Below are 57,671 nucleotides of genomic sequence, written 5' to 3' on the forward strand. Positions count from 1 at the left end.
TCGCCAAGCTCGTGGCGGCGAGTCAGCGCAACTCCGCGTTCCGGGTGTACCTGCCGTCGGCAGCGATCGAGTCGGCGCCCGAGCTGGGCGGCGCGGCGGTCGCCGTCGTTGCGGGGCAGCGGTTCACGGCGGCCGGGTTCGCCGTCGACGTCGTGGGCGGGGCGCACGCCGAGATCTACGACGGTCTGCCCGGCTGCGCCAACCTCGGGTTCGTCGTCGACGGCACGGTCTACCACCCCGGCGACTCACTGTTCGTCCCACCGTCGCCGGTGGCGACGCTGCTCGTGCCGGCTGCCGCACCCTGGCTCAAGCTCTCCGAGGCGTTGGACTTCGTGCGGGCGGTACGGCCGAAGCGCGCGTTCCCATATCACGACGCCACGCTCAACGACCTCGGCCAGGAGCACTTCGACGGCTGGCTGGACTTCAAGGGCGGCACCGAGTACGCGCGCATCCCGGTCGGGGAGTCGGTGACGATCCCGTGAGGACGTATCTCAGCAACCGGCAATCCGCGCGTGTCTCGTGATCATTCATGATGATGATCCCGGTCCGCGTGATCAGGAGGGGCTGTTCGAGGCCGAGCCGGTCGAGCCAGAGCAGCCGCGAGCGTTCCTCCAGTCGCTGCACCTCGCAGAAGCTCGGCATGGTCGTCCCGAACCCGGCCCTCTTCAGACCGAACCCCGGCCCTCTTCAGAGAAGCCGCCGCGGCTCACTTCGCCGGGCAGCACAAGGGCTTCCAGTGATCACTTACCGACGTTCCTCATCCTCGTCGCAGATATCGGAGAACTCCCCGCTCCGTGGCCCTGCGGCGCGCCTCAAACGTCGGCGCTCGACGGAAGCAGGGAGATCAGCGACCGTACATTCATGCCGATCTTGTTCTAATTCATGGAGCCGCCGTGGGCCTTTTACAGGCCGGCAACCACGAGGCCGAGCGGGCACGAAACGCGATCGGGCAGGCCCCCCGACCAGCCGTTCAGGGCAGCAGCGCGCGGAGCCGGCCTATCCCGTCCAGCACGTCGGCGCGATGCCTGCCATCTTTCATCCACGCGGGCAAGCGCTCGACGAGGGTCTGGCCTCCCATGTCCCGGCCGCGCTCCCGCAATCGTGCGGACACGTACGCGTCCAGCAGGTCCAGATGTTCGGCGTTGTACGCCCAAAGCACCCGCCCTCGGCAGTCGACGGAAAGCCAGAGCGGCAGTTGAAAGTACGGGTCATTCGGGCCTGAGAAATCAGGAAGTGTCCGTGCGTTGTCGCCTGGGCGGCGAGGAGCATTCCAGACGTCAGTAAACGCGCATTCGAGGCAACTGAGCCGACGGCGCAGCCAGAAATGATGCCGGGAGTCGTCGGCCGAATCAGGATCGCGAAGGACCCAAGCCTGCCCGGCACATCGCGGACACCGCACGAGGATTGCTCCAGCGGCCAAGCCACCCAGCCGATATTTCGGGTCGCGAAAGTGTCCCGCGTTCCCGTTCTCGACTGCTGTCATCGATGAAACGGTACAGCCAAGCCGACCGACATCGCTCGTGAGTGTGCGACGACGGCTGGCCGCGCTGTCGTGCCTGGCCCGGGGCGAGTCCGGCCGCGCCTCGGCATGAGGCAACCAGGGCGGCTCGACCGGCGCCGGCGGATCGGTGTGGACCAACTGCTGACGGCTGGCGGCGCTGAGTGCCCAGCAGAGGTTGTAGTCGCGGCCGTCGCCACCGCGCTTCAACGGTGCATTTTGGATCGTTCGGTGTTACCGCCCATTTCCCGTCGCAGCGGCACAGCGCCGTCTAAACAAGCGCGGCACAGGCATCCGGGTGAGCAGCCGGTGACGCTACGGCCGGCAGCGCCGGAACCGATGCCTGGAAAGGCTCATTGACAAGCCGGGAGGGGGCCTGAAAGGGTCTCGCGTACATCAAGATTCATCCCACGTTTTTCTGGCTCTGACCATTCGGGGAGGTCACGGCGATGCGGAAGAAACCTCTTGCCCTGACACTTGGCATGTCACTGGTCCTGTCCGTCGGTGTAGCGGGTAACGGTCCCGCGCTCGCCGCCGGCCGCGGCCTCGCAGCGGGCGAGATCGGCCTCGGCGAGGATCGCTTTCAGCCGAGTACCACCTACGACCTGTCGGTGACCGGCGACGAGCGGGACGCGATCCACGCGGAAGTCGAGGCGTTGGCCGGACGTGTCAACAGCGCGCGGGTGGGCGACGGAACCTACGACCCGCTCAGTCTGATCGGCGCGATGCTGGACGGGTCCAGCTACGACTCGATCTCCCGGGGCGGCACGGCTGCGACGTCGTACCCCTTCCCGGTCAGCAACACCGCGGCCAACCAGAACGAGTACGACCGCAAGGTCGCCAAGCTCGCCTGGGTGGTCAAGCTGGCCAAGGACCTGGGCTTCCCGGTGGTGGTCCAGCGCCAGCCCGACAAGTACGTCTACGTGGAGATCGGCGATCCGGACGCCCCGGAGATGGTCATGGCGTTGAGTCACCTCGACTCGCCGACCGCCTCCGTTTCGCCGGCTCAGCTGGCGCGCTGGCGGGACGCCGACGGCAACTTCGGTACTCCTGGTGCGTACCACTCGCCCTATGTCAAGGACGGCTGGATCTACGGGGCAGGACTTCAGGACGACAGCGGTCCGACGCTGGCAACGCTGCTCGCGGCCAAGGCGCTGCTCGAGGCGGGCCTGCCCCTCGACCGGCGGATCCGCATCGTGATGGGGATCTATGAGGACGGCGGTCCCGGCACGCCCTCGGCGGCGAACACCGCCACCTTCCAGTCCATCCCGTACAACTCGAACCCGAGTTTCTACGACAACTGGGCCTACAAGAACCTCAACCGCGAGGATATGCCGATCGCGGGCTACACCTCCGACTCGCGGTTCCCGGTCATCGTCGGCAATTCCGGATCGGTGACCCCGTCGGTGTCGATGGACTTGTCGGCGGACAGCACGAAGCCCTTCCGGCTAACGGACGCCAAGGCCGGCGTCACCCTGCGGGAAGGCGACCCGACGCTCAAGGACATCGCGTACGGCAGCACCACGCAGATCGCTTCCCGGGCGATCTTCACCCTCGACGTCGCGGGGGCCGGCTCCACCGAGCGCGACCGATTCGTCTCGGCGATCACCGCCGCCGCGACCACGAAGGGCTGGCTCCCGGCCGCTCCGGGCACCACCCCCAAGGTGCAGACCACGATCACCGGTGACTCGCTCACGCTGGAGATCAACACCGATGTGGCGATGGAGATGCCGACCCCGCAGTACGGCAAGAACGCCGTCGTGTGGGGGATGTTCCTCCTCTCCCAGGGACTTGGCGCACTGGGTGGCACGGCCGCCGACCTGCAGTTGAAGACGGCCGCCGACGGAATCGCCGACCTGTTCTTCCGCGACGGGGTCGAAGGTGAGGCCTACATCGGCAAGTACATGGGCATCCCGGCGAACCTGTTGCGTAACCCGAGCAACGGCACCCCGAACCTGACCTTCGCCCTCATGGGCGGCATCAATTCGGAGACGCCGACGAGCTTCTACACGGCCTCCTCCGGCAGCCTCAGCATCCCGATGTACGTGCGCAGCATGCACGTCACCGCGGCTGACTCCAGCGAGGCGACGCAGGCCGTCACGGCCGCCTTCGAGGCGAAGGGGTTCAGCATCGGCAGCCTCGGCGCGCCCGTCGGCGCCGGACTGTACGTCACGCACGACAACCCGCTGACGGCTCTCCAGTTCGGGAGCTACCAGGCCTCGATCAACTGCAACACCGAAGAGTTCGCGGATCCGTACGCCCTCAGGGACGTGGTGTATCCGCAGGGCACGACCGGCGGCACCCTGGCGAGCAGCTTCCGCAACAAGATGACCGCCTTCGGCGCGGTGATCCCGGGTAACGAGCGCTGGTGGCACACCGCCAACGAGCGGATGAACGTCGACTCTGCGGTGCAGATGACCAAGATCATGGCCGATGGCATGCTGGAGATGGCCCGCTACTCCGGCCCCGCCGGTGCCAAGTTCATGTGGGCGGACATCCCGGGGCTGAACTCCGACCGGGCGGACCTCGACCTGCTCGACGCCACGATCGGCACCTACAAGGACGCCTCGGCCGCTGTCGACAAGAGCCAGCTGGGCAACCAGGCCCTGCTCGGCGCCACCTCGTTCAACATCCCGATGTGGAACGGGCGCGGCAACTCGACGCCGACCGCCTCCGCCTACGAGCTGGGGCACGCCCCGGGCGGCGTCTACCTGCCTCTGACCGACCCTGAATACCTGAGCAGCACGTACGTGGCGCCGATGCGGCTGGAGTTCAAGGTCGACCGCCCCGAACACATGTCGGACGCGGCCTGGGCGAAGTTCGTGGCCGGCGGCTACGGGGACTTCCAGTTCAACATCCTCGTCGGCGACAAGGTTGTGCCGCTGGCCGTTCCCGCAGGGCAGAGCGCGGACAAGTACTTCTCCTCGCGCACCTCGGCCACCAACCCCGACGCCATCTACCTGTCGGTCAACCTCGCGATCACCGATGCCGCGTACACCGGGGTGAAGCCAGTGATCGCGGATTCCAAGACGGACCTGTACACGGTCAACCCGGACTACCTGGCCTCGAACTCGGATCCGTTCCCGGAGCGTGGAGCCGTCGAGCAGCGGGGCTTCTTCCTGTTCGGTGACGGGCAGAAGAACGCCGAGTTCTCTTCGCCCGACGCGGTCTACGTGACGGTCGCCAACGCGGTCGTCGACGCCAAGCCGTCGGCGGTGATGAAGAAGCTGAAGGGCAACGACAACGAGTTGACCGTCACGGTGACGCAGACCCACGTCGACGGCAGCGAGTCGGCTCAGACGGCCACGTTCACCATCAACAACAACGCCGCCGGCACTTACACCGTCGGCGACTACAAGGTGTACGTCGACACCAAGGGCAACACCCAGGTGCGGTCGATCCACATCGTCTGACCCCTGCCAACCGGAAGTTCAACGCGCACGAAAGGGCATGGAGCGCCCGGCGGTTCACTGCCGGCCTCCGTGCGGCGCGTCGTTCAGTAGAGGCCGCCCCGGCATTGTGCCGGGGCGGCCTCGGCCGTCGAGACGCACTCGTCAGCGTTCCGCGAGCCCCGGCGTGCCCGCGTGCCCATCGGGATAGGCAGGCCCGTCGGGACCGGTTGGCCAGCGCTCAAGCTCTCCGGGGTCGACGGCCCACATCCCCATCGATGACCCACACTGGGCGGATGCCGCAGCAGGATGTCACCGATGACATGGTCACCTGGTCGAGCGCCCGGATGCGCCGATGGATGAGCGCGTTGAGCGAGGACGCGGCCCCGCGGTCGGTCAACTGGTAGCTCCGGATTCGATGGGTCGCCCAGCTGAACGTCTACGAACGAAACTTGACGGCAGAGGCACGCCGGGAATGGGGCGAGGACTGGGACCGGTCCGCGCTGCTCCGAAACGTCCTGGCCGCGGTGACACTGACGCCGGCCCGGGCAGCCGAGCTGGCCGAGCGTTGGCGGACACTGGCGGCCGAGCAGATCCTGCTGCTTCGCCGGCACAAGCACCTCGTTCGGCCGCTTGCGGCGCTCGTCGATCAGTTGCCTGCCGGACCCGACACCGAGCGCGTCCGCACCTGGCTGGCGATGTTGCCGAAGCTGCCCTAAGACTTCGGCGGCCGTGCTTGCTGCACCGTCCCGTCACGGCAGGGGTGTCAGGTGGTTGGCGGGAAGCCCTGTGAGATTCGCTCGTCGCGCCGGGGCAACCGATCGGTCATCCATCGAGTCGCGGTGAGCCGAGTTCCTTCCGCAGTTGCCAGACCAGGTTCTGGAAGGCCGTCTCCGCGGCGTCCTCCTGAGCCTCGTCGGACTCCGGGCCCAGGCGGTAGAGGGCCCTGGCGACGTCGTTCGCCAGCGTCACCGTCCGAGCGCCGCACAGCAGGCTGAGAGTCGAGCGAGCGCTCTGCATCCGGTTCCGCCACTCTCGTCGGTCGTCCTCGTCCATGCCCAGCTCGCCGACCTTCCGATACTGGTTCAGCAGGTACCGCGTGCTGGTGACGTAGTCGACCGCACCGCGAAGCTTCTGGTCACGGAGCCAGTGCCGACGCTCGCGTTGAGCCTGAAGCCAGGCGCCGATGGCTACGACGACGAGGCTGGCGAGGGCGCCGAAGCCCGCCGCAGCAAGGTTCCCCATGGCGGTGGACAGTACGAAATTGTCGGTGTCACGGCTAGACCATTCGGGTGGCCAGCTCGCGGATCAAGAACGGTGCGCGGAGCGTTGGTGCTTTTGCTCGTCCGGGTAACCGGGCGGTCTGCGGTGTGACGGTTCAGGCCGAGGTGCCGTGGACGTGCGAGACCTTGCCACGATGCACTCGCCCTGCCGCAACCGCGGCAGCAGGCCCTACCCTGCTACGGGTGAGCCTGCCCCTGCCTGCCGGTGAATACCGGGCGTACCTCTTCGACTGCGACGGAACCATCATCGACTCGATGCCACTGCACTACCTCGCCTGGCAGCAGGCCTTGGCGGAGTGGGGCTGCGAGTTCCCGGAGGACCTCTTCTACGCGTGGGGTGGTCGTCCGGTCGCCGACATCATCGTGGACCTCAACGAGCGGCACGGTCTCGCCATGCCGGTGGCGACCGTCGCCGAACGTCGGGAGGACCTCTACCGGCAGTTCCTGCCGAAGCTCACCGCTGTGCCCGAAGTCCTCGAACACATCGTCGGGACCCATCGGCGTGTTCCGTTCGCGGTGGTCTCCGGCAGTACCCGTGAGTCCGTCACCGCGTCCCTCGGCACGCTCGGTCTGCTCGACAAGTTCGACGTGCTGGTGTGTGCCGGCGACTACGCGCGGGCGAAGCCGGACCCGGAGGCGTTCCTGCGGGCGGCCGAGCTGCTCGGTGTCGCTCCGCAGGACTGCCTGGTCTTCGAGGACACCGACATGGGCATCCAGGCCGCGACCGCGGCCGGCATGGCGTCGGTACGGGTACCGCAACCGCGGAAGCGCTAAGCAGTCGTAGGCCGTCGACGCGAGGGCTGCGTCGGTGACGGTCGGCCGTCGGGTGCGAGGGGTGCTCAGGCGAGCGGGACGGTGGTCGCGGTGAAGCGGTCGGGACGCACGATCGTCAGCTGCCCCTTGCCGAACCCGTCCACGTCGGCGAAGACGGCGTCGTGCGCGGTGAGCCACGCCCGGGTCTCGGGGTCGAGAGTGCCGGCCCCGCCGCGGATCACGCCCCACCGGTTGCCCAGCAACTCGTCGACGGTAGTCCGCCGGCCGTCGACGACGAGCGGGCTGTCGGGCAGTTGCCGGGTGCCGTCGGGGAGGCGTTCCGGTGCCCCGGCGGCCTTGCCCACGCGCGCGTCGAGCCCGGGGAGCAGCCCGACGGTCCGGACGAACCGCCGCAGCGCGGCTGCCGCGAGACGGTTGCGGCCGAGTACGACTCGACCGGTGAGCAGCGCGCTGCGGGTCATCCGTGCCACGGCCGGCCGCCGCTCGCGCTCGTAGCGGTCGAGGTCGCCGGGCGCGTCGGCCAGCAGCCAGGACAGGGTCGCGACGTCGCGGAGGCCGGCGCCGAGGCCCTGACCGGTGAACGGCGGCATCGAGTGCGCGGCGTCGCCGGCGAGGAGCACCCGGCCGCGGCGCCACGTCGAGGCCGTACGAGCGTGGAACGTGAACACCGCGGCTCGCTCGATCCGCAGCGCCGCGGGATCGATCCATGGACGGATCAGGTCCTCGGCCCGCATCACCATGCCGGCCGGGTCCTCGCCGGGCAGCAGCCTCCACTCCCACCTCCGTGCGCCGGGCCGCTCGAACGCCACCATCGGCCGGGCCGGGTCGAGCACGTAGGAGAACGTCGGCTCACCGCTGCCGGGCTCGTCGGTGCGGGCGTCGACGACCAGCCACGGCTCCGGGTAACTGACGCCGTCGTAGGAAGCCCCGATCAGGCCGCGTACGGTGCCCGGCGCACCGTCACAGCCGACCAGCCAGGAGGCGGTCAACGTCGAGCCGTCGTCGAGCGTGACGGTGACGACGTGGTCCGACTGCGTCAGCGCGGTCACCGACCGGCCGGCGCGCAGGTGCACGGTGGGCATCCGCGCCAACCGGTCCCGTAGCGCCCGCTCGAGGCGCGGCTGGTCGAGCATGACGCCGGCCGGCACATCGTCCGGCAGCCGAAGCGTCAGCAACGGGCGGCGGTCCTTGTCGAGCAGTCGCGAGCGGCGCAACGGCGTCGCCCATTCGTCCCAGCCGTCCAGGCCTTCGATGCGGCGGAGGATCCGCTGCACGTGCGAATCGAGGACCGCCGCTCGCGGATGGGCGTGCTGCCCGGACCTGGCGTCGGACGCCGGGTCCACGACGACGACCCGGACGCCACGATCGCCGAGCAGCGCGGCGAGGGCTGCTCCGACCGGTCCGCATCCGGCAATCGCCACATCCGCGTCCACAAATCGAATCTCCCCGCCTGGGCCCGCTTGGGCAAGGCCAGGGTCCGGAGACCGACCGGAAATCGGGTACGAGTCTCCGATGCGCGGCCGGCACCGGCCGGGCGGCCACCGGTTGGCGCGACGGCACCGAGCGCGTGCCGCGCAGGGCCCGCTCGGTGCCCGGGAGCGGCCGCGACCCCGTAGTCGCACATTCGCATCTCTGGGACGCTCCCGTGTGGTACGACTGCCGGTAGCCGGAACCGGTAGAAACGGGCGAGCGATGACGAGTGGGGTACCCGCACTGCTGCGCCGACCGGAGGAACCACGCGCGACATTCCTGGAGCTCTTCTTCGACCTGGTGTTCGTCTTCGCGCTCGCGGCGCTCTCCACCGGGCTGCTCAAGAACCTGAGCTGGTACGGCGCCTTTCAGACGCTGGTGCTGCTGCTGGCCCTGTGGGGGGTCTGGACCGCGACGGCGGGGCTCACCGACCGGATGAATCCGCAGCGACCGCTGGTGCAGCTGCTGGTCCTCGCAACCATGTTCGGCACGCTGCTGATGGCTGCCGCGGCGCCGGAGGCGTTCAACGACCGAGGACTCTTCTTCGCGGTGACGTTGGTCGTCACGCAGACCGGTGGCAGCGTCATCGCGGCGTTCGCGCTGCGCAGTCACGAGGCTTGGCGCGCCTTCGCGCGGGTACTGTTCTGGCACTGTGTGTCCGCGGTGCCGTGGATCGCCGGCGCGGTCACGTACGGCGTGGCGCGCAGCGTGCTGTGGGCGCTGGCGGTGGTGGTGGCGAACACGGCAGTCGCTCTGGGCCTACCGACACCCTGGTTGGGGCGCGCGTACATGCGACCCGAATTCGCCATCTCCGGCGAGCACGTGGCCGAACGCTACCGGCAGCTCTTCATCATCGGGCTCGGCGAACTCGTCCTGGTCACCGGGCTGACCGTCAGCGGCAGCGGATTCGGGCTGGCCCGGATCGCCGCGGTCGTGGTGGCCTTCGCCACCACGGCACTGCTGTGGCGGATCTACATCCACCGTGCCGGGGGCCTGCTGGCGGTGGCGCTCGCCGCCGCGACCGACCCGGTCCGGGCCAGCATCCTGGCGCTGAACGCCCACCTGGTGATGCTCGCCGGCCTCGTGCCGAGCGCCATCGCCGTCGAGCTCGTCATCGACCACCCGGTCGGGCACACGCAGCCGGCCTGGATCGCCGTCATCCTCGGCGGGCCTGGGCTGTTCCTCGTCGGACGGAGCATGTTCGAGTACGCGGTGTTCGACCGAGTATCCGGAGATCGAGTGGTCGGGTTGATCCTGCTGGCCGTCGGCTCACCGGTGATGTTCTTCCTGCCGCCGCTGGCGGTCGCCGTCGTACCTGCGCTCGTGCTGGCCTGGATCGCGGTGTCCGACGCGATGCGTGCCCGCGGACGCCCACCGGAGTCGGCGGCACCACCCGGCTAGGCGGCGCGTCAGAGGAACTTGTACATGTCCGCGGAGGCGTCTGCGGTCTCGCCTGCGGGTGGCGCGGTCGCCGTCACCTTCTCCCCGAAGTCGCTCATCCGCAGCTCGGTGACGAGATCTCCGAGGCTCTTCGTGGCGATCGTGTAGGAGAGGGCGGTGACCCGGCCCTCGACGTCGACCGTCGTCTCGAACGGGATCGCCTTCGGGTCCTTCGCCAGCTTGGCGGTCGACTCGAGGCCCTCGCGCATTCCACCGTCGTCGCTCGCGGCCTGCACGGCCTTCTCCAGGTCCGCAGTGCCCTTGTAGCTGCCCTCGCCCACCTTCTCGGCGGTCACGATGCCGCCGACCAGGCCGGTCTGCGACCGCAGGTCGAAGGACTGGCGCAGCGGGCTCTCCGGCCTGAGCTTCGTGAGGTCGATCTTCATCCAGGGTTTGTCGCTGCCGAACGATTCCGACTTGATGTAGGCGGCGTCGCCGATCAGCCGGGCCTCCATCTCCTCGGGTGCCGTGGTGACGACCGTGAGCACCCTGGCTGCCGGGTCCATCTTGCCGGTGAGTTCCATCGCCGCCTGGCCGATCTTCACCGAGGCGTCCATGGTGACCGTGCCGGAGAGGCTGCGACCCATGCCCTCCTTGATGGTGGTGACCGGGTCGGCCGCGGACGTGGCGCGCCCGGGCGAGCCGGTGGGGCTGCCGGAGCCGGTGCCGCAGCCGGCTACGAGCACGGCGAGGGCGATCGAAACGACAGGGATCATTCGACGCATGGGCATGACCCTATCCGTGACCACTGCCGTTGTCCGGCCGAAGGGCGTTCAGTGTCGTCTATTTCTCCGAGGGGCCCTAGGCGCCGTCGGGCGTCAGGCGTAGAGCTTCTTCAGATAGTCCGGACCGTAGTGGCGCTCCAGGTCAGCCATGTCCTTCTCCGGAGCCTCCAGCTCCTTGACCAGGCGGGCCCGGGAGGGCAGTACGTCCGGCCGCCAGCTCTCCGGCTTCCACAGCGCCGAGCGCAGGAAGGACTTCGGGCAGTGGTAGAAGATCTGCTCGACCTGCACCAGCACGGCGAGGACGGGACGGTGGCCCTTGACGGTCATCTCCGCGAACCAGGGCGCGTCGCGGACCAGCCGGGCGCGTCCGTTGATCCGCAGCGTGTCGGCCCGACCGGGGATCATGAAGAGCAGCCCGACGTGCGGGTTCTCCAGAATGTTGCGGTAGCCGTCCGCCCGCCGGTTGCCCGGCCGCTCCGGCAGCGCGATCGTCGTGTCGTCGAGCACCAACGCGAAGCCCGGCGGGTCACCCTTCGGCGAGACGTCGCAGCTGCCGTCCGCCCCGGCGGTCGCGACCAGGCAGAACGGTGATGCGGCCAGCCACTGCCGGTCCAGCTCGTGCAGCCGGGTGCGTTCCTTGTCGGCGGCGTGTTCGGTAGGCGTGCCCAGCAGCTCGCGCAGCTCCTCCGCCGAAGTGATCTCCACCGTCACGTGTTCCTCCCCGGGCCGAACGTGTAGGCGGAGCCGCCGCGCCGCGACTCGTGCCGGACAGCGTACGACCGGTCGTCCCGAGGTTTGCCGACACTGCCCGGGGGTACCGCCTCACGCAACGCGCGGACCGACCGGAGGGAGGCGACGGCATGAGCGAGCGGAGCGAGCGAATCATCGGGCGCAGTGTGGTTGAGCCTCAGGCCGTGGCCGACCGGAGGGAGGCGACGGCATGAGCGATCAGGGTGGCGGGTTCGGCCGCTGGCGCGGCCGGCAGCAGGGCTGGGACCCGATGGGTGAACTCCAGTCGCTCCGCTCCGAGCTGCGCCGGCTGGTCAGCGGCCGGTCCGGTCCGCCGGAGGTGGAGCTGACCGAGGTGCCCGACGGCTGGGAGGTCATCGTCCGGCTGCCCGGGGTGGCGCCCGAGGAGGTGGCCGTCGAACTGGACGACCGCGAGCTGTGCGTACGGGCGCGCTCCGAGGCCGAGGTCAACGCCGACCAGGGCATACCCGGCGGCTTCGAGACCCGCGGCTTCGAGTACCGCGTCGAACTGCCGATCCGCGTCGACCCGGACGCCATCGACGCGGTGATGGACCACGGACTGCTCCGGGTCCACCTGCCGCGCGCCGCCCGGCCCGCCCCGCGCACCATCACCGTCGGCCGCGCCGGGCCGCGTACCGGCTCGCTCGGCAGCCGTACGCCGGCACCGGGTGATCCGGCCGCGGACCGGGAGCTGCACCGCCCGGACACCGCCGTCGGCGAGATCGACCGGCCGTAGCGGGCCCGGTGGTCGCCCCGTCCCTGCTCGGCCCGGTCGCCGAGCGTGTACCCGAGGTCGAACGGATCGCCGTGCTGCGCGCCAACGCGCTCGGCGACTTCATCTTCGTGCTGCCGGCGTTGGACGCGTTGCGGGCCGCGTACCCCCGGGCGGAGATCGTGCTGCTCGGTGCGCCCTGGCACGCGAAGCTCTGGCGCGACCGGCCCGGCCCGGTGGACCGGGTGCTGGTGGTGCCGTCCGCGAACGGGATCCGTGATCCGGAGCCGGACGAACAGCCGGCGGCGACCGACGAATTCCTGGCCGCGGTGCGGGCGGAACGCTTCGACCTGGCGTTGCAGATGCACGGTGGCGGTGCCAACTCCAACCCGCTGATCACGGCGCTCGACGCCCGGGTCACGGCCGGGCTGCGCGCCGAGAACGCGCCGCCGCTGGACCGCTGGATCCGGTACGTCTACTACCAGCACGAGGTGATCCGCTACCTGGAAGTGGCGGCCCTCGTCGGCGCAACGGCCACGACGATCGTGCCCACGCTGACGGTCACCGGGGCGGACCGGAACGAGGCGGCCGGAGTGCTCGGCCCGGCCCGGCAGCCCCGGGTGGCGCTGCATCCGGGCGCCACCGACACCCGGCGGCGCTGGCCCGCCGAACGCTTCGCCGAGGTGGCCCGGGACCTGGTCGACGTGGGGTACGAGGTGCTGGTCACCGGCACGCCGGCGGAGCGGGAGGTGGTGGATCGGGTGGTCGCGGCGGCCGACGCGCCGGTCCGGCCGCAGGTCGGCACGCTCAGCCTCGGCGGGCTGGCCGGCTGCTACGCGGACTGCGCGCTGGTGATCTCCAACGACACCGGGCCGCTGCACCTGGCTGCGGCGGTCGGCACCCCGACGGTCGGCATCTTCTGGGTCGGCAACCTCATCAACACCGCGACGCCGCTGCGCGGCCGGCACCGGCCGATCATCTCGTGGACGGTGCGCTGCCCGGTCTGCGGCGTGGACTGCACGACCGACATCTACCCGCACCGCCCCGGGGAGGACGGGTGCCCGCACCGGGACTCGTTCGTGACCGATGTGCCGGTGGCCGAGGTGCTCGAGGCCGCCCACGAACTGCTCCGGTAGGCGGGGACGCTCGCTCAGGCCGGCTGCGCGGCGTCATCGTCGGCGAGGACGACCTCCCACGCCTCGACGTCCCGCTCCGTGACGGTGGTCGGCGACTCCAGGTGGTACGCCCCGCTGGGCAGCACTCCCGCGCCTCCATGGCGGGCGAGGACGGCGAGTTGGGCGGCGACGTCCTCGCCCTGGTGTTTCTCCTGCACCCTGCGCCAGAAGTCGAAGCCGCCCGAGTCGACCAGCTTCGCCCGGTCGTACAGGACGCAGCCGCCGATCCAGGAGACCTTGTACGCGCGCCAGGCGTCGGGCGGCAGCTCCAGCTTCTCCGTGACGTGCAGCAGGTTCGCCGCCGAGTGGATCTGCGCCCGCTCCCACTCGGGTGTGCCCGGGCGGATCCGCTCCGGCACCGGCGTGGTCGCCCACTGCTCGTAGTGCCCGTGGGTCTCCGGCCGTACGTCGTCGACGTAGGACAGACCGTGCACGGCGTTGCCCACGAACCCGCAGCCCAGCTCGGCGAGCGCGGTCACCAGCCGGTGCAGCGTCCCCGGTTCCAGCCAGACGTCGTCGTCCAGGCAGAGCACGTACCGGGCGGCCGAGGCGGCCAGCAGGTAGGCCCGGTGCTCGGCCAGCCCGCGGCGGGGCAGCCGCCGGGTGAGCAGTACCGGGTGACCCCGGTGCCGCAGCGCCCGCACCATGGTGGCGGCCGCCGGGTGGGCGTACGCCGGTTCCCCGTCGGACTGGTCGCTCACCACCACCCCGAACCCGGGCACCCCGTCCTGGGCCGCCAGCCCGGAGAGGGTGACCGCCAGCTCGGCGGGGCGGTTGCGGGTCGGGATCAGCACGTCGACCACCCGGTCGGCGCGGAACCGCTCCGGGGTGCCCGGATCGAGTGGCCGGTTCACGACGGCTTGCTGGACATCGACGGGTCGACCTCCCGCTCCTGGCTGTGCGTACGGATCCGCTCGATGATCTGCGACGTGGAGCGGTCCGGGACGTAGCCGAGGGTGCGGACCTGCCCGCCCAGCCGGCGGACCAGTGGCGCCTCCGGCACCATCTCCGGCGGGTAGTCGCCGCCCTTGACGTACACGTCGGGGCGGACGACCTCGATCAGCGAGGCCGGTGAGTCCTCCTCGAAGACCACCACGTGGTCGACGCAGGAGAGGGCGGCGAGCAACGCGGCCCGGTCCTCGACCGGGTTCACCGGGCGGTCCGCCCCCTTGAGCCGCCGCACGCTCTCGTCGGAGTTCACCGCCACGATCAGCAGATCACCAAGGGTGCGGGCCTGTTCCAGATAGCGAACGTGGCCTCGGTGCAGTACGTCGAAGCAGCCGTTGGTGAAGACGACCGACCGGCCGCCGTCGCGTTGTGCCTCCACGATGGCCGCCAGCTCGTCCGCGTCGACCACCACCGGACGCCCGGGGTCCTGCACCGGCTGGTCGAGCGCGGCGAGCAGATCGTTGCGGCGGCAGACGCACGTCCCGGTGTCCGAGACGGTGATGGTGGCGGTGAGCTGAGCGAGCTGGGCGGCGGTCGACAGCGGCGCGCCGGCGGCCAGGGCGAGCGTCATCGCCGCCAGGTACGCGTCGCCGGCCCCGACCGCGTGGCTGGCCGGCACCGGCGTGCTGTGGCTGCGCCGCCGCTCGCCGTCGGCCGCACCGACCACCGCGCCCTCGGTGTCCAGGGTCACCGCCACCACGTCCGCGCCGGTGTGCGCGTGGAGTTCGGCGAGGCGTGACTCGGCCAGCATCGCCCGATCGACGCCGTCGCCGGCCGCCGCGTTCACCGTCACTCCGGTGGCGGTCACGCTGAGCCCGTCGCCGGTCATCGCCACCCGGCTCTCACCCGGTGTCGGCTCGCCGGTGGGGCCGGTCCGGTCGATCCGGGCCGTACGGCTCGTCACGTCCGGATCCGCGGCCGTCGGCTCGGGACCGGCCGGGCCGGAGTTCGTCCGGACCGCCGCGCCGTCGCCCCGGGGTTCCTCCGCCTTGGGCGTACGGTCACCCGGCGCGGCACCGACGATCAGCTCGGACGGACCGTCGGCCGGATCGCCGTCCGGGTGGTCGAGGTGCAGCTCGGGGCCGGCGCCGCGCCGGGCCGCCCGAGCCAGCAGGCGGGTCGCTTCGGCGAAGCTGGGGGTCACGACGGTCGGGGCGAGGCCGCGCCAGTCAGCGAGGTCGTGCGCGTCCAGTGCGACGGTGGCGAACCGCTCCCGGTTGGCGACCAGCCAGGCGCGCACCGGCGTGGATAGTGCGCCGAGCCCGTAGTCGCAGACCACCAGGGTGGGAGCCTCCCCGCCCGCGACGGCGCGCAGCTCCTCCGTGGCGCAGTCCAGGGCGGTGAGCAGCCGCTGCACCCCGTCCGGGTCCAGCGCGTCGTCCGGCTCGCCGGAGTCCTCGCGGAGCAGGATCTGGTTCCCCGCCAGCATCCTCCGCTTCAAGGGTGTCGGCCGGCCGGGCTGGTTGACCGTACGGTCCCAGACTCCCGCCCGGTCCAGGCAGTCGTGCAGTTCGTCGCCGGCCACGTCGGCGCCGACCGGGGCCACCAGTACCGCGCGGCCGCCGAGCGCGGCGACGTTCACCGCGGTGTTCGCCGCTCCGCCCGCCGCGGAGATCCGGCGGCGGAGGGTGAGCACCGGTGCGGGCGCCTCCCGGCAGAGCCGGTCGGACTCCGCGAACCGCCACTCGTCGAGCATGGCGTCACCGATCACCAGGACCGGGCGTCCCTGCCAGCTTTCCACGACGCTGGCGAGCCGCCGCTGTTCCGCTGCTGCTCCTGCCATGTCGCTCGGGATCCCCCCGGCCCGAGGGGTCAAACCAGGTCGCCGTCGCAGCGCCCACCATGGCGAGGGTTTCGCACCTGGTGTCCCGGGAACGATCCGTAGGTACCCCTCGGAAAGGAGATGCAACGAGATGTCAGCGATGACACTTCAGGGCAAGCGGATCGCCTTCCTGGCCGCCGACGGGGTGGAGGAGGTCGAGTACGTACAGCCCCGTGAGGCGGTGGAGAAGGCGGGCGCGACGGCCGAGTTGGTCTCGCTCAAATCTGGTTCGATCCGGTCGTTCAACCACCTCGACCATTCGAAGCCGTACGACGTGGACGTCACGGTGGCCGACGCGGACGCCGGTGGCTACGACGCGCTGGTGCTGCCGGGTGGGGTGGCGAATCCGGACTTCCTGCGTGCGGATCCGGACGCGGTCCGCTTCGTGCGGGCGTTCTTCGACGCCGGCAAGCCGGTCGGGGTGATCTGCCACGGGCCGTGGACGCTGATCGAGGCGGACGTGGTACGCGGACGGCGGATCACCTCCTGGCCGAGCCTGCGTACCGACCTGACGAATGCCGGGGCGACCTGGGTCGACGAGCCGTGTGTCACCGACGGGGGCCTGGTCAGCAGCCGCAAACCGGACGACCTGCCGGCGTTCTGCGCCAAGATCGTCGAGCACTTCGCCGCGCCTCCCAACTGACCCGGCACCACCCGTCCCGACGTCGCCGATCATGAGGTTGGCGGTTTCGATCGCCGCCGCCAACCTCATGATCGACATCCGGAACCCTCCCCGGGCGGGGCATGTTCCTCGTACGCCGGGAAAGAAGGGCGGGTGACCAGCGAAGCCCCAGCCGCAACCGCGCTGAACAGCCGGCAGATTCGCCTGCTCATGATCGGCCTGATGACCGGCATGCTGCTTGCGGCACTCGACCAGACCATCGTCGGTACAGCCCTGCCGACCATCGTCGGCGAGCTCGGCGGGATCAGCCACTACTCGTGGGTGGTGACCGCGTACCTGCTCGCCTCGACCGCGTCGACCCCGCTGTACGGCAAGATCTCCGACCTCTACGGCCGCCGTCCGGTCTTCCTCTTCGCGATCGGCGCGTTCCTGGTCGGTTCGCTGCTGGCCGGGCTGTCACAGAACATGACCCAGCTGATCCTCACCCGGGGCGTGCAGGGCCTGGGCGCGGGCGGTCTGATCACGCTCGCGTTCACCATCATCTCGGACGTGCTCTCGCCCCGGGAACGTGGCCGCTACCAGGGTCTCTTCGGCGCGGTCTTCGGTATCGCCTCGGTGGCCGGCCCGCTGGTCGGCGGGTACTTCGCCGAGACGAACTGGCGGTGGATCTTCTACATCAACGTGCCGCTGGCCCTCGTCGCCATCGTGGTCTGCTACCACGTGATGCGGCTGATCCCGTTCGAGCAGCGGGAGCGCACCGTCGACTGGCTGGGCGCGGCGCTGCTGGTGGCCGGGGTGAGCTCCATCCTGCTGGCGCTGAGCTGGGGTGGCAACGAGTACGCCTGGGGCTCCGGCGTGATCATCGGGCTCATCGTGGCCGGAGCGGTGCTCAGCGCGCTCTTCGTGCTCCAGGAACGGCGGGTCGCCGAGCCGATCCTGCCGCTGCACCTGTTCCGCCTGCGTACCTTCGCGCTGGCCAACACCGCCGTCTTCATCATCGGCCTGGTGATGTTCGGGTCGATCATCTTCATCCCGCTCTACCTCCAGATCGTCAAGGGCGCCTCGCCGACCCAGAGCGGTCTGCTGATGCTGCCGATGATGGTCGGCATCATCGGCACCTCGATCCTCACCGGGCGGGCGATGACCCGGATCGGGCGGTACAAGTGGTTCCCGGTCGCCGGTTCGGTGGTGCTGGTCGTCGGCATGCTGCTCTTCACTCAGCTGCAGGTCGCGACCACGATCTGGCTGGCCTTCCTCTACATGGTGGTGATCGGCGTCGGGCTGGGGCTCTGCATGCAGTCGCTGATCCTCGCCGTGCAGAACGCGGTCTCCGTCCGGGACCTGGGGGCCGGCACCTCCTCGGCGACCTTCTTCCGGTCGCTCGGCGGTTCGTTCGGGGTGGCCATCCTCGGCACCGTGCTCTCGTCGGGGCTCGCCACCGGACTGGCCAGCCGGTTGCCCGGCGCGCTCGCCCAGCTGCCCCCCGACCAGCGGGCCGCCGCGGAGGCGGCCGGCGGGACGAGCATCTCGATCAACGACCCGGCGACCATCATGGCGCTGCCCGGCCCGGTCCGTGCCGCGATCCAGGAAGCGTTCGTGGCGGCGCTGCACCCGGTCTTCCTGACCGCCGGGCTGATCGCGATCGTGGCCGTGCTGGTCACCGTCACCATGCCGAACGCCCAGCTGCGCGGCGCCGGCCCGCAGGGCGCCACCGGCGGTGCCGACCCGCTCGGCGGCAAGGCGCCGGCGGCCGGCGGTAAGCCGCTGTCGAAGGAGTCGAAGGAGCAGGCGGCCGCCCAGATGGAGGCCAACTCCCAGACGATGATCTGACTGTCGGCCCGGCTCAGGACAGCGAACCCGGGCCGGGCCGCGACCGGGCGCGGCGGATCACTTCAGAATCAGGCGGTTGGTCTGTTCGAAGACGTCCAGATCGGCGAGGGTCTCCAGGACCGAAGGGGAGAGCGGGGACGGGAACTGCTCCCGGTGGAAGAAGCCGGCGTCGGTGGTCTCGTCGGTCACCCGGGACAGCGTGCCGTCCCACTCCTCCACCCGGAACGCGGTCGTGAAGATCTGGTACGTGTGGCCGTACATGTTGGTGTGCGTCCGGTCAGGCCCGGTGTAGAGGGCGAAGGCGCACACCCGAAGTGCCCGCAGCCCGGTCTCCTCGCGCACCTCGCGTACCGCGCAGTCGGCGATCGACTCACCCAGTTCCATCGCGCCGGCCGGCATCGCCCACTGGCCGTTGTCCGACCGCCGGATCAGCAGAACCCGACCGGCGTTGTCCCGCGCCACCGCGCGGGCCCCGACGAACATCAGCGTCCGGTCCCCGGCCAGGGCGCGCAGCTGACCCACGTACGAATCGGCCCAGGAGATGCTCACCCGGACAATCTACGAGTCGCCGCCGGAGGCAGGCGGGTTTCCGGGGTTCCCAAGGTGTGACCGGCGACACTAATTTGTCACCCATGCGGAGCACGATGATGGACGCCCCCCTCCAGGTCTCCCGGATCCTCGACCACGGCGCCACCGTGCACGGCACGGCCGAGTCGGTCACGTGGACCGGCGCCATGCCCCACCGGATGACGTACGCCGAGGTCGGGCGGGCCGCCGCCCGCCTCGCCCACGGATTGCGCGCCGAGTGCGGCGTGACCGGCGACGAGCGTGTCGCCACCTTCATGTGGAACAACAACGAGCACCTGGTCGCGTACTTCGCGGTGCCGAGCATGGGCGCCGTGCTGCACACCCTGAACATCCGTCTCTTCCCGGACCAGGTCGCCTACATCGCGAACCACGCCGAGGACCGGGTGGTGCTGGTCGACACCACACTGATCCCGCTCCTGGCCCGGTCGATCGGGGCGATGACCACCGTGCGGCACGTGGTCGTGGTCGGTGGCGGCGATCCGGCACCGCTCGTCGAGGCGGCCGGTGACCGGATCGTCGTGCACCGGTGGGATGAGCTGCTCGCCGGCCGCCCCGACACGTACGACTGGCCGGAGGTGGACGAGCGGGACGCGGCGGCGCTCTGCTACACCTCCGGCACCACCGGCAACCCGAAGGGCGTGGCGTACTCGCACCGTTCGATCTACCTGCACTCGCTCCAGGTCTGCATGCCGGAGGGGTTCGGTCTCGGCCCGACCGACCGGGAGCTGGCCATCGTGCCCATGTTCCACGCGATGTCCTGGGGGCTGCCGTTCGCGGCGTTCCTCTCCGGCGCCTCGCTGCTCATGCCGGACCGCTTCCTCCAGGCCGCGCCGATCGCCGAGATGATCGCCGCCGAGCGGCCCACCCTGGCGGGCGCGGTGCCCACGATCTGGGCCGATCTGCTGAACCACCTGGACACCCACGAGGGGGACGTCTCCTCCTTGAAGGAGGTGATCGTCGGCGGTTCGGCCTGCCCGCCGGCGTTGATGCGCGCCTTCGCCGAGCGGTACGGCATCCAGGTCGTGCACGCCTGGGGCATGACGGAGATGTCGCCGCTGGGCTCGGTCTCCCGACCGCCCGCCGGGGCGACCGGCGAGGAGGCCTGGCGCTACCGCTACACGCAGGGGCGGATCCCGGCCGGGGTGCAGGCGCGGATCGTCGGGCCGGACGGGAAGCCGATGCCCGCCGACGGCACGTCCGTGGGGGAGCTCGAGGTCCGCGGGCCGTGGGTCACCGCACGGTACGTCGGCGAGGACACCCCGGACGAGGAGAAGTTCGGCGGCGGCTGGCTGCGTACCGGCGACGTGGGGATGCTCTCGCCGGACGGCTTCATCACGCTCACCGACCGGGCGAAGGACGTGATCAAGTCGGGTGGGGAGTGGATCTCCTCAGTCGAGTTGGAGAACGCCCTGATGGCGCACCCGGCCGTGCTCGAAGCCTGCGTGGTCGGGGTGCCGGACGAACGCTGGGACGAACGTCCGCTGGCGACGGTGGTGGTCCGGGAGGGCGCCTCGGTCGACGCCGAGGAGCTGCGGGACTTCCTCTCCGCGTCGGTGGCCCGCTGGCAGTTGCCGGAGCGGTGGGCCTTCATCGACGCGGTGCCGAAGACGAGCGTCGGCAAGTTCGACAAGAAGGTCGTCCGTTCGCGGTACGCCGACGGTGAACTCACCGTACGGGAGCTGAGTCCTCAGTAACGTTTCTGCACGGGCCGACGCCTGTCAGAGGGAGTGCACTCTCGCAGACCTGCCTCCCCAGGGGCGGCCCCGGCGTTCGCACCGCGCCGGGGCCGCCCGTTCCACGCGGGGCGACCCGCAATGCCATTATTGCGAAAGTTATTCGCCTCCGTCCCGATGACGGAGAAATCCGTTCAACGCGCGTCGTCACTGCTCACTGGTGCTGATCAGCACCTTTCCGACCACCGAGTTCTCCACCGCCTGATGGGCCGCGGCGGCCGCGGACAGCGAATGGTGATGCAGCGGCAGACCCGCCTCCGGGCCCACCCGGATCGCGCCCTGCACGACGGCAGCGCAGACGTCGCGGACCGCGTGCGCCTTCGCCACCTGCGGCTCGGTGTAGACCAGCACGAACTGCCAGCGGGCGTTCGGCATCATCGACGGACGGATCGGAACGGTCACCTCGTCACCGCCCTCGTTGGCGTAGACGCAGATCGCGCCGCCGTTGCGCAGCACCTGCGCGTCAGTGGCCGCGTTCACCGCGGGAGCGACCTCGACGATCGTGTGCACCCCGTCGGGCACGATCTTGCGGACCTCCTCGACCACGTCTTGCTCACGGTAGTTGATCACGTGGCTGGCGCCGGCCGCCGCCGCGAGCTGCGCCTTCTCCGCGCTGCTTACCGTGGCGATGACGCAGGCGTCGGCCCAACGGGCCAACTGGATCGCGGCGTTGCCCACCGCACCCGCCCCGCCCTGCACCAGCACCGTGTGATCGCTCAGCGCGCCGGCGTGCAGCTTCTGCGGCATGTACTCGCCGACGGTCAGGCAGCGGTGCGCGGTGAGGAACGGAATGCCGAGGGACGCGCCCAGGTCGAACGAGGCGGAACCCAGGCTCACCGACTGCCGGACCGGAACCACCGTGTACTCGGCGGCGGTGCCCCACGGCCGTTGCCAGGCGGCCTCCCAGATCCAGACCCGCTCGCCGATCAGCTGCTGGTCCACACCCTCGCCGACCGCCTCGACCACCCCGGCGCCGTCCTGCCCGGGGATCTGCCACCCACCCGGGATCGGCCCGTGCCGCCGGGCCTTCCAGTCGGTCGGGTTCACGCCGGAGACGGCAACCCGCACCAGGACCTCACCCGGGCCGGGCTCCGGCACCGGCCGATCGACCAGCTGAAGCACCGACGGGTCGCCGGTGCGCTCGTACACGATCGCCTTCATCGCCGTCTCCTCCTGACCTGCCCTGTTCCGGAACCTCTGGCGCACCTACCGCCCCATGCACCGACCGTAGGCGGTCGGCACTGCCGGGGCGGCGGTTCAAGAGAGCCGCTCCACCACCTCTGGCGTCAGTTCGTCGACCGAGCCGAGCGTCACGGCGGCGAGCTCGGCGGCGTCCCCGTCCAGCGGGTACGACCCGTGCGGGATCGCCACCACCCGCATACCGGCGGCGGCCGCCGAACGCACCCCGTTCGACGAGTCCTCCACCGCGGCGCAGCGCGTGGGGTCGACCCCCAACCGCTCCGCCACGGCGAGGTAGACGTCCGGCGCCGGCTTGCCTCGGGCGGTCTCCTCCGTGGAGAGCGTCGTGCGGAACGAGTCGGTCAACCCGGTCGCCGTGAGCGTCGCGGCGATCAGCCGGGTCGGTGAGGAACTCGCCAAGCCCAGCGGCCACCGCGCGGCCATCCGGCGTACCACCTCGTCGGCGTCGTCGATCAGCGGTACGTGCTCCGCGTACCGCCGGGTCATCTCGTCGATCACCTCGGTGGCCACCTGCTCGGCCGTACGCGCCACACCCAGCTCGTCGCTCAGGTAGCGGGCCCACTCGCCGGTGCTCATCCCCATCAGCCGGCGCTGGCTGTCCGGCTGCCAGGTGCCGCCGTGTGTCGCCACGTACGCCCGCCGGACCTCCTCCCAGACCGGCTCCGAGTCCACGATCACGCCGTCCAGGTCGAAGATCACCGCATCCACCACGCCCCCATCCTGCCCGATCGTCGTTGATCGGCAAGCCAGGTGTGCCGAGCGTCCCCGACCGGGCGCGGCCGGGCGAGCGATCAGCCGGCCAGCTCCGGCAGGCCGACCGGATTCTGCGGCGGCACGACCGAATGGCAGGCATTGGCGATCGGGTACAGCAGCTCACACAGCCGCTCGACCCGGTCCGCGCCGAGGATCCGCCAGGGGCGGGCGGCCGCGACGTCGGTCGCGTCCTCGACCGCCCGGAACGCGGCGTGGCCCCGCTCGGTGGGCTGCCCGTCCGGCGTGAGCCAACCCCGCTCTGTCAACCGCTCGCGGGCGGCCTGCCACTGTTCCTCGGTCCAGCCCCGTCCGAGCAGGTTCTGTGCCGGCATGTCGACCGCGACCCGCCAGGCCAGCGTCTCCACCGGATCGAGGTCGGCGGCGACGAGCGCGGCTACGTGCCCGTCGCCCCGGTGCTCCCGCAGGGTGGTGGCGGCCTGCCAGAGCCGGGCCAGCGGGTACTCGCCGGCGGGCAGGGCGGCGTTGGCGGCGCCCAGCACCCGGCCACCGGGCTCCACCTCGCCGGCCGCCTTCTCGAGCAGGTCCGCAACCTCGATCAGATGCGTCTCGGGCAGCTCGTACGTCAACTCCGCCAACGCCTGCACCGCACCGGTGAGCCGGGCCCGCAACGCCTCCTGCGGGGTGGCCAGCCGCCACACGGCGGGCAGTGCCCGGCTCACCGTCGGTGGAGCGAACGTGTAGAACGCGGCGATCACCGGGGCGGCGTCGGTCGCGCCGAGCGGAGCGGCCCGGCCGGCGAAGTAGCCCCGCCAGTACCCGCGAAGCCCGGCCGCCTCGTACGCGGCTCGTGATCGCGGATGGAAGTAGGTGACCATGTGTACCGGTTCGTAGTGCCGCCACATGAGCCGAGCGGTCCGCCCGGGGACGTCCAGCGCCGTCACGGGTACCTCCACGTCGCGTCCGAGTCGACCCCGGGCGTGCGTGCCCAGGGTGACCCGGAACCTACTGGACGTGAGGAAGGGGCTGGAAGACCTCTGTGGGGAACTGCATCGCCACTAGCTGACGGATCGGGACGAACCGGTATGCCGACCGGCTACTGCGCGGCCAGCACGTCGACCACGAAGCGCAGCGGACCGGAGACGCCGTTGGCGGCGTCGTCGCCGTACGCCAGCTCGGACGGGATGTCGAGCTGCACCCGGCTGCCCACGGTGACCCCGACGAGGCCCTGGTCCCAGCCCGGGATGACCTGGCCGACGCCGATCGGGAAGCTCGCGGGCTCGCCCCGGCTCCAGGAGGAGTCGAACTCCTTGCCGTCCTTGTACAGCACGCCCACGTAGTTCGTGGTGATCGTCTGACCGGCCTTGACCGCCGGCCCGGTGCCCTTGATCAGCGGGGTGACGGTGAGCTTCTTCAACTCGCCCTTGCCGGCGGTGACCTTCGGCGCGGTGCCCAGCGCCGGGTCGGAGCCCTCGGGCAGTTGCGGGGCGGCGGGGGTGGCGGGGGCCTGCTCACCGTCCGCGGCCGCGGACGGGGTGGCGCCGGCCTGCGGGGCGGACTTGTCGTCGCCCCCAGGGTTGACGAGCACGAAGACGGTGACCAGCACCGCGACCACGGCCAGGGCGGCAAGCCCGCCGAGCCACGCCTGCCTGCGGCGCTTCGCCTCGGCCGCCTTCTGCGCGGCCAGCTGGGCGGCCAGCCGCCGCTCCGTTTTCGACCGGTTCTGGGTCCGCTCGCTCACTCGTCGACTCCCTGGGAAGAGTTGGGTGGCCGGCACCGGTGCCGGGGGACAGCCGACGCACACGGTACCCGCCCCAACGCCTTCCGTGCCCACCCCGGAGTCGACAGATCTGTCGCCGGGGGCGCTCAGGCGGTCTTGCGGGTGGTCTTCTTGGCTGCCGTCTTCCTGGGGGCGGCCTTCTTCTCGGCCCCGGCGGCCTTCTTCGGGGCTGCCTTCTTGGCCGCCGTCTTCTTCGGGGGGGCCTTCTTCTCGGCGGACTTCTTCTCGGCGGTCTTCTTCGCCGGCGCCTTGGCGGCCTTCTTCTCCGCCGCCTTCTTCTGCGCCGAACGGGCTGCCGAGATCGGAGTCGGCTCGGCGGGCCGTCCGCCACCGGCCGGTTCGCCCCGCGCCGAGCGGGCCCGCTCCACGGAGGCCTTCAGCGCGGCCATCAGGTCGACCGCGGCGGCGGGGGCCTCCTCGACCTCCTCCGGCTGGACCACCTCCCGGCCCTCCACCTTGGCGTCGATGACCTCCTGCAACGCCGCGCGGTAGTCGTCGGTGAACACATCCGGCTCGAAGTCGCCGGTCATCGAGTCGATCAGCGAACTGGCCATCGCCAGCTCCGGCGGACGGACCTTGAGGTCCTCGTCGAGGAAACCGAAGTCGGGCCTGCGCACCTCGTCCGGCCAGAGCATGGTGTTGAGCAGCAGCACACCCTCGCGTACGCGCAGGGTGGCGAGCTGCTCCCGCTGGCGCAACGCCACCTTGACGATGGCCACCCGCTCGGAGTCGAGCAGCGCGTCCCGCAGCAGCACGTACGGCTTGGTGGCCGAACCGTCCGGCTCGAGGAAGTACGCCTTGTTGTAGAGGATCGGGTCGACCTGGTCGGCCGGCACGAACTCCAGCACGTCGATCGCACGGGACGTGCTCAGCGGCAGGTCCGCGAAGTCCTCGTCGGTGAGGATCACCATTTCGCCGCCGCCGATGTCGTACCCCTTGGCGATGTCGTCGTAGGTGACCTCTTCACCATCGATCGAGCAGGTGCGCTTGTACTTGATCCGTCCGCCGTCCTCCCGGTGCACCTGGTGGAAGCGAATGTCCTTCTCCTCGGTGGCGGAGTAGAGCTTGACCGCGATCGAGACCAGCCCGAACGAGACCGCTCCTTTCCAGATGGCCCGCATGTCGGCTCCTCTCCCCGGTAAAACTCAGGATCGCAAAGGATCGAAGCGGGCGCGAGGACTTCGGCCGCGAACTACAGTCAGAAGGTGCCCGGCGCGCCGCTGAAGCCGATGCTCGCGATGACCGGGCAGCTCCCGGCTGGTGCCGGGTGGGCGTACGAGTTCAAATGGGACGGCGTCCGAGCCCTCGCAGACATCACTGGCGGCCGGCAGCACCTGTACGCACGTTCCGGCGTGGAGATCACCGTGGCTTACCCGGAGCTGGGCACGCTGCACGAGCAGGTGGACGACGCCCTGCTCGACGGCGAGGTGGTGTTGCTCGGCGAGTCGGGGCAACCCTCGTTCACCGCGCTCGCCGAGCGGATGCACGTACGGGACCGGAACAAGGCCGCTCGGTTGGCGGCAGTCATGCCGGTGACCTACATGATCTTCGACCTGCTCCGCCACGACGGCGAGGACCTGACGGGCTGGCCGTACGAACGCCGGCGCGCGGCCCTGGACGGCCTCGGCCTGGGCGGTGCCCGCTGGGCCGTCCCGCCGGTCTTCTCCGACGGCCCGGCGACCTACCAGGCGGCCGCCGAGCACGGCCTGGAGGGGGTGATGGCCAAGCGGCTCGGCGCCGCCTACCGGGCCGGGGTGCGCTCGCCGGACTGGGTGAAGGTCAAGCTGGAGGTGACCGGGGACTTCGTGATCGGCGGATGGCGCCCGGGGGCGCGGAAGATCGGCGGGCTGCTCGTCGGGGTTCCGCGCCCGGACGGCCGGCTCACCTATCGCGGCCGGGTCGGCGGCGGGATCGGGGCCGGCCTGGAACGACAACTCCTCGCCGAGTTGGAGCCGCTGCGCACGCCGGACTCACCGTTCGCCGGGGACGTGCCCCGCGAGGATGCCCGTGGCGCGATCTGGGTAACACCACGGATCGTGGTGGAGGTGAAGTACGGCCAGCGCACCCCGGACGGGCGGCTGCGCTTCCCGCGGGTGCTCCGGCTCCGACCGGACAAACCGGCCGAGGAGGTCGACGATGCCGGCTGACCGGCTGCGGGTGGACGTCGAGGGGCGCGCGCTCGAGCTGTCCAACCTGGACAAGGTGCTCTACCCGGCCACCGGGTTCACCAAGGGCGAGGTGATCGACTACTACACCCGGATCGCCCCGGTGCTCCTGCCGCACCTGCGGGACCGGCCGCTGACCCGCATCCGCTTCCCGAACGGCGTCGATCGGGGTTCGTTCTTCGAGAAGAACGCCCCGGCCGCCACCCCCGGCTGGGTGCGTACGGAGACACTGCCCGCGCCCGGTTCGAGCAAGGGACGGGAGACCATCGACTACGTGGTCGCCGACGACCTGCCCACCCTGGTCTGGCTGGCCAACCTCGCCGCGCTGGAGCTGCACACGCCGCAGTGGAAGGTCGGTGCGCACCCGGACATGATGGTCGTCGACCTGGACCCGGGAGCGCCCGCGGCGCTGAAGCAGTGCTGCCAGGTGGCGCTGTCGATGCGCGACCGGCTGGCCCAGGACGGCATCGACAGCTACCCCAAGACGTCAGGCAAGAAGGGCATGCAGCTCTGCTGCCCGATCGCCGGCCGGCAATCCGCGGACGACGTGTCGGCGTACGCGAAGCGGATAGCCCAGGAGTTGGAGCGGGACCAGCCGAAGATCGTCGTGTCGAAGATGGCGAAGAACCTGCGGCCCGGGAAGGTCTTCATCGACTGGAGCCAGAACAACGCGGCGAAGACCACTGTCGCGCCCTACTCGTTGCGGGCTCAGCCGGTGCCCTCGGTGTCGACGCCGCTGACCTGGGACGAGGTCGAGGCGGGCGCGGCCGGTAAGCGGCCGGCAGCGAAGCCGTACACGGCGGACGAGGTGCTCAGGCGGGTGGACAAGTCAGGTGATCTGCTGGCCCCACTGCTCGACGGCGGTCCCGAACTGCCCGACGCCTGAGTTACTCATCGTGACGTCGGCTCTAAGTGACGTTGCGTAACCGGGCGGGCCGCGGACTGCTACCGCACTTCGCTCGCTTTGCTCTGCACCCTCATACGCGCCACCGTCTGGACCTGCGGGTATGGGAACGCCCCGCACCGGCACGGATCCTATGGGCGATCACTCAACGTGTCTGGTGCGTATGTGGGTGCAGAGCAAAGCGTCTGGAGTGGGTGGGCCGTGGACGGCGCTGAAGTCGCATTCCGTGATGAGCTCGCATTCCGTGATGGGCTCGCGCTCCGTGATGAGCTCGCGTTCGGTGATGGGCTCGCGTTCCGTGATGGGCTTGCGCTGGGCGCGAATCCGGTTGACACCTGAACCGCTCGCGTCGCCTACTGCGACCGGGCGCGCGGTCGACGCGGCCTTCCCGACCGGTGAGAAGGACGACGTGGAACCGACGGACACCCTCAGCTGGGGCGAGCTCGACGAGGAACACCTGGCGGCGTTGACCGGGCTGGCCGAGGCATGCCTCGCGGCCGACGGCGGCCTGCCGTTGTTCGCCCGGCAGCCGCTGCTGCGGGCGCGCCTGCTCCAGTCGCACACGCTCGGCGCCTGGCACGACGGCCGGCTCGTTGCCGCGGTCAGCGCCGGAAACACCGCGCCACCGGCCGCCGTCGGGGTCGGAGACACCGCGCCGCCGACCACCGTTCCGCACGGACCGGCCACCGCCACCGGGCTTGTGCACCCGCGGTGGCGCGGGCGAGGACTCGGCACCCGACTGATCAGCTGGGCCGACCAGCGGGCCGGCCACGCCGACCTGCTGCTGACCACCGAGACGTGGAGCGCCGCCGCGGAGCGGCTCTTCACGGCCCACGGGTTGCACCGGACCTTCTCCGAGTCGGTGCTGCGACACCACCTCGACGTCGTGCCGGCCGTGGCGCGGCCGGAGACCGTGGTCACCGAGCCGGTGACCGCCGAAACCGGGGCGGACCTCTTCGCCACCTACTGCGCGGCGTTCGCGGACCGACCGGGCTTCGTAGCACCCGAGGCCGACGAGTGGCTGGGGGAGCTGCGCGAGGACGACGAGTACCGGCCGGACCTGTCCCTGCTGGCCCGAGGCCCGGACGGAGAGGCCGTCGGCTTCGTCAACATCGTCGGCACCTGGATCGACCAGGTCGGGGTGGTACCGGCGTGGCGGAAGCGGCGGGTCGGGGCGTACCTGGTGGCGAGCGTGCTGCGGTCGCTCGCCGCCGACGGGGCGCGCGAGGCCTGGCTCTGCGTCAACGACGACAACCCGGCCGGCGAGCTGTACCGGCGGCTGGGCTTCGCCGACGCCGGCCGGCGAGCCCGTCACCTGCTCCGCCGCTCCTAAGGCAGCTGTGAACGGGCGCGGGTGCACCGGCCGGGAAGACCGCCGGCCCGGCGCCCACGCGGGGTGGACACCGGGCCGGCGGCAGAGCAGTCGAACGTCACCGAGGCTCAGCCCCGGCCGAAGACCTTCCGGCTGGGCCCCAGCTGCAGGAAGACCGTCTCACCGGTCGCGTCCTGAAGCGCGTCGTTGTCGGTGACCGCGTACACCTGGCCGTTGCCGGCCACGGTCAGACCCTCGAGCTTCTCCTGCGTCCACCCGTTCGTCGCGCGCAGCGCGGGCAGCACGTCGACCGCGAGGGTCTTCGGCAGTACGCGCAACGGGCCGGGCGCCGCCGCCGAGTCCGGCATCGGCACGGTGTAGACCCGCTTCAGGGCGGCGGCGGGACCGTTCAGCTTGTCCCGTTCGATCACCGCGAGCCGGTCACCGACCACCGTGATCTCGGAGAGGCCGATCCAGTCCCCCGGCACTTCGGTGCTGTTCAGCTGGTAGCCGAACCAGCTCCAGGTGCCGGCCGCGACGTCGTACCGGCCGAGCCGGACGGTGCCGGCCGGATCGGTGGAGAGTTCACGCTGCACGGCCACCCAGACGACCTCCCGGCCGCGCCGGTCGGTAGTGGCGGTGACCCCTTCCAGGCCCTGCTTGCCGAGGCCGGCGGCGACGTCCGCCGGCAGCGGAACGACCTGGCGGGTGACCCCGGCGGCGTCCAGGCGGACCAGGGCGTTCTCCGGGCCGCTGGCGCCCTCGACGGCGAGCCAGTAGCCGCCCTGCGGACGGGCGAAGATGCCCTCGGCGTCGTAGCCGACCGGCTTGCCGGCGGCGTCCTTCACCGGCAGCGCGCCGCTGATGACGGCCGGCGAGTGCTTCACGTCGACGGTCAGGATGCGGGTCTGCGAGTACGCCGCGTCGGTGACGCTGACGAGTTCGTTCGGCTTGCCGGGCACCGCGCTCAGGGCGCCGAGGGCGCCCCAGCCGATCGGCGTGCCCTGCTTGTCGGAGGCCGACACGATGCTCGGGAACGCCGGCGTGCCCTTGCCCAGTTGGTAGAGGGAGACCGAGGCCCGGACGTTGACCGAGGCGTCGTCCTCCTCACTGGAGATGGCGAACAGCCCCCGGGACGGGATGGGCAGCAGCCCTTCCGGCCCGTTGGTGGACGGCAGCACCTGCTTGAAGACCGGCCTGGTCGGGTTGCTGAGGTCGTAGACGGCGACGAAGTTGCTCCGCTCCGAGCCCACGAAGCCGTACCGCACGCCGTCGTACTCGGCGACCGCCACGCCCTCCGGCTCGGTGCCCTTCTTGCCGGCGCGGTCCTCGTTGTGCAGCCCGTACGTCACGGCGAGCCGTTCGAACGTGTTGCCCGCGTCCCAGGCGACCTTGCCGGTGCGGCTGTCGAAGACGGTCCAGCCGCGGGTGCCGTCCTTCCAGTCGCCCTCATTGGCAGTCGCGAGGTAACGGTCGTCGATCCAGGCCACCGCGTCCGGCTCCCGCGGCACGTCGGTGGTCGTGCCGGTCAGGTCGATGACGCCGTCCTTCTTCGTGTCGATCCCGCTGATCGTTGCGGTACCGGCGCTGAAGACCTTCTTGATCCGGCCGCTCGGGAGGTCGATCAGGACGACGCCGTTGTTCTCCTGGAGCGTCACGGCCAGCTCGTTACGGCTGTTGATCGAGACGTACTCCGGCTCCGGGTCGATGGGCGCGGTGAGGCCGGCCTCGACGAGGGCGGGCAGCGCCTGCCCGTCCGGCCCGGTCAGCGGCACCGGCCGTACCCGCCAGCCGGCCGGGTTCGCGCCGGCCAGGTCGACGATCTGCACGAAACCGCCGGGGAGCTGAGGCAGGTCGCCCTCCTCGCCGCCGGGCGGGGTGGCCTCCTCGTCGCGCTCGTTCTCGATGGCGATCGCGGCGTACCGGCGGTCCTTGCTGATGGCGATCGAGTCGGGCTGGCCGCCGAGATCGAAGCTGCGGACCCGCTTGCGGGTGGCCAACTCGACCACGTCCAGTCGCCCGGACGGCTCGGTGTGGCTGCGGCTGGTGTTCACCACCACGAGCACGTACTTACCGACCACGGCGACCGAGGTCGGCTCGTCCTCGGCGTCACCGAGCTGCGACAGGGAAAGAGTGCCGAGGCCACGGGGCTTGTCGGCCCGGGAGATGTCGAGGAAGCCGATCCGGCGTCCGAGGGCATCGGTGTAGATCAGAGTGCGTCCGTCCTCGCTGACCGCCGAGATCTCGGCGACGGTGGGAGACGTGGGGTCCTCACCGGCTGGGCGGTTCTGGAAGACGGGATAGGTGGCGACCCGGTCAAAGGCGAGAGGCTTGCCCGGGTGGTGGTTACCGCCGGCCGACGCGGGGGTCGCGCCGGTCAGGCTGGCGGCGGCGACACCGGCTGCGGTCAGCGCGGTGAAGGCTCTTCTCAGGGTCAAAGGACTTCCTCCGTAAGGTCGTGCCCGGTCGGAGGCTGGCACCCTTCGGGGAGCATCAGCTTGCGCGTACGTGAACAGCCGGCGAAGGAACGCGCAGCCGCCACACCGCGCCGCCGATCAGGGTGAGAGCGATCACGCTGATCGCGACGTCGCCGACGGCATCGCCGGGCGGCGGCGACGAGCAGGCTAGCCGTGCCGGCGGCGAGCACGTGCCGCTGCCCCCAGCCGGGCGTGCCGGTGGCTAGGCTTTGGCGCACCGGCAGCGAGGAGCGTCCATGATGACCGCCAGCACCCCCGTGACCCTCGTTCGGCAGGCTCCGCGCGACGCCGAGCGGCCGATCCTCAGCTACCTCGACGAGGCGACCGGCGCGCGGATCGACCTGACCGCGACGCAGCTCGGTGAATGGGCGGCACGCAGCGCGGGCCTGCTGCGCGACGGCAGCGGGCTCGCGCCCGGCAGCCGGGTGGCGGTGCTGCTGCCGCCGCACTGGCGTACCGCCGCGGTGCTGCTGGGCGCCTGGTCGGTCGGGATGTCCGTGTCCTACCGGCCACGGGCCCTCGCCGGCCTGCCGGTGCTCGAACCGGACGGTGACCGCCCTTACGATGCGGTGTTCGTGACCCCGGAACGCCTCGACGACTGGTTGGAGGACGTGCCGGACGGGACGCACCGCTACCTCGTCGGCACCGGGCCGGAGTCGTTGGTCGACGTGCCGGTGGGCTGGCTCGACTGGTCCGGCGAGGTGCTGCGGCACCCCGGTGTCACACCCAACTACACCGAGATCCACCCGTCCGACCCGGCCAGTCCGGACGGCACCACGTACGGCGAATGGGGTGCGGTCGCGGCGGCGATCGCCGAGCAGCTCGACCTGCGGGCCGGTGACCGGCTGCTGGTCGACGCCGCCGAGCACGAGCAGCCGTTCAAGTGGCTGCTCGCCCCGCTCTCCGTCGGAGCGTCCGTGCTGATCTGCGCGAACCTGGACCGGTCCACGCTCGACGCCCGCATCGCCGCCGAGCAGGTCACCCGAGTGCTGTGACCGCCTGCCGGGTCCGCGCGGCGTTGCGGAGCCGCTTGCCGCCGACGGGAAGCCGAAGTCAACGACGGGCGTCACAGCCGAACGGCCTTCCTGGCCCACGGGCGCTGTGAAAGGCTCCGTCCATGGGTAGCGCACTGGTACTGGCCGGTGGCGGAGTCGCCGGCATCGCCTGGGAACTCGGGGTCCTGCGCGGCCTCGCCGACGCCGACCCGGCACTCGCCGACCGGATCCTCGCCGCCGACCTGGTGGTCGGCACCTCGGCCGGCTCGGCGGTCGCGGCGCAGATCACCAGCGGCACCCCGCTCGACGACCTGTACGCGGCTCAGCTGCGCGCGGAGACCGCCGAGATCGAGGTGGACGTCGACACGGAGAAGCTATTCGGCGAGTACGGCGCGGTGCTGACCGGCGTCTCCGACCCGGCCGAGGCCCGCCGCCGCCTGGGTGCGCTCGCCCTCGCCGCACAGAACGTGGACCCGGCCGTCCGACTCGCCGCGATCGACGCCCGGCTGCCGGTCAAGGCGTGGCCGAGCCGGGACGTACGGCTGCCCGCCGTCGACGCCGAAAGCGGTGAGGTGTCCGTCTTCACCGGCGACTCCGGGGTGTCGCTGCGTGACGCGGTGGCGGCCAGCTGCGCGGTGCCCGGCATCTGGCCGCCCGTGGCGATCGGCGACCGCCGCTACATCGACGGTGGGGTGCGCTCGATTACCAACGCCGACCTCGCCGCCGGCGCCGACCTGGTGCTGATCATCCAGCCCGTCCGGGAGGGCACCCCGCAGCCGTGGGGCGACCTCGACGACGAGATCACCAAGCTTGCCCCGGCCAAGGTGCACGTGATCAGCGCCGACCAGGCGTCCGTCGACGCGTTCGGCACCAACGCGCTGTCACCCGCGACCCGGGGTCCGGCCGCCCAGGCTGGCCGGGCCGTCGGCAAGGCGCACGCCGAGGCAGTCGCCGCACTCTGGAGTTGACCAGCTGACCGCTCCCGGCCGCTGCCCGGCGGGTTGATCGACTCGACTTGCAGGCAGTCGGGGTGTCCGGCTGACCCGGACACCCCGGCATCAAGGAAGTCGAGTCGATCAAGCGGCGAACGGCGGAGTGTGGCGGGCGGCGGTGTGCGGCGGCCGGCGGGCGGTCGCGGTTGGTCAGCGGGCGTCGACCTCCTCGGAGAGGTGCTCGCCGTAGGCGTACCAGCTCGTGCCGAGCTTCGGCCCCCACTCGACCGTCAGCGCCGGCTCGGGCTCATCGCCCGGGTCACGCAGCGGGAGGCTCGCGTTGAGCAGCGGCTGCCACTCCACGGTCAGGAAGGGCTCGCTCATGCCCACGCCTCCTCCGCGACGAGCGGGTCGTTCGACAGCTCGGGCGGCACCGTCTCCTCGGCCGGAGCCAGGCCCCGCGCCTGCTGCGGCGGCGCGAAGACGGGATCGGGCGGAGCTGCTCGATGGTGCTGCGGATGCCGGTCCTGGTAGTCCAGGGCAGCCTGGACCAGCGCCGGCTCGGAGAAGCGGGGCCCCCAGAAGGCGGCGTTGATCGGCAGCCCTTCCGTGCTGTCGTACCCGATCGGGAAGGTCACCATGGGCCAGGTGAGCGCGTTGGGGAGCTGGTAGAAACTGCGGTAGTTGCGGAGCTGGGTGCCGCCGAACCGGGGCCCGATCTGCGCGCCCATCGGCAGCACGAGCATGAAGTCGACGCCGGCCTCGTCGAGCGCCCGCTGGTAGTTGGCCTGCAGCGTACGGCGGCGGCGTTCGCCCTCGTCGCGTACGGCTGTGGGGATCGCGCCGGCGGTGGCCGCGGCCTGCGCGAGGTCGCCGAACTGCCGGGTCAACGCGGGGGCGTTCGCGGGGTGCGACTCGGCGAACGCCTGGATCGCCTGCCAGTAGCGGATCTCGTACCGGTTCGGGTTGAGCAGCGCCGTCGCGGGCGACACCGCACTGCCGTCGGGCAGCGGGAGACGTTCGGTGGTGCGGAAGTACGGGTCGTTCGCCGCCACGGTGACGTCGAGGCCGGGGAACTCCTTGACCATGGCTCCCAGGGCGACCAGCTCGGCCTTGAACCGTTCGAAGGCGGCCCGGTAGTCGCCGTCGTACGTCTCCGCGGGCGGGACGCCCGTGCCGCCCCGGGTCATCCAGTCGGTCTGCGGGATGCCGATGGTCGTACCAGCCAGCGGGCGGTTGCCGCGCCGCGCGCCCACCGGCAGCGCGGGGAAGGGATGCGGGGCGGAGAGGGTGAGCGGGTCGGACGCGGGGTCCGGCCCGAGGACGGCGGCCAGCACGAGCGAGGCGTCCCGGATCGAACGGGTGATCGGCCCGAGCACGTCGTAGCCCGGCGAGAGCGGCATCGTCCCGGCGGTGGAGACGAGGCCCAGCGAAGGCTTGATGGCGCTCGCGCCGTTCGCCGCCGCCGGCATGATGATGGAGCCACCGGTCTCCTCACCGATCGTGGCCGCGGCCAGTCGGGCCACGGTGGCCACCCCGGACCCCTGGCTGGACCCGCCCGGGATGAAGCGCGGGTTCCAGGCGTTGCCGGCGAACGTGCCGGCGATGCTGCCGGAGAACGCCGAGGCGATGGTGTGGCCGATGATCACCGCGCCCTGGGCGCGCAGCCGCGCCACGATGGTCGCGTCGCGGCGCGACAGGTTCCCGTCGTACGCGTGGGTGCCGTTCTTCGCCTCCAGCCCCTTGACTGCGATCGAGTCCTTGATCCCGAAGGGAATGCCGCAGAGCAGGGGTGACCGCCGCCCGTGGCGGAGCAGCTTGTCCGCCGCCGTGGCCTGGGCGAGGGCGCCCTCCCGGTCGATCCGGACGAACGCGTTGTACCCGCCGTTGTCGCCGTAGATCTCGAACGGGCCGTTCAGCCGCTCGATGCGGTCGAGGTATGCCTCGGTCAGCTCGACGGAGGTCACCTTCCGGGCCCGCAGCAGGACGATCAGCTCACCGAGTTCGTAGTCCACGATCCGCGACCGGCGTGGGATCTGGCCGACCGGCGGCAGTTGCGTGAGCAGGTCCGGAGTGGAGTCAGGGGAGGCCGAAACCGGTTGTGCGGTGACGAGGCCGGCCACCGTCGCACCGGCTGCCGCGGCACCGCCGCCGAGCAGGAACCGACGGCTGACACCCGGCCGGGCGTTCTCCGTTGTGGTCGGTGGCGCAGTGGCACCAGTGCTGTTGCCCATGAAGGCTCCCGTCTGCCGAGAGGGCGGGCGCGTGGGATCATCCGAAACGCCGAGCCGGCGCTGCTGGAAGGGATCGTCACGCGCGAGCGGTCGCATCGATGTTGTCAACTGCATCCCGCCGGGTAAACCGGACCTTCACCGGGTTGCGGCCGACGCCGATCTTCGCTACGGGCGCTGCACCCGCCCGCCCGGAGCCCTCTTCGAGAGCGTTCCCCGGCTGCCTTTCGTTACATCGGCGTCAGCCTCTTGAGCAGGGCTTTTGCCCACGCCATTGACGTGGTCTCATACCGGGCAGACAACGTCATCGACCTGGTCGTGGCAACCCAGCGTCGATCCCGCACCGCTCCCATCCCCCGAAAGGTGCACCGATGAACAGGAGACCCATCTTCCGGCTGGCGGTCCTGACCGCCTCCGCCGCGACGTTCCTCGCGTCCGGTGGTGCCAACGGCGCGGTGGCGGCGGCGCCCGCGGCCGTCTCCCCGGGTGTCGCGTGTGGACCGAGCGCCGACGCACACAGCGCGGCCCGGGCCGCCGAGGGCGCCACCGCCCAGGAGCCGGAGCTGTACTCGAAGAACGAGGCGAAGGCCTACGGGGTCATCAAGGACTCGCCGCGCCTGCCCAACGGCAGCGTCGACATCCCCACGGTCTTCCACATGATCTCCGACCACCCGATGAGCGCGGCGGAGACGGCCCGCTGGAACACGATGATCGAGGACCAGATGGAGGTGCTGAACGACTCCTACGCCGGCCGCACCGCGCCGGACGCCTCCGACACCCCGTTCCGGTTCTCGCATGTCGACACGACGTGGACGGTGAACAGCGACTGGTACACCGTCGTGCCGGGCAAGAACGAGCGGGACATGAAGCACGCGCTGTACACCGGCGACGCGCGCACCCTGAACGTGTACGCGGCGAACATCGGCGGCGGGCTCCTCGGCTGGGCGTACTTCCCGAAGGACTACAACAACGGCCGCGACTACATCGACGGCGTGGTGATGCTCGACGAGTCGATGCCGGGCGGCACCGCGGGCAAGTACAGCCTCGGCGACACGCTGACGCACGAGGTCGGGCACTGGCTGATGCTGGAGCACACCTTCGCGCACGGGTGCTCCGCCTCCGGTGACTTCGTGGCGGACACTCCGCGGGAGGCGGCGCCGCAGTTCGACTGCCCGGTGGGCGCGGACACCTGCACCGCGCCCGGGCTCGACCCGATCCACAACTTCATGGACTACACGCAGGACTCCTGCATGAACATGTTCACGCCGGGTCAGGCGGACCGGATGAGCGACGCCTGGGTGGCCTTCCGGGCCGGCGGCGGCAAGTAACCGAGCGGTGATCCACTCCGCTTCCTTGATGTCGGGGCGTCCGGGCGACTGGGATACCGCGGCTTCCGGGAAGCGGAGTGGATCAAGCGTTAGTCGAACGAGGGCAGCGAGGGGCCGAGGACGTCGTCGGCGTCGACGATCGTGTACGCGTACCCCTGCTCGGCGAGGAACCGCTGCCGGTGCGCCGCGTACTCGGTGTCGATGGTGTCCCGGGAGACCACCGTGTAGAAGTGCGCCTGCCGGCCGTCGGCCTTCGGGCGGAGCACCCGACCCAATCGCTGCGCCTCCTCCTGGCGCGACCCGAACGTGCCGGACACCTGGATTGCGACGGCCGCCTCCGGCAGGTCGATGGAGAAGTTGCCGACCTTCGAGATGACCAGGGTGCGCAGCTCCCCGGAGCGGAACGCGTCGAACAGCCGCTCCCGCTCCTTGTTCGTCGTCGAGCCCTGCACGATCGGCGCGTCGAGGTATTCGCCGAGCTGGTGCAGCTGGTCGATGTACGCTCCGATCACCAGCACCTGGTCGTCCGGATGCCGGTCGACCAGAGCCTTCACCACCGGCAGCTTCGTCCGGGCGGTCGCCGCCATCCGGTACCGCTCCTCGGCCTCCGCCGTCGCGTACGCCATCCGCTCCGCATCGGTCAGCGTCACCCGGACCTCGGTGCATTCGGCCGGGGCGATCCAGCCCTGCGACTCGATGTCCTTCCACGGCGCGTCGTACCGCTTCGGGCCGATCAGGCTGAACACGTCGCCCTCCCGGCCGTCCTCCCGGACCAGCGTCGCGGTCAGACCCAGCCGGCGGCGGGCCTGGAGGTCCGCGGTGAACCGGAAGATCGGTGCGGGCAGCAGGTGAACCTCGTCGTAGATGACCAGGCCCCAGTCGCGGGCGCCGAACAGGTCCAGGTGGGTGAACGCGCCGCCGCGCCGTGAGGTGAGCACCTGGTACGTGGCGATGGTGACCGGGCGGATCTCCTTGCGCTCGCCCGAGTACTCGCCGATCTCCTCCTCCGTCAGCGAGGTGCGCGCGATCAGCTCCCGCTTCCACTGCCGCCCCGCCACCGTGTTGGTGACCAGGATCAGCGTGGTCGCCTTCGCCTCGGCCATCGCCGCCGCCCCGACGAGCGTCTTGCCCGCGCCGCAGGGGAGCACGACCACACCCGAGCCGCCGGCCCAGAACGCCTCGACGGCCTCCCGCTGGTACGAGCGCAGCGTCCACGGCTTCCGGCCTTCCTTGCCGGCCTCCGCCAGGTCGATCGGGTGGGCTTCGCCGTCGACGTACCCGGCGAGGTCCTCGGCGGGCCAGCCGAGCTTCAGCAGCGCCTGCTTGAGCCGGCCCCGCTCGGACGGGTGCACCGCGATCGTGTCGTCGTCGATCTTCGCGCCGAGCATGCCGGCGAGCTTCTTGCTCTTGGCAACCTCGACCAGTACCAGCCGGTCCAGTGCCCGCAGGACGAGGCCGTGCACCGGGTCGTTGACGAGCTGGAGCCGGCCGTACCGGTCCATGGTCTCCGCCACGTCGACCAGCAGGGCGTGCGGCACCGGATAGCGGGAGAACTTGATCAGCGAGTCGACGACACCCTCGGCGTCATGGCCGGCGGCCCGGGCGTTCCACAGGCCGAGCGGGGTGAGCCGGTAGGTGTGCACGTGCTCCGGGGAACGTTCCAACTCGGCGAACGGGGCGATGGCCATCCGGCACGCCTGCGCGTCAGGGTGGTCGATCTCCAGCAGCAGGGTCTTGTCCGACTGCACGATCAGGGGTCCACCGCTCACGTCAGCGTCCTTCCGTCCGATGGGGCTGCCCGGCACGGTGGAGTACCCACCGCAGGCCGACCATCCAGTGTTGCACGCGGCCGGAGGTGGGCAGGGAAACGCGTACCAGGTGCAACCGTCCCGGCACTCGTGAACGTCTAAGAATGGGACGGTAGCCCTGGGAGGCCCCATGAAGTATTTCCGTGGCACATCCCGGCTGGCCGCCCTGGTGGTGGTCACGCTGGTCGGCGCCGGTGCGTGCGCGCTCGATCCGCAGGCCGGCGGGAGTGGGGGCGGAGGTCCCGCCCCGGTCGGCGCGGCGGAGCAGGTATCGGGGGCGAGCGCAACGTCCGGGCCGGACCAGCGTCCAGCGACGACCCCGGCGAAGCCGAAGCCCACGCCGGCCCGGATGACCCCACCGACGAAACCGAAGCCGTCCACCAGCTCTCCGTCCGGCTGCCCACAGGGCGAGCACCAGCGTGCCGTGGAGGCGTACCTCGCTCAGCTGGGCGGGTTCGGCCGGGTGACCGTCGACGGCCGGCAGTCCGCCGCCGACTGCGCCGCCATCAAGAAGTTCCAGAAGAGGTACGACATCCGCCCCGCCCAGGGTCGCGCGGGCCCCACCACGCACGACGTGGCGAAGCGGCTCGCCACCACGGACACCGACCGGTGCGAGGCCGGCTCGGGCCTGACGTTCTGCATCGACCTGACCCGGCAGACCACCTGGGTGATGCGCGACGGCAAGGTGATCGTGGAGCCCACGGTGACCCGTACCGGGATGGCCGGCTACCGGACGCCGGCCGGCACCTACGAAATCAACTTCCGCAACGTCAAGGAATGGTCCGACCCGTACGAGGTCTGGCTGCCCTACTGGCAGCACTTCACCCAGGGCATGGGCTTCCACGAGACCACCAGCTACCTGCACGACAAGTCGATCGGCTCGCACGGCTGCGTCAACCTGCTGCACACCGACGCGGTCCGGTACTGGGAACTCGGCAAGGTCGGCAGCCGGGTGGTGCTCGTCGGACGGCGCCCCGGCACCTGAGCGGCTAATCGGCGGGCCGGAAGCCAGGGTGTTTCGCCCTGTCACTCGCGCCACAACGGTGCCACGCTGAACGTCCGGCGTCGTACCGCACGGGGAGGCGCAGATGGCGCTCGATCATGACGTGGCCCGGGAGCACGACCAGGGCGAAGAGGTGTCCACCGCGACCGTGGTCGCGTACGTGGTCGCCGCGGTGGCGGTCTTCGGCTGGTTCCTCTACGGCTGGCTCGTGCTCCGGCAGGGCTTTGTCAATTCGGTGGGCGAGGCCGCCGGCACCGGGTTCGCGTTGCTGCTGGTCGTCTCGATCGTCGGCACGGTACGCCGCAGCCGCCGCTGACCGGCTCCGTTGCCGCCGGACCGGCCCCCGACCGGCAACGGCCGGTCCGGTGGCTCAGTCGGGGCGTACCGCCGCGGTGATCCGGTGCAGCGCGAAGGTGTGCAGCATCTCCGTCCGCTCGTCCTCCGCACGCAGGTAGCCGGCACCGATGGAGACCGGCTTGACCAGCCGGGAGGCGGTTGCCCCGTGCGCGTCGACGTAGCCGACCCAGACCAGCGCCTTGTCCCGGACCGCCTGCTGGAGCACCGCGAGAGCATCGCTGTGGCCCTGGGTCGGCGCCGGACCGGTGGCACCTCGTCCGACGCCGCGTACCGCCGCCGGGGCCCGCCGGGCCGCCCGCGCCGCCGCGTCGCCGCGCCGGATCTGCTCCACCACCCCGAGCAGCCGCGGCATCGGCACCCTCGGTGCGGCCAGCGGGTCCAGCGTCCGGGTGGCCACCGACACCCGGGCGGCCGCCCGCCGGGTCTTCGGGCGGGACAGCACCGCTGCGCCGCTGGCGTCCTCGGGCACCGGGGCGTACCCGGCGTCGCGCAGCGCGCCCAGCAGCCGCCCCACCTGGTACGGGCTCACCAGCACGGTCGGCGCCAGCCGGCGCAACGCCAGCGACTCCAGCCGCCGGTCGGCGCAGACCTCGCTGAGTAAAGCCTCGTCGTCACTGCGCAGGTACGCGCCGGCGGACCCGGCCCGCAGCCCGCCGTGCCGGCGGGCCACGTCGTCGATCAGGTATGTGAGGGACTGCGGCACCGGTGTGCGGGACCTCCGCCGGAAGAGCCCGTGCAGGTCGTCGGCGGTGTAGCCCGCGTCCAACGCCCGGCGCACGCTGGCCGTGGTCACCCGGTGCACGCTGGCGCCGCCCGCCGACTCCGGCTCGGTCACCGCGTCGAGTTCGGCGGCGAGCATCGGCTCGGGCGGGCCCGGTACCACCAGGGTCAGGTCGGCCTGCATCAGGAAGTGATCCACTGGGGCGGGCAGGAGCGCGTCCAGCGCCCGCGCGGCCGTCGACGGTTCCTCGCTGTCGGCCTCCAGGTGCAGCCCGAGCGGGTCGTCGGTGCCGTCGTCGGCGTGGGTGACGTCGGCCAGCAGCAGCCGCCCGTACGAGGTGAGCGCCCCCAGACCGGTCACGCCGAGCTGAGCGGCCTCGGCGAGCACCTCCCGGTGCGCGTTCTCCCGTCCCCGGCTGCGCCGGGGCGAGCGCCAGTCGAGCAGCGCCAGCACCTCGTCGGTGGTGGGCACGGCGGCCGGTTCCAGGTCGGCGAGCACCCCGAGCACCGCCCGGCGGGCGGCCGGGGCGCCGGCCCGCTCCGCCTCGGCCGAGAGCGCCGTGATCGGCCGGTCCCGGTCGTCGCGCTGCCCGACCAGCCCCACCTGCCGGGTCATCGTCAGCCAGGCCCGGGCCAGCTGTTCCCAGCGCTGGGCCAGGGAGGCGGCCCGCCACACCTCGTAGCCGGCGGCCGGCAGCACCTGCTGGTCGGCGCCGTAGCGGCTGGTGGTGACGCCGGGCAGCTCCAGCTCGCCGAGGAGCCCGGCAGCGTACGCCACCTCGATCAGCAGTGCCGTGGTCGGCTCGTCCAGCCCGCCGGTACGGGCCAGGCGGCGCAGATCCCGTACGCCGATGCCGCCGGAGCGGAGCACCGGCGCCGGTTCGGCGGCGAGCTGCTCCATCAGCCCTTCGGTGTGGCGGACGACCTCCATGGTCTGCCCGGCCCCGGCGGAGTCGACGGCCTTCGGCTCGCGGGGCGTCGCGGCGACCGCCGGTGGGCTGGTCCGCAGCGGTCCGAGCGGCCCGGTGTCGCGGCGCAGCAACAGCCCGACCTCGCGGGGAAGCTCCACGGTGCCGGCGGAGACCGGTACGAGCAGCCGGTGCTCCACCAGCCAGCGCACGGGCGACCCGGTCGGCGCGCCACCGTTCACGGGGTCAGGTGGCAGTTGGTCCTCCTCGCCGAGCGGCGGCGCCTGCAGGGCGCCCGGCGGCACGCTGCCCACCGGCGGCCCGGCCGCGAGCCGGTCCAGGATCGCCCGTGCCGAGGGCGGTGCGGCCAGCAGTGTCCGGCGCAGCTTCGCCGGGTCCGCGCAGAGCGCGGCGCTGCGCGGGTCCAGGTCCGCTGCCGGTCGGCCCAGCCCCGCCGGGTACGGCGACACCTCGTCGACGCTCGCCACCACGTTGAGCGCTTCCGGTGTGCCGTACAGCAGGAAGAGTGCGCGCAGCCGGTCGACCGCGCCCCGGACGGTGGCCGGCGCGGGCGGCCGGGCCCCGGCCGTCGCCATGGCGAGCACGGCCTCCGTGGAGGTGGTGCCGTCGGCCGGGTCCCGGGTCAGCCGGGCGGCGTCGAGGATCTGAAGGGTGAACTGGTCCAGCCCGTCCAGGGCCCGGGCCACCGACACGCGGGACTGCGCCCGGGTGGCGAGCGCGGAGACGTCGGCCGGCACGGGCACGACGAGGTCCGGCCGCAGCTGCAGGAGGGCGGCCAGCGACTCGTCGGGAAGCGACCGCAGGTGGTCGGCGAGTGAGGTGGTCATCGTCATTCCACGCTAGCCCGGCACAGGGGGATCCCGCCCCTCGGACGTCCGGCTGGCTCACGGGCACCGGTCTCCGGAGCGCGGTGACCCCGCCCGGTACCTTCTCCCGCATGCCTGCACTGACGGTCGGATTCGATCTCGACATGACCCTGGTCGACTCGCGCCCCGGCATCGCCGCCACGTATCGGGCGCTCACGGCGCGCACGGGGGTGCCGGTCGACGCGGACGAGGCGGTGTCCCGGCTCGGGCCGCCGCTGCGCACCGAGATCGCCCGGTGGTTCCCGCCGGAGCAGGTCGAGCCGGCGGTGTTGACCTTCCGGGAGCTCTACCCGGCGTACGCGATCACCCCGACCGTCCCGCTGCCCGGCGCCCGCGAGGCGATCGAGGTGATCCGGGCGCGGGGCGGACGCGTGCTCGTGGTCACGTCGAAGCTCGGCCGGTTGGCCCGGCTGCACCTTGATCACCTCGGACTGGAGGTGGACGAGGTGGCCGGTGACCTCTTCGCGGAGGGGAAGGCCACCGCCCTGCGCGAGCACGGCGCGACCCACTATGTCGGTGATCATGTGGCGGACATGGTCGCCGCGGAGACGGCCGGTGTCCCGGGGATCGGAGTGGCGACCGGCCCATGTTCGGCCGATGACCTGCGCACGGCGGGGGCGGAAGTGGTGCTCGATGATCTCACCGGATTCCCAGGGGCACTGGACTGCATGATCCAGCTAGCCTTGGAGCAGTAAACGTCTCAAACGAAGCAGGGGATCTCAGGTGCCTACGGGTCGAGTGAAGTGGTACGACGCGACCAAGGGATACGGTTTCGTCACCAGCGACGAGGGTGGCGACGTGTTCCTGCCGAAGGGCGCGCTACCGGCGGGTGTCACCGACCTCAAGGGTGGCCAGCGAATCGACTTCAGTGTGGTCGACAGCCGGCGTGGCGCGCAGGCCATGGGGGTGAAGCTGCTGGAGGCGCCGCCGTCGATGGCCGAGCTGCGCCGCCGGCCGGCGGAGGAGTTGCACGGCCTCGTCGAGGACATGATCAAGGTGCTTGAGGCGAAGGTTCAGCCGGATCTGCGCCGGGGTCGCTTCCCGGACCGGAAGACCGCGCAGAAGATCGCTCAGTTGGTCCACGCGGTGGCGCGCGAGCTGGAGGTCTGAGGCACCAGCCCGGCGGCGGCGGCCCGGCCCAGCAGCGCGTCCACGGCGGCGAATCCCGCATCCCCCAGGTCGGCGGAGAACTCGTTCACGTAGAGACCGATGTGCCGGTCCACCACGTCGAGCTCCATCTCCTGGGCGTGCGAGAGCACGTAGTCGCGGCTGGCGGCCGGGTCGGCCCAGGCCTGCCGCACGGACTCGCGGATCCACCCGGCGGCGGCCTCCGGGTCGACCACGCCGCGCCGGGCCAGGATCGCGCCGAGCGGAATGGGGAGGCCGGTGTCGGCCTCCCACCACTCGCCGAGGTCGACCAGGGCGGTCAGGCCGTGCCGGTGGTAGGTGAACCGGGCCTCGTGGATGACCAGGCCGGCGTCGTACCGACCGGCGGCCACGCCGGGCATGATCTCGTGGAACGGAACCACCTCGATCCGCGCCGGCGGGCGGTCGGCCGCCCAGAGCCGGAACAGCAGGTACGCGGTGGTGCGGTCGCCGGGGACCGCCACGGTCGCGCCCGAGAGGTCGGCACGGTCACCGCGGGTGAGCACCAACGGGCCGCAGCCGCGGCCCAGCGCCCCGCCGCAGGGCAGCAGGTGGTACTTGTCCAGCAGCCACGGCAGCGCCGCGTAGCTCACCTTCACCAGGTCGAACGCCCCGCGCTCGGCCGCAGTGTTGGTGACGTCCACATCGGCGTAGGTCACGTCCACCGGCGGCGCGCCGGCCACGCGGCCGTGCACCAGGGCGTGGAAGATGAAGGTGTCGTTGGGGCAGGGCGAGAATGCCAACGAGAGCGCCACGACCTCACCGTAGCCCCGTGCCGGCACGACCGTCTGAACCGGCCCCCGGGGGTGTGATGCGCCGCCGCCGCGGCCGCGGTCCCGGGTGAGCGGTCCGGGTGAGCGGATCGGAGGCGAAGCCGGCGTGCGCACTTGTGGCGCGCAGGCTTTGGAGCTGATGTCGTAGGCGATTCACAGGCAGCGCACGCAGCGAGCAGACGGGCAGCACAGGCAGCCCACGAGCCACGCGCGCGGCGCACGAGGCAGGAGGCACTAGGCACGCGCACGGCACGCAAGCCACGTGCGTAGCGCACGAGTCACGCGCACGTTACGTAAGCCACGTGCATAGCGCACGAGGCACGCGCACAGCGCGTGGCGGGCGTACGAGGCACGTGCATAGCGCACGGCGGGCGTACGAGGCACGGCGCACGGCGAGCGCCCGAGCTGGCGGATGGTTGGCCGTCGCGCGAAGCGATGACGTAGACGATTCACCTCTAAAGCGTCGCCGGAGCATGTGTTCGACTCGGTGCGGCCACAGAGCGGTCGCGCGATGCGCGGCGTCTGCCCACCACCCCCCGAGCCGTCCGCAGGGTTATCCACAGTTTTATCCACAGGAGTGGAGCGGGTGTTGATTACGGCGGCGCCGCTGATGAGCATCGGTTCGTGGGTGAACTGGTGGACACGGTTGAGCTGGGTAGGACGCTGCGGGCCGTGCGCCGCAGGGCGGATCTGAGCCAACGCGAGTTGGCCCAGCGGTCGGGCGTACCGCAGGCGACCTTGGCGCGTATCGAGTCCGGCCGGGCGAGAGACCCGAGGTTCCGCACGATCGAGCGCCTGGTGCGGGCCGCCGGCGGCGACCTCGCGATCGGGGTACGCGCCGGGGAGAAACCCGGTGCCCCTGGTGGGGGGCCAGGAGGCGCGGCGCCGGGAGAGGGGTGTTGCCGGTGTCTGCGGTGCCGCACGACGATCTGCGGGACGAGGCGGGCCGGCGCTACCCGGCCCATCTGGACGTGTGGGAGGTCCGTGAGCCACGTGACTGGCCCGGGGCCTGGTGGGCCGACTGGTACAAGCTGCCACCCGAGCGGTATCCACTGCCCCTCCCACCGGCGACCTACGAGCGGAACCGGCGCTACCGCGACAACCGGCGCCGACGCGAGACGGTGCGGCGGACCGTTCGAATACGCCGGGTGACCGGCACGGACGTGCCGCGCACCGGTTGGCGGTTCGTCGCCGAGCTGCCGGATGGCGAACTGGTCGGCGAGCTACGGGCCCACGAGCGGAACCCGCACCTGAGGTACGGGCACGGGCGCGATTCCGAACGGGAGATGGTGCTCGACGGGACTCTGGTGGCGTTCAACTACCGCCGTCTGGGCATCGGGCGGCGACTGGTTGAGGCGCTCGTCGGCGGGATGCGTGATCAAGGCATCGTCAGCGCGCATGCCATCGCCGACGGCCCCGGCATCGACCTGTTGTTGGCGTGCGGGTTCCGCCTCGAGGCGAGCCGGCCGGCGGCGCTGCGGCTCACCCGTGCCTGACCCTTCCACCTTCGCGCACAGGTCAGGGCCGGCTTCGCACTCAGGTCAGGGCCGGGGCGGCCTCGGTCAGGGCGGCGAGTGCTTCCCGCATCCGCCACGAATCGCGGTCGCGAGGGCCGATCGGGTTGGAGATCGTACGCAGCTCGGCGAAGGGCAGGCCGGCCTGGGCGGCGGCCACCGCCACGCCGTACCCCTCCATGGCCTCGGCCACGGCGTCCGGGTGGCGCGTGGAGAGCAGCTCGGTGCTCGCCGCGGTGCCGGTCACCGTGTTGACCGTGAGTACCAGCCCGACCGTGGCGTCCGGCAGGGCGGCCCGGAGCGCGGCCAGCAGTTCCGGGTCGGCGAGGACGGTGCTGCCGCCGCCCAGCAGGGCGGGCGGCATACCCAGCGCGTCGATCGGAATGAAACCCTCCGGTGCCTCGGCCCCGAGGTCGGCGGCGATGCTTGCGGTGCCCAGCACGGTGCCGCCGACCGCGACCCGGCCGGCGAAGCCACCGGCCACCCCGGCGCTGATCACCGCGCGGTACGGCTGTCCGGCCACCTCGGCGAGCGCCAGCGCGCGGGCGGTGGCCGCGGCGGCGACCGCCGGCCCCACACCGACCGGGGTCACGGTCACCGTCGGGTCGGCGAGACCCGCTCGGATCGCGTCCGCCTCGGCGGGTACGGCGGTGACCACCAGCAGGCCGCTCACGACAGCGGTCCGCGTGGTTCCCGGTGGCTCTCCTCGTCGCCCCCGCCCGGCCCGGCGACGGACGGGGAGGGGCGATAGATGTGGTAGCCGGGCGGGGCGGCGGGACCCGGTTCATAACCCGCGGTCTCGCGGGGTGCCGGGGCGGGCGACGTGGGGCGTGGGTCATCGGCCTCCGGTGCCGTCTCCTTCGCGTCGGCCAACTCGTCGTCGCCGAGTGAACGGCCGACCAGGCGTTCGCCGCGGAGCCGGCCGGCGACCAGCACGCTCCGGATGGCGGCCAGTACGCCCACCCCGCCGGCGACCGCGATGCCGGTCCGGCCGTCGAAGGGAACCAACCCGAGCCCGCCGCCGAGGACGAACGCGAGCATCAGCACCGTCTCGGAATGGGCGAAGGAACTGGCACGCAGCCGCTCCGGGATCCGCTCCTGGATCGAGGCGTCGACGGTGAGCTTGGCGATACCGCTGAACAGGGCAGCGACCAGGCAGAACAGGGCCACCATGGGAAGCGAGAACTTCACCACGGCGAGCACTGCGACACCGGCCACGATGATCATGCTGCTGGACTGGATGGCGGTCGGCCGGTGGATCCGGAGCCGGGTGCCGATCGCGGTGGCCAGGAAGGTGCCGACGACCAGCGCCCCGCCGACCAGGCCGAGTGCCGCCTCGTCGGTGAGCTCGCGGCCGAACGCGGCCGTCGTGAGGTCGCCCTTCTTGATGGCGAAGGCGAGGAAGAGCAGCAGGAACCCGTAGACCGCGCGCAGCGCGGCCGCTCCGATCAGGGTGGCGATCACCAGCCGGCCCGCCGGTCTCCCTCGGCCGAGCGGGCGGTCTCCGTCGCGGCGACGGCTGAACAGCGCCCGCAGCGGGCGGGGCACCCGTTCCGGCGGTTCCGAGTCGGCCTTGGGCGGCAGCCGCAGCGAGATCACCATGCCGACCAGGAAGATCACCGACGCGACGCGCAACGGCCACTGCGGCCCGAACCAGAAGGCGGCCAGTCCGATCGGGGCGACCAGACCACCGGCCACCGTGCCGTAGACGCTGGCCCGTGCGCCGACCTGGGACAGGCCGAGTCCCTCCGGCAGCAGTCTCGGCACCGCGGCCGAGCGGGCGACCCCGTACGCCCGGGAGAGCGCCAACACTCCGAAGGCCGCCGGATAGAGCCCGAAGCCGTGGATGTAGTCGCTGATCAGCCAGGCCAGGAAGGCGCGGCCGAGCATGGTGGTGGCCAGCGCGTACCGGCGCCCGTGCCGGAAGTGGTCGAGCAGCGGCCCCACCACCGGGGCGAGCATGGCGAACGGCACCATGGTCACCAGCAGGTAGAGCGCCACCTTGCTGCGCGCCTCGCCGAGCGGGACGTTGAAGAAGATCGTCCCTGCCAGGCCGATGGCGATTAGGGTGTCCCCGGCGCAGGAGAGCGCGTGCAGGTCGAAGAGGCGCACCATGCCGGCCTCGCCACCCGCGCCGCGGGCGCGGGCCTGGCCGGCACGCCGGGTCACCCAGCGACTGCTGCCGATCGAACCGCGTAGCAGCAGCCGGACGAAGCGGATGCCGGTGCCCACGGTCCGCCCGAGGACGGACCGCTCAGGGCGGGATGACAGCGGCATGTGCACCATCCTCGCCCATCAGATCCGGGCGCGCCGCACCACTTCAGTAGAAGGTCTCGGGGAGTCCCCGTCGCCGGTCGCGTACGCATGGGGAACAATGGTCTGGTGACCAGGCCCGCCTCCACCCGTGCCGCCCGTCTCGACCAGGTCTGCGCCGCCGCCGTCGAGGTGGCCCGCGCCGGCATCACCGAGGTGGACGCCTCCGACGTCGGCGAGCATCTGCAGGCTGTCGCCGAGGGCGAACGGCTCGTCACGCACTACTTCGAGTGCCGGCTCGCCGGCTACCGCGGCTGGCGTTGGGCGGTCACCGTCACCCGGGTGCCCCGCAGCCGCAACGTGACCATCTGCGAGACCGTCCTGCTGCCTGGCACCGACGCGTTGCTCGCCCCCGGTTGGCTGCCCTGGCAGGAGCGGCTCAAGCCGGGTGACCTGGGCCCGGGCGACCTGCTGCCCACTCCGCCGGACGACGAGCGGCTCGCGCCCGGCTACCTGCTCTCCGACGACCCGGCGGTCGAGGAGACCGCCTGGGAGCTCGGCCTGGGCCGGGCCCGGGTGCTCTCCCGGGAGGGGCGCGCCGAGGCCGCCCAGCGCTGGTACGACGGCGAACACGGCCCCTCGGCGCCGATCTCCACGTCCGCGCCCGCGGCGGCCCGGTGCGGCACCTGCGGCTTCTACCTGCCGCTGGCCGGGCAGCTTCGCCAGGCGTTCGGGGCGTGCGGCAACTTCTACGCGCCGGACGACGGCCGGGTGGTGAGCGTCGACCACGGCTGTGGCGCGCACTCGGAGACGCTCATCGAGGCGGCCGAGACGGCCGTCGACGAGATGCCGACCGTCTACGACGACAGCGCGGTGGAGGCCGTCGCGGTCAGCCGCGCACCCGGGTCGGTCGAGGGGGCCGAGCCGGCGGAGCCGTACGGTCACTCCTGAGCGGACCGGCCACGGCGCCGGCGGGCGCGGGTGTGAGCCGGCCGGGCGGTGCGGCGAGTGGGCGTGCGGTCAGCGGGCGGCGGCGCGACGGCGGCGACGGTTCGCGTCGTGCCGCATCATCACCGCGAGGCCGGGGATGCCCCACAGGAAGCCGGCCAGGCAGATCCAGAGCCAGTTCTCGTGTCCGTGCTCGGTCAGCCAGCCGCGATAGAAGAGCAGCAGCACCAGGCCGACAACGGCCCAGCCGGCCATGCCGGCGAGGGCGAACGGCACCATCGGCGGGTCGAGCGGCTCCGGCCGCGGCGGCTGCTGCTTCGGCACGCGGCAAGCGTACGCGATCAACTTTCCTGGCAGCCCACTGATCTGGGACGATGCGCCCGACGATCGAAGATCACCTGCGAGGACGTGATGGCAGTACCGCCCCCAAAGATCGGCACACCGCCCGCCCCTGAGTTGCCGCGCAACGGATTTGACCGGTTCTTCGAGATCTCCGCCCGTGGCTCGACGATGAGCCGCGAGATACGCGGTGGCCTGGCGACCTTCTTCACGATGGCCTACATCGTGGTGCTCAACCCGCTGATCCTCGGTAGCGCCGCCGACGGTGACGGCAAGAAACTCGCGATCCCGGCGATCGCCGCAGCGACGGCGCTGGTCGCCGGCGTGATGACCATCCTGATGGGTGTGGTCGGCCGGTTCCCGCTGGCGCTCGCCGCCGGCCTCGGCGTCAACGCGCTTGTCGCGTTCGAGATCGCCCCGGAGATGACCTGGGCCGACGCCATGGGCCTCGTGGTGATCGAAGGTGTGATCATCGCGGTGCTGGTGCTGACCGGCCTGCGTACCGCGGTGTTCCGCGCGGTGCCGACCCAGCTGAAGACGGCGATCGGCGTCGGCATCGGGCTGTTCCTGACCATCATCGGGCTGGTCGACGCCGGCTTCGTACGGCGCGTGCCGGACGTGGCCAACACGACGGTGCCGGTGGGGCTGGGGATCGGCGGCAAGCTGGCGAGCTGGCCGCTGCTCGTCTTCGTGGTCGGGCTGCTGCTGACGCTGGTGCTGGTGGTCCGCCGGGTCCGGGGCGCGATCCTGATCGGCATCCTCGGCTCGACCGTGCTGGCGATGATCGTCGAGGCGATCGCGAACGTCGGACCGTCCGTGGTCGACGGCAAGCCCAACCCGAAGGGCTGGGCGCTCAACGTTCCGGAGCTGCCGAAGACCATCGCGGACGTCCCGGACCTGTCGCTGCTCGGCCACTTCAATGTGTTCGACTCGTGGAGCCGGGCCGGCTGGCTGGTCGTGCTGATGTTCGTCTTCACGCTGCTGATCACGGACTTCTTCGACACGATGGGCACGATGGTCGCGGTCGGCCAGGAGGGCGGGATGCTCGACGAGCGGGGCACCCCGCCGCGGGCGAAGGAGATCCTGCTGGTCGACTCGATCGCCGCGGCGGCCGGCGGCGCGGCGAGCACCTCCAGCAACACCTCGTACATCGAGAGTGCCGCCGGTGTGGCGGAGGGCGCCCGGACCGGCGTGGCCAGCCTGGTCACCGGCGGGCTCTTCCTGCTGGCCATGTTCCTGGCGCCGCTGGTGGTGGTCGTACCGTTCGAGGCGGCCTCCACCGCGCTGGTGGTGGTGGGTTTCCTGATGATGACCGCGGTCCGGACCATCGACTGGTCCGACTACGAGATCGCGATCCCGGCGTTCCTCACCATCGTGCTGATGCCCTTCACCTACTCGGTCTCGAACGGGATCGGGGCCGGCGTGATCACCTACGCCGTGCTGAAGCTGGCCCGGGGGAAGTCGCGGGAGGTGCACCCGCTGATGTACGGGGTGGCCGCGCTCTTCATCCTCTACTTCCTGCGCGGACCGATCGAGTCCGTGGTGCTGTGACGGCGGCCCGGGCCGGGTGTCCGGAAGCGGACAGCCGGCCCGGGGCAGCCGAAAGTCCTCGTGAGCCTGGTCATATCAGATGTCGTTAGCCAAGCTCATTAGTTAAGCTAACTACCGTGACGGAGCGGACGGTGACTGCGAAGCGCGTGCCACCGGCGCAGCTGGCCCCCCAGCTGCGTGATGCGATCACCCGACTCAGCCGGCGGGTCAGACAGGCCCGGCCGGTCGGCGACCTGACGATCACCCAGCTCAGCGCGCTCACCAGCCTCGGGCTGGCAGGCGCCCTGACGCCACGGGAACTGGCCGACGTGGAACGGGTGCAGCCACCGACGATGACCCGGATCGTCGCGAAGTTGGAGGAGCGCGGGCTCGTGCAGCGCACCCCCCATCCGACCGACGGACGCCAGGTCATCCTCGCGCCGACCGAGGGAGGGCGGGCGGTGCTCGAGAAGTTCGAGCGCGCCCGTAACGAGTGGCTGGCCAACCGGCTGGCCGAGCTCAGCGAGGTCGACCGGGAGACGCTGGGGAAAGCTGCCGAGCTTCTCCAGCAGATCGCTCGCGCCTGACTCGTACCCGCGCCATCGGGTCCGCGCCGTCCGCCGTGGATGACGCGTACGACTCGAGGAGGCGCTACCAAGAGTGCAGGCCAGGCTGAGCACCATGTTCCAGTCCCTACAGGTTCGCAACTACCGGCTCTTCGCCACCGGACAGCTGATCAAACTGCTCGGCGTCTGGATGATGTACATCGCCCAGGACTGGCTCGTCCTCGACCTCTCGGACAACTCCGCGACCGCGCTCGGCGTGGTGACGGCCCTGCAGTTCACCCCGGTGCTCCTGCTCACCCTTCTCTCCGGCCGTCTCGCCGACCGGTACGACAAGCGCATCCTGCTCTTCGTCGCCAACACCTTCTGGACCGTGCTGGCGCTCGGCATGAGCGTCCTGGTCCTCACCGGCCTGGCTCAGCTCTGGCACGTCTTCGCGTTCGCCCTCCTGCTCGGCGTCGCCAACGCGGTGGAGACCCCCGTCCGGCAGTCCTTCGTCTCCGAGCTGGTCGGCGTGTCGCTGCTGCCGAACGCCCTCTCGCTCAACGCCGCCGTGTTCAACTCCGCGCGGATCATCGGCCCGGCCATCGCCGGCGTGGCCATCGCCATCTTCGACGTCGGTCCGGTCTTCATCATCACCGCGGTCAGCTCGATCGCGCCGCTGGTGAACGTGGTGCGGATGCGTACGTCCGAGCTCTACCGGGACGCCCTGCCCCCGCGCGACGAGCGCGCCGAGGCCCGGGTGATCGACGGGTTGCGTTACGTCTGGCACCGCTCCGACCTGCTGCTCCCGATGGTCCTGATGTCGGTGATCGGCATGTCGTTGTTCAACTTCCAGCTCACCCTGGCGGCGCTGGCAAAGACCGTGTTCCACACCGGCGCGGCCTCGTTCGGCCTGTTCACCACCGCGCTGGCGCTCGGCGCGCTCGGTGGGGCGCTCGCCGGCACCGGGCGGCGCAGCCGGCCGTCCATCTGGCTGGTGATCGGCGCCGCCATCGCCTGCGCGAGTTTCGGCACGCTGGTCGGCCTCGCCCAGGCGTACTGGCTGGTAGCCGTCCTGCTGGTGCCGACCGGCTTCTTCATGGTCTTCTTCGCCCAGGCCGCCAACCAGCGGGTGCAGCTCGGCGTGGACGCCGCGTTCCGGGGCCGGGTCATGGCCCTCTGGGTGCTGGTGTTCCTCGGCACCAACCCGGTCGGCGCGCCCGTGATCGGTTGGGTCGCGGAGAGCTTCGGCGCCGGGGCCGCCATCTGGATCGGCGCGCTGATCTCCCTGGCCACCGCGCTGCTCGCGCTGGCCTGGCAGCTGCGCCGCTCCGGTGCCCGGCTCCGGTTCCAGGTGCTGCCGATGCCCCGCTTCTACGTGACGCAGACGGAGAGCTGAGCCGGAAGGGGCCCCTGTCGTGCGATCTCGCGCGGCAGGGGCCCTCCTAACACATCTGGCGGGCCGAAGCGTCCCGATGCGCGGATAGCGCGGATGCCGCCATTCCGGTGGCGGAGCGGCAGGGCGGAGCTTAGCGTCGATGCGTGGAGCTCGGACGCGCACTGCTGCTCGCCCTGGCGTTCGTCGCCGTGGCGAGCCTGCCTGCGCTGATCGCCCTGCTCTTCTGCGCCGACGAGATCATCGACCGGGTCGCCTGCGGCTACGCCGAATGGCGCGAGCGCCGGCGGGAGCGGCGGGTCATCGCCCGGCTGGACCGGGCCGTCGAGGCCGACTCGTTGACCCGTGACATCGACCTGTCCGAGTTCGACCGGGAGGACCGGCGGCCGCTGGAGCAACTCGCCACCGAACTGCGTCGGCTGGGCGGCCAGCGACTCGGGGGCACCGGCCGACCGATGGTCTGGCACAGCGCGGTGCTCCAGGCGTACGACGACCGGCTGCGTCTCGCATGTCGCGCGCTCGACATCACCGAGCACCTCAGCGAGCTGGACGGCGTCGACCAGGAGATCGAGCGGGTCCGGGTGGAGGGGCTGCTGCACGCTTCGGGGCTGAGCCTGCCGGCCGCGCGTGGGGCGGGCCGCCGGCAGCAGCACCGCTGAGGACGTAGCCCGGTTGAGGCTCTTCGTCGCGGTCAACCCGACGGCCGACGCGGTCGCCGACCTGACCGCCCAGGTCGCCCGACTCCGGATCGGGGCGGCGGCCGCGGCCGGCACCAACGTACGGCTGGCCGACCCGGCGAACGCTCATCTCACGCTCGCCTTCCTCGGCGACGTCGAGGAGGCCCGACTGGTCGAGGCGGAGAGCTCACTGGGGCTCGCCGCCCAGTGGTTCCGCGAGTCCCGGGACGCCGCTCCGCGGCTGAGGCTGGGCGGGGGCGGGCGGTTCGGGCGGGGCCGGTTCACCATCCTCTGGGTGGACGTACGAGGTGAGACCGAGGCGCTCGCGACCCTGACCCGGCTGATCCGCTCCCGGCTGCGGAGCGCACGCCTGCCGTACGACGAGAAGCCCTTCCGTGCGCACCTCACCATCGCCCGGCCCGGCGACCGGGTGGACGAGGTCGACATCGAGGCGGACCGGGTCACGCTGGACGGCTACCTGGGGCCGGAGTGGCCGGCGACCGAGCTGTTGCTGATGCGCAGCCACCCCGGCCCCCGGCCGCGCTACGACCGGCTCGCCGCCTGGCCCCTGTGATCCGGCTCAGTCCTCCCGGGTGCCCTCGTAGAGGTCGAAGTACAACTTGTCCAACTCGTCGCTCCGGTTGCCCAGCGTGCCCGGATCGACGACGTCGTGCCCGATACCCAGTTCGGCGGGTAGCTCGTGAACGGCCAGCGGACGGTCGCTCGCCGCGGCGATCTGCCGGGGAACGTCGACCGCCTCCTGCCGATCGATGAAGTCGTCGTTCGCCGACGTCACGACGGCCACGCTCATCAGTCGCGGATTTCGCTGGTCCAGATCGAAGTTGCGCGCGATGCGCAGGTACTGGGAGAGCGCGGCGAAGGAGAACCCCTCCGAATTGATCTTGTCCGGTACGAGATGGAAACCGAAGAGCACGATCATCGGTTTGACCACGAAGCCGGGCGCCTGAGCACTGTTCGGCTTGTAGAAGGGTGACAGCAGCAGAAGGTGACGCACCGCGTCGGGCCGCCGGCCGGCCAGCCAGGTGGCCAGCACCCCGCCACCGGAGATGCCCACCACGCCCACCTCGTCGCCGAGCCCGGTGACCAGGTTCAGCCCGTCGTTGGCGTAGGTGACCAGCTCGGTGGCTTCGAGCTTCGCGTGCGCCAGCTCGTCGGTGACCCCGTGCCGGGGCGCCCGGGGCACCCAGACGTTGTAGCCCTCGTCGAAGTACCGCTTCGCCAGGCCGGCGTACTGCTTCGGGCAGTCGGTGTAGCCGTGCAGCAGCAGGACCGCTTTGGCTGTCCTGGTGCCGTGCGACATCACCACGCTGCGGCACTCCGGGCGTACGTCCGGATCTGCGGTCTCGGCCGCGACGACCTGCTCGGCCTGACCGAGGGCGACGTCGAAGGTGAGGGCCGTGGGGGTGGCGCGCTGCAGGTCGCTTCCGCCGAGCGGCCAGGCGTAGAGGACGACGGCCGCCAGGACGACGAGCGCGAGCAGCGCGCTGAGGGTGACGCCGACCCGGCCGAGCACGGTCCGTCGGGCTGGGCTCTTCTGTTGTGCGATGTCGAGGGTCAAGAAGTGTGCCTTCCACGTTGAGGGGACAACGTGGACACGCGATTGAACCGGTTGCGGTTCGGAGGCTCTACTGTGTGCTGGCTCTCCTCCGGTGGGATGGGCCGATTCGCCCACCCCACCAGAGGTGCGTCAGGAGGATTCGCCCCGCCGGAGGTGCGTCAGGAGGACTCGCGGGCGGCCGGGCCGCTGCCGAAGAGGACGTCGTCCCAGCTCGGCAGGCGCTTGCGTGGCTTGCCCGAGCTGTCGGTGGGCTCGCTGCCCGCGGCGGCCGCCGCCCCGGTGCGGCGCGGCCGGAGCACCGCCAGCGACGGAACGGCCGGCACCTCCTTGGGCGCGTCCGAGTCGTCGTCGAAGGCCGAGCCGGGCCCGCCGCCGAGCAACGCGGCGGCACCGCCCGCGACGGCTCGCTGCCGCGGCGCGTCGGACCCCGCGAGCGCCGCCGGCGTACGCGGCTCCAGGCCACGGCCGGAGGAACCACCCAGCGGCCGGTCGAGAGACGCGAGCAGGGCGTCCCGCCCGGCCCGGATCGGGTCTCGACCGGGGCGGGCGTGCTCGGCGGGCGCCGGCAACCCGTGCCCGCCTCGACTCGGCTCGCTACGCGTCGGCCCGGGCAGGGCGTGCCCACCCCGCTCCGGCGGCTCCTGGCCGAGGATCGGCGTGGGCCGCTCGGCGCAGAGGTATTGCGCCATGTCGTCGTGCGGTGCGACCGCCTGCCGGGTCTTGTCGAGGACCCAGATCGCCTGCGCGGTGGCCTTGCCCGACGGCCAGGTGGCGATGATCCGCCAGGTGCCGTCGTCGCGCCGGTACGCGTCCCAGGAGATCTTCTCGGTGTCGATGCCGTGCTGGGCCAGCCGGTCGTTGACCACCTCGGCGAGTGGCGTCGGCTTCTCCGCGCCCTTGAGCCGGGTGCGCCGAGCGTGCTGCGCGAGCATCGCCCGCTCCTGGAGCACCGGGCCGGCGTAGCGCAGCACCCGGTCGACCGGCACCCCGGCGATCCGGGCGACGTCCTCGGCGGACTCACCGGAGCGGATGCGGGCCTGGATGTCGCGCGGGGACAGGGACGGGATCGGATCGGCGGCAGCGGGCGCCACCGCGAGCGGCGGGGCGCCGGGCTCGGCGTGCAGCGCCGTGCTAATCCGCTCGTCGATGGGCAGCGCCAGCAGCCGCCCCACCTCGTCGGCGAGTACCAGGGCCTGGCCGTCCTCGGAAAGGGCGACGAAGCGTACTGGGCGCATAGCGTTGCCTCCGTCCCGCTTCGTTGGCCGCACGCCGCGAGTCAGCCGCCCGGGCGTCTCGCACCACCGTACGCTCATCTGCCTTCAGGTGGGGGATGCGACACCCGCATGTCGTGGATGACCTGCGGCGATGATCACGGTGGGTGGCGGCCGCACCGGGCGACGGCCACCCACCGTCATGTCGATCAGAGTCGCTCGACCACGTAGTCGATCGACGCGGTGAGCGCCTCGACGTCGGCCGGCTCGACGGCCGGGAAGAGCGCCACCCGCAGTTGGTTACGGCCCAGCTTTCGGTACGGCTCGGTGTCCACGATGCCGTTGGCGCGTAGCACCTTGGCGATCGCGCCCGCGTCCACCCCGTCGGCGAAGTCGATGGTGGCCACCACGTTGGAGCGCAGTGCCTGGTCGGCGACGAACGGCTTGGCCACCTCCGAACGCTCGGCCCAGCCGTACACGATGGACGCGCTCTCGGCCGTCCGCTTGGCGGCCCAGGCCAGCCCACCCTGCTCGTTCATCCAGTCGGTCTGCTCGGCGGCCAGGAAGATGGTGGCCAGCGCCGGGGTGTTGTAGGTCTGTTCGAGGCGGGAGTTGTCGATGGCGGTGACCAGGTCGAGGAAGGCCGGGATGTAGCGCCCGGACGCCTTGATCTCCGCGGCACGCTCCAGCGCGGCCGGCGACATCAGGGCGAGCCAGAGTCCGCCGTCGGAACCGAAGCACTTCTGCGGTGCGAAGTAGTAGACGTCCGTCTCGGCGAGGTCCACGTCCAGGCCACCCGCGCCGGAGGTGGCGTCGACCAGCAGCAGCGAACCCTCGTCCGCGCCGGACACCCGGGAGATCGGCACCGCCACGCCGGTGGAGGTCTCGTTGTGCGGGGTCGCGTAGACATCGACTCCAGCCTCGGCGGCCAGGCCCGGCGCGCTGCCCGCGTCCGACTTCCGGACGGTCGGCTCGCCGAGGAAGGGCGCGTCCTTGACCGCCTTGGCGAACTTGGCGCCGAACTCGCCGAAACTGGCGAACTGCGCCCGGTCGCGGATGAGACCGAACGTGGCGACCTCCCAGAAGGCCGTCGTGCCACCGTTGCCGATGATCACCTCGTAGCCGTCCGGCAGGGAGAAGAACTGGGCGATGCCGTTGCGCAGCCGGGCCACCTGGTCGCGGACCGTCTTCTGCCGGTGCGAGGTGCCGAGGTAGCTGGTGGCCACGTCGGCGAGGGCGGACACCGCCGCCGGGCGGACCTTGGACGGTCCGCAGCCGAACCG

52 protein-coding genes and 1 pseudogene (1 of these 53 running past the window's edge) are annotated in these 57,671 nt (G+C 71.4%); 28 read left to right on the forward strand and 25 right to left on the reverse strand.

Translation table 11 applies throughout. The annotated features are described in order from the left end of the window. A partial coding sequence (locus ABZS42_RS11070; RefSeq protein ID WP_355144009.1) for an MBL fold metallo-hydrolase occupies nt 1-482 on the forward strand: 482 nt, incomplete at its 5' end. 488 nt (nt 483-970) lie between these two features. On the opposite strand, the gene ABZS42_RS11075 is transcribed toward ABZS42_RS11070, so the two are convergent. Further along, nucleotides 971-1,708, reverse strand: coding sequence for a hypothetical protein (locus ABZS42_RS11075; RefSeq protein WP_355144011.1), 738 nt, complete (start codon nt 1,706-1,708; stop codon nt 971-973). A 239-nt stretch (nt 1,709-1,947) separates the two neighbouring features. On the opposite strand from ABZS42_RS11075, the gene ABZS42_RS11080 reads away from it, so the two are divergent. Both ABZS42_RS11080 and ABZS42_RS11085 read left to right on the forward strand, forming a co-directional pair. After that, on the forward strand, nt 1,948-4,911 hold the full coding sequence (locus ABZS42_RS11080; RefSeq protein ID WP_355144012.1) for a M20/M25/M40 family metallo-hydrolase: 2,964 nt from the start codon (nt 1,948-1,950) through the stop codon (nt 4,909-4,911). Between the two features lie 428 nt (nt 4,912-5,339). Further along, complete coding sequence (locus ABZS42_RS11085) at nt 5,340-5,606, forward strand: hypothetical protein (RefSeq protein WP_355144014.1); 267 nt, start codon at nt 5,340-5,342, stop codon at nt 5,604-5,606. A 106-nt stretch (nt 5,607-5,712) separates the two neighbouring features. On the opposite strand, the gene ABZS42_RS11090 is transcribed toward ABZS42_RS11085, so the two are convergent. Further along, a complete protein-coding gene (locus ABZS42_RS11090; protein ID WP_355144016.1) occupies nt 5,713-6,132 on the reverse strand; it encodes a hypothetical protein in 420 nt (139 codons plus the stop codon). Nucleotides 6,133-6,353: 221 nt separating this feature from the next. On the opposite strand from ABZS42_RS11090, the gene ABZS42_RS11095 reads away from it, so the two are divergent. After that, nucleotides 6,354-6,944, forward strand: a complete 591-nt coding sequence (locus tag ABZS42_RS11095; protein WP_355144018.1) for an HAD family phosphatase — start codon at nt 6,354-6,356, stop codon at nt 6,942-6,944. A gap of 65 nt (nt 6,945-7,009) precedes the next feature. On the opposite strand, the gene ABZS42_RS11100 is transcribed toward ABZS42_RS11095, so the two are convergent. After that, nucleotides 7,010-8,377 carry an FAD-dependent monooxygenase gene (locus ABZS42_RS11100; RefSeq protein ID WP_355144020.1) on the reverse strand — a complete coding sequence of 456 codons (1,368 nt, stop codon included), beginning with the start codon at nt 8,375-8,377 and terminating at the stop codon, nt 7,010-7,012. Nucleotides 8,378-8,636: 259 nt separating this feature from the next. On the opposite strand from ABZS42_RS11100, the gene ABZS42_RS11105 reads away from it, so the two are divergent. Next, nucleotides 8,637-9,815, forward strand: a complete 1,179-nt coding sequence (locus ABZS42_RS11105; RefSeq protein ID WP_355144022.1) for a low temperature requirement protein A — start codon at nt 8,637-8,639, stop codon at nt 9,813-9,815. A gap of 8 nt (nt 9,816-9,823) precedes the next feature. Here the strand turns inward: ABZS42_RS11105 and ABZS42_RS11110 are convergent, their stop codons facing one another. Continuing rightward, the gene (locus ABZS42_RS11110) at nt 9,824-10,579 is read right to left on the reverse strand and encodes a hypothetical protein (protein ID WP_355144024.1); all 756 of its coding nucleotides are present in this window, start codon (nt 10,577-10,579) and stop codon (nt 9,824-9,826) included. Nucleotides 10,580-10,672: 93 nt separating this feature from the next. Next, the gene (locus ABZS42_RS11115; RefSeq protein ID WP_355144026.1) at nt 10,673-11,290 is read right to left on the reverse strand and encodes a pyridoxamine 5'-phosphate oxidase family protein; all 618 of its coding nucleotides are present in this window, start codon (nt 11,288-11,290) and stop codon (nt 10,673-10,675) included. A 229-nt stretch (nt 11,291-11,519) separates the two neighbouring features. Here ABZS42_RS11115 and ABZS42_RS11120 point away from each other — a divergent pair, with 229 nt between their 5' ends. Continuing rightward, nucleotides 11,520-12,065, forward strand: a complete 546-nt coding sequence (locus ABZS42_RS11120; RefSeq protein WP_355144028.1) for an Hsp20/alpha crystallin family protein — start codon at nt 11,520-11,522, stop codon at nt 12,063-12,065. Between the two features lie 8 nt (nt 12,066-12,073). Further along, entirely contained in the window at nt 12,074-13,177 is a 1,104-nt protein-coding gene (locus ABZS42_RS11125; RefSeq protein WP_355144030.1) for a glycosyltransferase family 9 protein, read from the forward strand. A 14-nt stretch (nt 13,178-13,191) separates the two neighbouring features. On the opposite strand, the gene ABZS42_RS11130 is transcribed toward ABZS42_RS11125, so the two are convergent. Then, entirely contained in the window at nt 13,192-14,070 is an 879-nt protein-coding gene (locus ABZS42_RS11130) for a glycosyltransferase family A protein (RefSeq protein WP_355144032.1), read from the reverse strand. Further along, a complete protein-coding gene (gene rfaE2, locus ABZS42_RS11135; RefSeq protein ID WP_355144034.1) occupies nt 14,067-15,947 on the reverse strand; it encodes a D-glycero-beta-D-manno-heptose 1-phosphate adenylyltransferase in 1,881 nt (626 codons plus the stop codon). Before rfaE2 ends, ABZS42_RS11130 begins: the two co-directional genes overlap by 4 nt. Before the next feature lie 130 nt (nt 15,948-16,077). Between rfaE2 and ABZS42_RS11140 the strand changes: the two genes are divergently transcribed. Further along, entirely contained in the window at nt 16,078-16,629 is a 552-nt protein-coding gene (locus ABZS42_RS11140) for a type 1 glutamine amidotransferase domain-containing protein (RefSeq protein ID WP_355144036.1), read from the forward strand. Nucleotides 16,630-16,761: 132 nt separating this feature from the next. Next, the gene (locus ABZS42_RS11145; protein WP_355144038.1) at nt 16,762-18,438 is read left to right on the forward strand and encodes an MDR family MFS transporter; all 1,677 of its coding nucleotides are present in this window, start codon (nt 16,762-16,764) and stop codon (nt 18,436-18,438) included. Between the two features lie 57 nt (nt 18,439-18,495). Here the strand turns inward: ABZS42_RS11145 and ABZS42_RS11150 are convergent, their stop codons facing one another. Next, entirely contained in the window at nt 18,496-18,987 is a 492-nt protein-coding gene (locus ABZS42_RS11150) for an NUDIX domain-containing protein (RefSeq protein WP_355144040.1), read from the reverse strand. A 98-nt stretch (nt 18,988-19,085) separates the two neighbouring features. Here ABZS42_RS11150 and ABZS42_RS11155 point away from each other — a divergent pair, with 98 nt between their 5' ends. Further along, entirely contained in the window at nt 19,086-20,720 is a 1,635-nt protein-coding gene (locus ABZS42_RS11155) for a fatty acid--CoA ligase (protein WP_355144266.1), read from the forward strand. 186 nt (nt 20,721-20,906) lie between these two features. On the opposite strand, the gene ABZS42_RS11160 is transcribed toward ABZS42_RS11155, so the two are convergent. The 5 genes from ABZS42_RS11160 to ABZS42_RS11180 form a co-directional block, all read right to left on the reverse strand. Further along, nucleotides 20,907-21,920 (reverse strand): NADPH:quinone reductase, encoded by a 1,014-nt coding sequence (locus ABZS42_RS11160; RefSeq protein ID WP_355144042.1) that lies wholly within the window; start codon nt 21,918-21,920, stop codon nt 20,907-20,909. Between the two features lie 96 nt (nt 21,921-22,016). Next, nucleotides 22,017-22,670, reverse strand: coding sequence for an HAD family phosphatase (locus ABZS42_RS11165; RefSeq protein ID WP_355144044.1), 654 nt, complete (start codon nt 22,668-22,670; stop codon nt 22,017-22,019). An 80-nt stretch (nt 22,671-22,750) separates the two neighbouring features. After that, entirely contained in the window at nt 22,751-23,575 is an 825-nt protein-coding gene (locus tag ABZS42_RS11170) for a hypothetical protein (protein WP_355144268.1), read from the reverse strand. A gap of 191 nt (nt 23,576-23,766) precedes the next feature. Next, entirely contained in the window at nt 23,767-24,447 is a 681-nt protein-coding gene (locus ABZS42_RS11175) for an FKBP-type peptidyl-prolyl cis-trans isomerase (protein ID WP_355144046.1), read from the reverse strand. Nucleotides 24,448-24,536: 89 nt separating this feature from the next. Next, nucleotides 24,537-25,571, reverse strand: coding sequence for a Ku protein (locus ABZS42_RS11180; protein WP_355144048.1), 1,035 nt, complete (start codon nt 25,569-25,571; stop codon nt 24,537-24,539). An 84-nt stretch (nt 25,572-25,655) separates the two neighbouring features. On the opposite strand from ABZS42_RS11180, the gene ligD (ABZS42_RS11185) reads away from it, so the two are divergent. From ligD (ABZS42_RS11185) to ABZS42_RS11195, 3 genes are all read left to right on the forward strand, one after another. Further along, nucleotides 25,656-26,597 (forward strand): non-homologous end-joining DNA ligase, encoded by a 942-nt coding sequence (gene ligD / locus ABZS42_RS11185; RefSeq protein WP_355144050.1) that lies wholly within the window; start codon nt 25,656-25,658, stop codon nt 26,595-26,597. Continuing rightward, on the forward strand, nt 26,587-27,501 hold the full coding sequence (ligD, locus tag ABZS42_RS11190) for a non-homologous end-joining DNA ligase (RefSeq protein ID WP_355144052.1): 915 nt from the start codon (nt 26,587-26,589) through the stop codon (nt 27,499-27,501). The genes ligD (ABZS42_RS11185) and ligD (ABZS42_RS11190) overlap by 11 nt, the downstream gene beginning before the upstream one ends. Nucleotides 27,502-27,928: 427 nt before the next feature. Next, nucleotides 27,929-28,852 carry a GNAT family N-acetyltransferase gene (locus ABZS42_RS11195; RefSeq protein ID WP_355144054.1) on the forward strand — a complete coding sequence of 308 codons (924 nt, stop codon included), beginning with the start codon at nt 27,929-27,931 and terminating at the stop codon, nt 28,850-28,852. A gap of 107 nt (nt 28,853-28,959) precedes the next feature. Here ABZS42_RS11195 and ABZS42_RS11200 read toward each other — a convergent pair whose 3' ends face one another. Continuing rightward, nucleotides 28,960-31,269, reverse strand: coding sequence for an esterase-like activity of phytase family protein (locus ABZS42_RS11200; protein ID WP_355144056.1), 2,310 nt, complete (start codon nt 31,267-31,269; stop codon nt 28,960-28,962). Between the two features lie 278 nt (nt 31,270-31,547). On the opposite strand from ABZS42_RS11200, the gene ABZS42_RS11205 reads away from it, so the two are divergent. Beyond that, complete coding sequence (locus tag ABZS42_RS11205; RefSeq protein ID WP_355144058.1) at nt 31,548-32,303, forward strand: TIGR03089 family protein; 756 nt, start codon at nt 31,548-31,550, stop codon at nt 32,301-32,303. 122 nt (nt 32,304-32,425) lie between these two features. After that, nucleotides 32,426-33,271: a patatin-like phospholipase family protein gene (locus ABZS42_RS11210; RefSeq protein WP_355144060.1), complete on the forward strand. Its 846-nt coding sequence runs from the start codon at nt 32,426-32,428 to the stop codon at nt 33,269-33,271. A 174-nt stretch (nt 33,272-33,445) separates the two neighbouring features. Here the strand turns inward: ABZS42_RS11210 and ABZS42_RS11215 are convergent, their stop codons facing one another. Together ABZS42_RS11215 and ABZS42_RS11220 are read right to left on the reverse strand one after the other, a co-directional pair. Continuing rightward, on the reverse strand, nt 33,446-33,619 hold the full coding sequence (locus ABZS42_RS11215; RefSeq protein WP_355144062.1) for a hypothetical protein: 174 nt from the start codon (nt 33,617-33,619) through the stop codon (nt 33,446-33,448). After that, nucleotides 33,616-35,469, reverse strand: coding sequence for an amidase (locus ABZS42_RS11220; protein WP_355144064.1), 1,854 nt, complete (start codon nt 35,467-35,469; stop codon nt 33,616-33,618). The genes ABZS42_RS11215 and ABZS42_RS11220 overlap by 4 nt, the downstream gene beginning before the upstream one ends. A gap of 368 nt (nt 35,470-35,837) precedes the next feature. Here ABZS42_RS11220 and ABZS42_RS11225 point away from each other — a divergent pair, with 368 nt between their 5' ends. Further along, complete coding sequence (locus ABZS42_RS11225) at nt 35,838-36,794, forward strand: zinc metalloprotease (RefSeq protein ID WP_355144066.1); 957 nt, start codon at nt 35,838-35,840, stop codon at nt 36,792-36,794. A gap of 89 nt (nt 36,795-36,883) precedes the next feature. On the opposite strand, the gene ABZS42_RS11230 is transcribed toward ABZS42_RS11225, so the two are convergent. Continuing rightward, complete coding sequence (locus ABZS42_RS11230) at nt 36,884-38,563, reverse strand: DNA repair helicase XPB (protein ID WP_355144068.1); 1,680 nt, start codon at nt 38,561-38,563, stop codon at nt 36,884-36,886. Nucleotides 38,564-38,732: 169 nt separating this feature from the next. On the opposite strand from ABZS42_RS11230, the gene ABZS42_RS11235 reads away from it, so the two are divergent. Next, nucleotides 38,733-39,587: a L,D-transpeptidase family protein gene (locus ABZS42_RS11235; protein WP_355144070.1), complete on the forward strand. Its 855-nt coding sequence runs from the start codon at nt 38,733-38,735 to the stop codon at nt 39,585-39,587. Between the two features lie 103 nt (nt 39,588-39,690). Beyond that, nucleotides 39,691-39,921, forward strand: a complete 231-nt coding sequence (locus ABZS42_RS11240; protein ID WP_355144072.1) for a hypothetical protein — start codon at nt 39,691-39,693, stop codon at nt 39,919-39,921. Between the two features lie 54 nt (nt 39,922-39,975). On the opposite strand, the gene ABZS42_RS11245 is transcribed toward ABZS42_RS11240, so the two are convergent. Further along, nucleotides 39,976-42,438, reverse strand: a complete 2,463-nt coding sequence (locus ABZS42_RS11245) for a helicase-associated domain-containing protein (RefSeq protein ID WP_355144074.1) — start codon at nt 42,436-42,438, stop codon at nt 39,976-39,978. 110 nt (nt 42,439-42,548) lie between these two features. On the opposite strand from ABZS42_RS11245, the gene ABZS42_RS11250 reads away from it, so the two are divergent. Then, nucleotides 42,549-43,172 (forward strand): HAD family hydrolase, encoded by a 624-nt coding sequence (locus ABZS42_RS11250; protein WP_355144076.1) that lies wholly within the window; start codon nt 42,549-42,551, stop codon nt 43,170-43,172. Between the two features lie 28 nt (nt 43,173-43,200). Continuing rightward, a complete protein-coding gene (locus tag ABZS42_RS11255; protein WP_355144078.1) occupies nt 43,201-43,587 on the forward strand; it encodes a cold shock domain-containing protein in 387 nt (128 codons plus the stop codon). Here ABZS42_RS11255 and ABZS42_RS11260 read toward each other — a convergent pair. After that, complete coding sequence (locus ABZS42_RS11260) at nt 43,548-44,378, reverse strand: 1,4-dihydroxy-6-naphthoate synthase (RefSeq protein ID WP_355144080.1); 831 nt, start codon at nt 44,376-44,378, stop codon at nt 43,548-43,550. The two genes, ABZS42_RS11255 and ABZS42_RS11260, sit on opposite strands and share 40 nt — an antisense overlap. Before the next feature lie 690 nt (nt 44,379-45,068). On the opposite strand from ABZS42_RS11260, the pseudogene ABZS42_RS11265 reads away from it, so the two are divergent. Then, a pseudogene (locus ABZS42_RS11265) lies at nt 45,069-45,155 on the forward strand (helix-turn-helix domain-containing protein); the annotation flags it as partial. Between the two features lie 146 nt (nt 45,156-45,301). Continuing rightward, the gene (locus tag ABZS42_RS11270) at nt 45,302-45,892 is read left to right on the forward strand and encodes a GNAT family N-acetyltransferase (protein ID WP_355144082.1); all 591 of its coding nucleotides are present in this window, start codon (nt 45,302-45,304) and stop codon (nt 45,890-45,892) included. A gap of 40 nt (nt 45,893-45,932) precedes the next feature. On the opposite strand, the gene ABZS42_RS11275 is transcribed toward ABZS42_RS11270, so the two are convergent. Then, nucleotides 45,933-46,583 carry a futalosine hydrolase gene (locus ABZS42_RS11275; RefSeq protein ID WP_355144084.1) on the reverse strand — a complete coding sequence of 217 codons (651 nt, stop codon included), beginning with the start codon at nt 46,581-46,583 and terminating at the stop codon, nt 45,933-45,935. Next, nucleotides 46,580-48,187 (reverse strand): MFS transporter, encoded by a 1,608-nt coding sequence (locus ABZS42_RS11280; protein WP_355144086.1) that lies wholly within the window; start codon nt 48,185-48,187, stop codon nt 46,580-46,582. Before ABZS42_RS11280 ends, ABZS42_RS11275 begins: the two co-directional genes overlap by 4 nt. 87 nt (nt 48,188-48,274) lie before the next feature. On the opposite strand from ABZS42_RS11280, the gene ABZS42_RS11285 reads away from it, so the two are divergent. Next, nucleotides 48,275-49,114, forward strand: coding sequence for a DUF3027 domain-containing protein (locus tag ABZS42_RS11285; protein ID WP_355144088.1), 840 nt, complete (start codon nt 48,275-48,277; stop codon nt 49,112-49,114). Between the two features lie 69 nt (nt 49,115-49,183). Here the strand turns inward: ABZS42_RS11285 and ABZS42_RS11290 are convergent, their stop codons facing one another. Next, nucleotides 49,184-49,435 carry a DUF2530 domain-containing protein gene (locus tag ABZS42_RS11290; protein ID WP_355144090.1) on the reverse strand — a complete coding sequence of 84 codons (252 nt, stop codon included), beginning with the start codon at nt 49,433-49,435 and terminating at the stop codon, nt 49,184-49,186. A gap of 87 nt (nt 49,436-49,522) precedes the next feature. Here ABZS42_RS11290 and ABZS42_RS11295 point away from each other — a divergent pair, with 87 nt between their 5' ends. The 5 genes from ABZS42_RS11295 to thpR all read left to right on the forward strand — a co-directional run bounded on the left by ABZS42_RS11295 (nt 49,523) and on the right by thpR (nt 54,172). Next, a complete protein-coding gene (locus ABZS42_RS11295) occupies nt 49,523-51,001 on the forward strand; it encodes an NCS2 family permease (RefSeq protein WP_355144092.1) in 1,479 nt (492 codons plus the stop codon). A gap of 116 nt (nt 51,002-51,117) precedes the next feature. After that, nucleotides 51,118-51,567: a MarR family transcriptional regulator gene (locus tag ABZS42_RS11300; RefSeq protein WP_355144094.1), complete on the forward strand. Its 450-nt coding sequence runs from the start codon at nt 51,118-51,120 to the stop codon at nt 51,565-51,567. A 73-nt stretch (nt 51,568-51,640) separates the two neighbouring features. Then, entirely contained in the window at nt 51,641-52,924 is a 1,284-nt protein-coding gene (locus tag ABZS42_RS11305; protein WP_355144096.1) for an MFS transporter, read from the forward strand. Between the two features lie 143 nt (nt 52,925-53,067). After that, nucleotides 53,068-53,580, forward strand: a complete 513-nt coding sequence (locus ABZS42_RS11310) for a hypothetical protein (protein WP_355144098.1) — start codon at nt 53,068-53,070, stop codon at nt 53,578-53,580. Nucleotides 53,581-53,593: 13 nt separating this feature from the next. Further along, entirely contained in the window at nt 53,594-54,172 is a 579-nt protein-coding gene (gene thpR / locus ABZS42_RS11315; RefSeq protein ID WP_355144100.1) for an RNA 2',3'-cyclic phosphodiesterase, read from the forward strand. 6 nt (nt 54,173-54,178) lie between these two features. Here thpR and ABZS42_RS11320 read toward each other — a convergent pair whose 3' ends face one another. The 3 genes from ABZS42_RS11320 to serC form a co-directional block, all read right to left on the reverse strand. Further along, nucleotides 54,179-55,177: an alpha/beta fold hydrolase gene (locus ABZS42_RS11320; protein ID WP_355144102.1), complete on the reverse strand. Its 999-nt coding sequence runs from the start codon at nt 55,175-55,177 to the stop codon at nt 54,179-54,181. 158 nt (nt 55,178-55,335) lie between these two features. Continuing rightward, a complete protein-coding gene (sepH, locus tag ABZS42_RS11325; RefSeq protein WP_355144104.1) occupies nt 55,336-56,412 on the reverse strand; it encodes a septation protein SepH in 1,077 nt (358 codons plus the stop codon). A gap of 185 nt (nt 56,413-56,597) precedes the next feature. Beyond that, nucleotides 56,598-57,671: the 3' portion of a phosphoserine transaminase gene (gene serC, locus ABZS42_RS11330; protein WP_355144106.1), read on the reverse strand. 54 nt of this gene lie beyond the right edge of the window; 1,074 of the gene's 1,128 nt are visible here — the last part of the coding sequence; its start codon lies beyond the right edge, outside the window — the gene reads right to left on this strand; the stop codon is at nt 56,598-56,600.

The organism is Micromonospora sp. NPDC005367 (assembly GCF_040606825.1).
GTDB lineage: Bacteria > Actinomycetota > Actinomycetes > Mycobacteriales > Micromonosporaceae > Micromonospora.

Coding starts and splice junctions, on each gene's coding strand:
- sepH (WP_355144104.1), bottom strand. CDS start 56,412: ATGCGCCCAGTACGCTTCGTCGCCCTTTCCGAGGACGGCCAGGCCCTG.
- ABZS42_RS11235 (WP_355144070.1), top strand. CDS start 38,733: ATGAAGTATTTCCGTGGCACATCCCGGCTGGCCGCCCTGGTGGTGGTC.
- ABZS42_RS11160 (WP_355144042.1), bottom strand. CDS start 21,920: ATGAAGGCGATCGTGTACGAGCGCACCGGCGACCCGTCGGTGCTTCAG.
- ABZS42_RS11215 (WP_355144062.1), bottom strand. CDS start 33,619: ATGAGCGAGCCCTTCCTGACCGTGGAGTGGCAGCCGCTGCTCAACGCG.
- ABZS42_RS11225 (WP_355144066.1), top strand. CDS start 35,838: ATGAACAGGAGACCCATCTTCCGGCTGGCGGTCCTGACCGCCTCCGCC.
- ABZS42_RS11120 (WP_355144028.1), top strand. CDS start 11,520: ATGAGCGATCAGGGTGGCGGGTTCGGCCGCTGGCGCGGCCGGCAGCAG.
- ABZS42_RS11105 (WP_355144022.1), top strand. CDS start 8,637: ATGACGAGTGGGGTACCCGCACTGCTGCGCCGACCGGAGGAACCACGC.
- ABZS42_RS11080 (WP_355144012.1), top strand. CDS start 1,948: ATGCGGAAGAAACCTCTTGCCCTGACACTTGGCATGTCACTGGTCCTG.
- ABZS42_RS11090 (WP_355144016.1), bottom strand. CDS start 6,132: ATGGGGAACCTTGCTGCGGCGGGCTTCGGCGCCCTCGCCAGCCTCGTC.
- ABZS42_RS11250 (WP_355144076.1), top strand. CDS start 42,549: ATGCCTGCACTGACGGTCGGATTCGATCTCGACATGACCCTGGTCGAC.
- ABZS42_RS11240 (WP_355144072.1), top strand. CDS start 39,691: ATGGCGCTCGATCATGACGTGGCCCGGGAGCACGACCAGGGCGAAGAG.
- ABZS42_RS11295 (WP_355144092.1), top strand. CDS start 49,523: ATGGCAGTACCGCCCCCAAAGATCGGCACACCGCCCGCCCCTGAGTTG.
- ABZS42_RS11140 (WP_355144036.1), top strand. CDS start 16,078: ATGTCAGCGATGACACTTCAGGGCAAGCGGATCGCCTTCCTGGCCGCC.
- ABZS42_RS11285 (WP_355144088.1), top strand. CDS start 48,275: ATGGGGAACAATGGTCTGGTGACCAGGCCCGCCTCCACCCGTGCCGCC.
- rfaE2 (WP_355144034.1), bottom strand. CDS start 15,947: ATGGCAGGAGCAGCAGCGGAACAGCGGCGGCTCGCCAGCGTCGTGGAA.
- ABZS42_RS11180 (WP_355144048.1), bottom strand. CDS start 25,571: ATGCGGGCCATCTGGAAAGGAGCGGTCTCGTTCGGGCTGGTCTCGATC.
- ABZS42_RS11110 (WP_355144024.1), bottom strand. CDS start 10,579: ATGCGTCGAATGATCCCTGTCGTTTCGATCGCCCTCGCCGTGCTCGTA.
- ligD (WP_355144052.1), top strand. CDS start 26,587: ATGCCGGCTGACCGGCTGCGGGTGGACGTCGAGGGGCGCGCGCTCGAG.
- ABZS42_RS11245 (WP_355144074.1), bottom strand. CDS start 42,438: ATGACCACCTCACTCGCCGACCACCTGCGGTCGCTTCCCGACGAGTCG.
- ABZS42_RS11155 (WP_355144266.1), top strand. CDS start 19,086: ATGGACGCCCCCCTCCAGGTCTCCCGGATCCTCGACCACGGCGCCACC.
- ABZS42_RS11205 (WP_355144058.1), top strand. CDS start 31,548: ATGACCGCCAGCACCCCCGTGACCCTCGTTCGGCAGGCTCCGCGCGAC.
- ABZS42_RS11220 (WP_355144064.1), bottom strand. CDS start 35,469: ATGGGCAACAGCACTGGTGCCACTGCGCCACCGACCACAACGGAGAAC.
- ABZS42_RS11210 (WP_355144060.1), top strand. CDS start 32,426: ATGGGTAGCGCACTGGTACTGGCCGGTGGCGGAGTCGCCGGCATCGCC.
- ABZS42_RS11170 (WP_355144268.1), bottom strand. CDS start 23,575: ATGTGGCGGCACTACGAACCGGTACACATGGTCACCTACTTCCATCCG.
- ABZS42_RS11280 (WP_355144086.1), bottom strand. CDS start 48,187: ATGCCGCTGTCATCCCGCCCTGAGCGGTCCGTCCTCGGGCGGACCGTG.